The sequence below is a fragment of the Streptomyces sp. So13.3 genome, assembly GCF_005860785.2.
Lineage (GTDB): Bacteria > Actinomycetota > Actinomycetes > Streptomycetales > Streptomycetaceae > Actinacidiphila > Actinacidiphila fildesensis.
The window spans coordinates 5,904,119-5,961,313 of sequence record NZ_CP048835.1; the positions used below are offsets into that span (position 1 = coordinate 5,904,119).

Annotated in this window: 53 protein-coding genes (1 of these 53 running past the window's edge); 31 read left to right on the plus strand and 22 right to left on the minus strand. The window is 71.1% G+C overall.

What is annotated here, in order from left to right; genetic code table 11:
• On the plus strand, positions 1-765 hold the 3' portion of the coding sequence (gene mca / locus C8250_RS26760; RefSeq protein WP_138352156.1) for a mycothiol conjugate amidase Mca. It extends 108 nt beyond the left edge of the window; the window shows 765 of its 873 coding nt (coding positions 109-873); its start codon lies beyond the left edge, outside the window; its stop codon occupies positions 763-765.
• Between the two features lie 15 nt (positions 766-780).
• On the plus strand, positions 781-1,059 hold the full coding sequence (locus C8250_RS26765) for a hypothetical protein (RefSeq protein WP_138352155.1): 279 nt from the start codon (positions 781-783) through the stop codon (positions 1,057-1,059).
• A 99-nt stretch (positions 1,060-1,158) separates the two neighbouring features.
• On the opposite strand, the gene C8250_RS26770 is transcribed toward C8250_RS26765, so the two are convergent.
• On the minus strand, positions 1,159-4,413 hold the full coding sequence (locus C8250_RS26770; RefSeq protein WP_138352154.1) for a tetratricopeptide repeat protein: 3,255 nt from the start codon (positions 4,411-4,413) through the stop codon (positions 1,159-1,161).
• 435 nt (positions 4,414-4,848) lie between these two features.
• Here C8250_RS26770 and C8250_RS26775 point away from each other — a divergent pair, with 435 nt between their 5' ends.
• Both C8250_RS26775 and C8250_RS26780 read left to right on the plus strand, forming a co-directional pair.
• Entirely contained in the window at positions 4,849-5,277 is a 429-nt protein-coding gene (locus C8250_RS26775; protein ID WP_138352153.1) for a hypothetical protein, read from the plus strand.
• 246 nt (positions 5,278-5,523) lie between these two features.
• Positions 5,524-7,560, plus strand: coding sequence for a thioredoxin domain-containing protein (locus tag C8250_RS26780; RefSeq protein ID WP_138352152.1), 2,037 nt, complete (start codon positions 5,524-5,526; stop codon positions 7,558-7,560).
• Between the two features lie 6 nt (positions 7,561-7,566).
• On the opposite strand, the gene C8250_RS26785 is transcribed toward C8250_RS26780, so the two are convergent.
• From C8250_RS26785 to C8250_RS26795, 3 genes are all read right to left on the minus strand, one after another.
• On the minus strand, positions 7,567-8,217 hold the full coding sequence (locus C8250_RS26785; protein ID WP_232484662.1) for a TetR family transcriptional regulator: 651 nt from the start codon (positions 8,215-8,217) through the stop codon (positions 7,567-7,569).
• A gap of 5 nt (positions 8,218-8,222) precedes the next feature.
• On the minus strand, positions 8,223-9,851 hold the full coding sequence (locus tag C8250_RS26790) for a DHA2 family efflux MFS transporter permease subunit (protein ID WP_138352150.1): 1,629 nt from the start codon (positions 9,849-9,851) through the stop codon (positions 8,223-8,225).
• A gap of 282 nt (positions 9,852-10,133) precedes the next feature.
• Positions 10,134-10,832 (minus strand): hemolysin III family protein, encoded by a 699-nt coding sequence (locus tag C8250_RS26795; protein WP_138352149.1) that lies wholly within the window; start codon positions 10,830-10,832, stop codon positions 10,134-10,136.
• A 273-nt stretch (positions 10,833-11,105) separates the two neighbouring features.
• Here C8250_RS26795 and C8250_RS26800 point away from each other — a divergent pair, with 273 nt between their 5' ends.
• A complete protein-coding gene (locus tag C8250_RS26800) occupies positions 11,106-12,917 on the plus strand; it encodes a phosphoenolpyruvate carboxykinase (GTP) (protein WP_138352148.1) in 1,812 nt (603 codons plus the stop codon).
• A gap of 296 nt (positions 12,918-13,213) precedes the next feature.
• Here C8250_RS26800 and C8250_RS26805 read toward each other — a convergent pair whose 3' ends face one another.
• On the minus strand, positions 13,214-14,428 hold the full coding sequence (locus tag C8250_RS26805; RefSeq protein ID WP_138352147.1) for a pyridoxal phosphate-dependent aminotransferase: 1,215 nt from the start codon (positions 14,426-14,428) through the stop codon (positions 13,214-13,216).
• An 89-nt stretch (positions 14,429-14,517) separates the two neighbouring features.
• Here C8250_RS26805 and C8250_RS44495 point away from each other — a divergent pair, with 89 nt between their 5' ends.
• Both C8250_RS44495 and C8250_RS26810 read left to right on the plus strand, forming a co-directional pair.
• Entirely contained in the window at positions 14,518-14,652 is a 135-nt protein-coding gene (locus C8250_RS44495) for a hypothetical protein (protein ID WP_269287763.1), read from the plus strand.
• A 24-nt stretch (positions 14,653-14,676) separates the two neighbouring features.
• On the plus strand, positions 14,677-14,820 hold the full coding sequence (locus tag C8250_RS26810) for a hypothetical protein (protein WP_187144993.1): 144 nt from the start codon (positions 14,677-14,679) through the stop codon (positions 14,818-14,820).
• Positions 14,821-14,829: 9 nt separating this feature from the next.
• Here the strand turns inward: C8250_RS26810 and C8250_RS26815 are convergent, their stop codons facing one another.
• Positions 14,830-16,449: a D-aminoacylase gene (locus C8250_RS26815; protein WP_138352146.1), complete on the minus strand. Its 1,620-nt coding sequence runs from the start codon at positions 16,447-16,449 to the stop codon at positions 14,830-14,832.
• Between the two features lie 54 nt (positions 16,450-16,503).
• The gene (locus tag C8250_RS26820) at positions 16,504-17,781 is read right to left on the minus strand and encodes an amino acid deaminase (RefSeq protein WP_138352145.1); all 1,278 of its coding nucleotides are present in this window, start codon (positions 17,779-17,781) and stop codon (positions 16,504-16,506) included.
• A 255-nt stretch (positions 17,782-18,036) separates the two neighbouring features.
• On the opposite strand from C8250_RS26820, the gene C8250_RS26825 reads away from it, so the two are divergent.
• The 4 genes from C8250_RS26825 to C8250_RS26840 all read left to right on the plus strand — a co-directional run bounded on the left by C8250_RS26825 (position 18,037) and on the right by C8250_RS26840 (position 22,034).
• Positions 18,037-19,179 carry a sugar kinase gene (locus C8250_RS26825; protein WP_274599404.1) on the plus strand — a complete coding sequence of 381 codons (1,143 nt, stop codon included), beginning with the start codon at positions 18,037-18,039 and terminating at the stop codon, positions 19,177-19,179.
• Complete coding sequence (locus C8250_RS26830; RefSeq protein ID WP_138352144.1) at positions 19,176-19,937, plus strand: IclR family transcriptional regulator; 762 nt, start codon at positions 19,176-19,178, stop codon at positions 19,935-19,937. The genes C8250_RS26825 and C8250_RS26830 overlap by 4 nt, the downstream gene beginning before the upstream one ends.
• On the plus strand, positions 19,934-20,368 hold the full coding sequence (locus C8250_RS26835) for a RidA family protein (RefSeq protein WP_138352143.1): 435 nt from the start codon (positions 19,934-19,936) through the stop codon (positions 20,366-20,368). Before C8250_RS26830 ends, C8250_RS26835 begins: the two co-directional genes overlap by 4 nt.
• Positions 20,369-20,549: 181 nt before the next feature.
• Positions 20,550-22,034 (plus strand): gluconate:H+ symporter, encoded by a 1,485-nt coding sequence (locus C8250_RS26840; RefSeq protein WP_138352142.1) that lies wholly within the window; start codon positions 20,550-20,552, stop codon positions 22,032-22,034.
• Positions 22,035-22,087: 53 nt separating this feature from the next.
• Here C8250_RS26840 and C8250_RS26845 read toward each other — a convergent pair whose 3' ends face one another.
• The 3 genes from C8250_RS26845 to C8250_RS26855 all read right to left on the minus strand — a co-directional run bounded on the left by C8250_RS26845 (position 22,088) and on the right by C8250_RS26855 (position 24,453).
• Positions 22,088-22,741 (minus strand): hypothetical protein, encoded by a 654-nt coding sequence (locus tag C8250_RS26845; RefSeq protein WP_138352141.1) that lies wholly within the window; start codon positions 22,739-22,741, stop codon positions 22,088-22,090.
• Positions 22,738-24,039, minus strand: coding sequence for a hypothetical protein (locus C8250_RS26850; protein WP_138352140.1), 1,302 nt, complete (start codon positions 24,037-24,039; stop codon positions 22,738-22,740). Before C8250_RS26850 ends, C8250_RS26845 begins: the two co-directional genes overlap by 4 nt.
• Before the next feature lie 111 nt (positions 24,040-24,150).
• Positions 24,151-24,453 (minus strand): hypothetical protein, encoded by a 303-nt coding sequence (locus C8250_RS26855; RefSeq protein ID WP_138352139.1) that lies wholly within the window; start codon positions 24,451-24,453, stop codon positions 24,151-24,153.
• A gap of 94 nt (positions 24,454-24,547) precedes the next feature.
• Here C8250_RS26855 and C8250_RS26860 point away from each other — a divergent pair, with 94 nt between their 5' ends.
• Positions 24,548-25,048, plus strand: a complete 501-nt coding sequence (locus tag C8250_RS26860) for a hypothetical protein (RefSeq protein ID WP_138352138.1) — start codon at positions 24,548-24,550, stop codon at positions 25,046-25,048.
• Between the two features lie 149 nt (positions 25,049-25,197).
• Entirely contained in the window at positions 25,198-27,864 is a 2,667-nt protein-coding gene (locus tag C8250_RS26865; protein ID WP_138352137.1) for a YfhO family protein, read from the plus strand.
• A 71-nt stretch (positions 27,865-27,935) separates the two neighbouring features.
• Here C8250_RS26865 and C8250_RS26870 read toward each other — a convergent pair whose 3' ends face one another.
• Entirely contained in the window at positions 27,936-29,471 is a 1,536-nt protein-coding gene (locus C8250_RS26870) for a glycosyl hydrolase family 18 protein (protein WP_244809370.1), read from the minus strand.
• Between the two features lie 261 nt (positions 29,472-29,732).
• On the opposite strand from C8250_RS26870, the gene C8250_RS26875 reads away from it, so the two are divergent.
• The 11 genes from C8250_RS26875 (at position 29,733) to C8250_RS26925 (ending at position 38,911) form a co-directional block, all read left to right on the plus strand.
• On the plus strand, positions 29,733-30,674 hold the full coding sequence (locus tag C8250_RS26875; RefSeq protein WP_244809372.1) for a hypothetical protein: 942 nt from the start codon (positions 29,733-29,735) through the stop codon (positions 30,672-30,674).
• Positions 30,675-30,686: 12 nt separating this feature from the next.
• Positions 30,687-31,403 (plus strand): Flp pilus assembly protein CpaB, encoded by a 717-nt coding sequence (cpaB, locus tag C8250_RS26880; RefSeq protein ID WP_138352135.1) that lies wholly within the window; start codon positions 30,687-30,689, stop codon positions 31,401-31,403.
• Entirely contained in the window at positions 31,400-32,968 is a 1,569-nt protein-coding gene (locus C8250_RS26885; RefSeq protein WP_138352134.1) for an AAA family ATPase, read from the plus strand. The genes cpaB and C8250_RS26885 overlap by 4 nt, the downstream gene beginning before the upstream one ends.
• Positions 32,965-33,351, plus strand: coding sequence for a TadE/TadG family type IV pilus assembly protein (locus C8250_RS26890; RefSeq protein WP_138352133.1), 387 nt, complete (start codon positions 32,965-32,967; stop codon positions 33,349-33,351). The genes C8250_RS26885 and C8250_RS26890 overlap by 4 nt, the downstream gene beginning before the upstream one ends.
• Positions 33,348-34,685: a CpaF family protein gene (locus C8250_RS26895; protein WP_138352132.1), complete on the plus strand. Its 1,338-nt coding sequence runs from the start codon at positions 33,348-33,350 to the stop codon at positions 34,683-34,685. Before C8250_RS26890 ends, C8250_RS26895 begins: the two co-directional genes overlap by 4 nt.
• On the plus strand, positions 34,682-35,620 hold the full coding sequence (locus C8250_RS26900; protein WP_138352131.1) for a type II secretion system F family protein: 939 nt from the start codon (positions 34,682-34,684) through the stop codon (positions 35,618-35,620). The genes C8250_RS26895 and C8250_RS26900 overlap by 4 nt, the downstream gene beginning before the upstream one ends.
• A 22-nt stretch (positions 35,621-35,642) precedes the next feature.
• Entirely contained in the window at positions 35,643-36,536 is an 894-nt protein-coding gene (locus C8250_RS26905) for a DUF5936 domain-containing protein (protein WP_138352269.1), read from the plus strand.
• A gap of 278 nt (positions 36,537-36,814) precedes the next feature.
• Complete coding sequence (locus C8250_RS26910) at positions 36,815-37,024, plus strand: hypothetical protein (RefSeq protein WP_187144994.1); 210 nt, start codon at positions 36,815-36,817, stop codon at positions 37,022-37,024.
• 5 nt (positions 37,025-37,029) lie between these two features.
• On the plus strand, positions 37,030-37,614 hold the full coding sequence (locus tag C8250_RS26915) for a pilus assembly protein TadG-related protein (RefSeq protein ID WP_274599427.1): 585 nt from the start codon (positions 37,030-37,032) through the stop codon (positions 37,612-37,614).
• Between the two features lie 34 nt (positions 37,615-37,648).
• On the plus strand, positions 37,649-38,245 hold the full coding sequence (locus C8250_RS26920; RefSeq protein WP_138352129.1) for a hypothetical protein: 597 nt from the start codon (positions 37,649-37,651) through the stop codon (positions 38,243-38,245).
• Positions 38,246-38,251: 6 nt separating this feature from the next.
• The gene (locus C8250_RS26925) at positions 38,252-38,911 is read left to right on the plus strand and encodes an OmpA family protein (protein ID WP_138352128.1); all 660 of its coding nucleotides are present in this window, start codon (positions 38,252-38,254) and stop codon (positions 38,909-38,911) included.
• Positions 38,912-39,048: 137 nt separating this feature from the next.
• Here the strand turns inward: C8250_RS26925 and C8250_RS26930 are convergent, their stop codons facing one another.
• Positions 39,049-39,822: an SDR family oxidoreductase gene (locus tag C8250_RS26930; RefSeq protein ID WP_138352127.1), complete on the minus strand. Its 774-nt coding sequence runs from the start codon at positions 39,820-39,822 to the stop codon at positions 39,049-39,051.
• Positions 39,823-39,919: 97 nt separating this feature from the next.
• Between C8250_RS26930 and C8250_RS26935 the strand changes: the two genes are divergently transcribed.
• A complete protein-coding gene (locus C8250_RS26935; RefSeq protein ID WP_138352126.1) occupies positions 39,920-40,399 on the plus strand; it encodes a hypothetical protein in 480 nt (159 codons plus the stop codon).
• Between the two features lie 32 nt (positions 40,400-40,431).
• On the opposite strand, the gene C8250_RS26940 is transcribed toward C8250_RS26935, so the two are convergent.
• On the minus strand, positions 40,432-40,872 hold the full coding sequence (locus C8250_RS26940) for a DUF192 domain-containing protein (RefSeq protein WP_138352125.1): 441 nt from the start codon (positions 40,870-40,872) through the stop codon (positions 40,432-40,434).
• Positions 40,873-40,967: 95 nt separating this feature from the next.
• Here C8250_RS26940 and C8250_RS26945 point away from each other — a divergent pair, with 95 nt between their 5' ends.
• The gene (locus tag C8250_RS26945) at positions 40,968-41,720 is read left to right on the plus strand and encodes an A24 family peptidase (protein WP_138352124.1); all 753 of its coding nucleotides are present in this window, start codon (positions 40,968-40,970) and stop codon (positions 41,718-41,720) included.
• Between the two features lie 136 nt (positions 41,721-41,856).
• Here C8250_RS26945 and mgrA read toward each other — a convergent pair whose 3' ends face one another.
• On the minus strand, positions 41,857-42,900 hold the full coding sequence (mgrA, locus tag C8250_RS26955) for an L-glyceraldehyde 3-phosphate reductase (RefSeq protein ID WP_138352122.1): 1,044 nt from the start codon (positions 42,898-42,900) through the stop codon (positions 41,857-41,859).
• 127 nt (positions 42,901-43,027) lie between these two features.
• Between mgrA and C8250_RS26960 the strand changes: the two genes are divergently transcribed.
• The 4 genes from C8250_RS26960 (at position 43,028) to C8250_RS26975 (ending at position 48,178) form a co-directional block, all read left to right on the plus strand.
• Positions 43,028-43,789, plus strand: a complete 762-nt coding sequence (locus tag C8250_RS26960; RefSeq protein WP_138352121.1) for an isoprenyl transferase — start codon at positions 43,028-43,030, stop codon at positions 43,787-43,789.
• Between the two features lie 391 nt (positions 43,790-44,180).
• Complete coding sequence (locus tag C8250_RS26965; protein WP_138352120.1) at positions 44,181-45,500, plus strand: PhoH family protein; 1,320 nt, start codon at positions 44,181-44,183, stop codon at positions 45,498-45,500.
• Positions 45,501-45,903: 403 nt separating this feature from the next.
• Positions 45,904-46,593, plus strand: a complete 690-nt coding sequence (locus tag C8250_RS26970) for a transglycosylase SLT domain-containing protein (protein WP_138352119.1) — start codon at positions 45,904-45,906, stop codon at positions 46,591-46,593.
• 193 nt (positions 46,594-46,786) lie between these two features.
• Entirely contained in the window at positions 46,787-48,178 is a 1,392-nt protein-coding gene (locus C8250_RS26975; protein WP_138352118.1) for an AI-2E family transporter, read from the plus strand.
• A gap of 82 nt (positions 48,179-48,260) precedes the next feature.
• On the opposite strand, the gene C8250_RS26980 is transcribed toward C8250_RS26975, so the two are convergent.
• Both C8250_RS26980 and C8250_RS26985 read right to left on the minus strand, forming a co-directional pair.
• Positions 48,261-48,794, minus strand: a complete 534-nt coding sequence (locus C8250_RS26980) for an alkyl hydroperoxide reductase (RefSeq protein WP_138352117.1) — start codon at positions 48,792-48,794, stop codon at positions 48,261-48,263.
• A gap of 6 nt (positions 48,795-48,800) precedes the next feature.
• A complete protein-coding gene (locus C8250_RS26985; RefSeq protein ID WP_138352116.1) occupies positions 48,801-49,355 on the minus strand; it encodes a peroxiredoxin in 555 nt (184 codons plus the stop codon).
• A 146-nt stretch (positions 49,356-49,501) separates the two neighbouring features.
• Between C8250_RS26985 and C8250_RS26990 the strand changes: the two genes are divergently transcribed.
• Positions 49,502-50,506 (plus strand): hydrogen peroxide-inducible genes activator, encoded by a 1,005-nt coding sequence (locus C8250_RS26990; protein ID WP_244809374.1) that lies wholly within the window; start codon positions 49,502-49,504, stop codon positions 50,504-50,506.
• A 43-nt stretch (positions 50,507-50,549) separates the two neighbouring features.
• Here the strand turns inward: C8250_RS26990 and C8250_RS26995 are convergent, their stop codons facing one another.
• The 6 genes from C8250_RS26995 to C8250_RS27020 form a co-directional block, all read right to left on the minus strand.
• On the minus strand, positions 50,550-52,970 hold the full coding sequence (locus tag C8250_RS26995; RefSeq protein WP_244809376.1) for an FtsX-like permease family protein: 2,421 nt from the start codon (positions 52,968-52,970) through the stop codon (positions 50,550-50,552).
• Positions 52,967-53,668, minus strand: a complete 702-nt coding sequence (locus C8250_RS27000) for an ABC transporter ATP-binding protein (RefSeq protein ID WP_138352114.1) — start codon at positions 53,666-53,668, stop codon at positions 52,967-52,969. The genes C8250_RS26995 and C8250_RS27000 overlap by 4 nt, the downstream gene beginning before the upstream one ends.
• The gene (locus C8250_RS27005) at positions 53,665-54,189 is read right to left on the minus strand and encodes a PadR family transcriptional regulator (RefSeq protein WP_138352113.1); all 525 of its coding nucleotides are present in this window, start codon (positions 54,187-54,189) and stop codon (positions 53,665-53,667) included. Before C8250_RS27005 ends, C8250_RS27000 begins: the two co-directional genes overlap by 4 nt.
• Positions 54,190-54,266: 77 nt before the next feature.
• Complete coding sequence (locus tag C8250_RS27010; RefSeq protein WP_138352112.1) at positions 54,267-54,545, minus strand: hypothetical protein; 279 nt, start codon at positions 54,543-54,545, stop codon at positions 54,267-54,269.
• A complete protein-coding gene (locus C8250_RS27015; protein ID WP_138352111.1) occupies positions 54,542-55,489 on the minus strand; it encodes an SPFH domain-containing protein in 948 nt (315 codons plus the stop codon). The genes C8250_RS27010 and C8250_RS27015 overlap by 4 nt, the downstream gene beginning before the upstream one ends.
• Positions 55,490-55,655: 166 nt before the next feature.
• A complete protein-coding gene (locus C8250_RS27020; RefSeq protein WP_138352110.1) occupies positions 55,656-57,104 on the minus strand; it encodes a catalase in 1,449 nt (482 codons plus the stop codon).
• Positions 57,105-57,195: the final 91 nt, after the last annotated feature.

Here is a 57,195-nt window from a genome sequence, read left to right on the forward strand (position 1 = left end):
GTCGCCACCTGCACCGGCGGAGAACGCGGCTCGGTGCTCAACCCCAAGCTCCAGGGTGACCCTTATATCGAGGAGCACATCCACGAGGTCCGCGCCAAGGAGATGGACGAGGCCCGCGAGATCCTGGGCGTCAAGCAGTCCTGGCTCGGCTTCGTCGACTCCGGCCTTCCCGAGGGCGACCCGCTGCCCCCGCTGCCCGACGGCTGTTTCGCCGTGCAGGACGTCGAGGAGGCAGCCGGCGCCCTGGTGAAGCTGATCCGTGAGTTCAAGCCGCAGGTGATCACCACCTACGACGAGAACGGCGGCTACCCGCACCCCGACCACATCATGACCCACAAGATCTCCATGATCGCCTTCGAGGCGGCGGGCGACCCGGAGCGCTACCCCGAGGCCGGCGAGCCGTGGACGCCGCAGAAGCTCTACTACAACCAGGGCTTCAACAAGGCACGCACCGTCGCCATGCACGAGGCGCTGCTCTCCCGCGGCCTGGAGTCGCCGTACGCGGAGTGGCTGGAGCGCTGGAAGCAGTTCGACCGCCCCGAGCGGCAGATCAGCACCCATGTGCCCTGCGCCGACTTCTTCGAGATCCGTGACAAGGCGCTGCTCGCGCACGCCACCCAGATCGACCCGGACGGCGCCTGGTTCCACGTTCCCATGGAGATCCAGCAGGAGGTCTGGCCGACCGAGGACTACGAGCTCGCCAAGTCGCTCGTGGACACCTCACTGCCCGAGGACGACCTCTTCGCGGGCATCCGCACCGCCTAGCGCACAATGGGTACCGTGATTGCCTCCCACGCACTGACCCAGTACGTCCCGCTCGCCGCTCAGGAGCTGGACAACAACAAGGTGACGCCCGGTCTCATCGGCTTTGTGATCTTCGCGGCGATCGCGCTGTCGCTGTGGGCGCTGATGAAGAACATGGGCAAGCAGTTCAAGAAGATCGACTTCGAGGAGGCCCCGGACCCCGCTGCGGCGGCCCCGAAGCCGTCACGGGGTCTGCGGGCACACCGGGAGGCGCAGGCCGCCGCCCGGGCCTCCCAGGACAACCCGGCTTCGTAACGCGCCCAGGCGTCCCAGGACCACCAGGCTTCGTCACGCGCCCGGGCGCCGGCCGGGCCGGCCGCACACCGGCCCGGCGGGCGCTCCTGCCTGCGGCCCTCAGGGCGCCGCCGGCAGCAGGTCCATGACCATGCGCGCGGAGCGCCGCGGCATCATGCCCAGCCGCCACGCCTCCCAGCTGCCGCCGTGGGTGGCCGTACCGCGCTCCAGCAGGACGGTGTAGGCCTCGGCGTACTCCTCCAGATCCGGGTCCCGGCCCGGGTAGTGCGCGGCCAGCAGGGCGCGCAGCGTGTCGGCGGCCTGCCCGGCGCCGTCGTCGGACAGCAGGGGCTGGACGGTGCAGCGGAGGAACACCGCCCAGTCCTGGCCGCGCCGGTCGCCGAGGCCGTGGAAGAGCTCGCGGGCCTCGTCCAGCAGCGTGAGGGCCTCGACGAAACGGTTGTTCCCGGCGTCGATCACGGCGAGCTCCAGGCAGGACCAGGCCTCGCCGTGCTCGACGCCGATCCGCCGGAAGTCCTGCCGGGCGTCCTGGAGCAGCTGGCGGGCGAAGCCGCTGTTGCGGAGGTTGCCGGTGCGGACGGCCCGCTGGTCGCGGGTGACCCGGGCCGAGTGGTGGCGGGCGCAGGCCAGCCCGTACACGTCCCGTATCCGGCTGAACATGGAACGGGCCCGCTCCAGGGTGCGCAGCGCCTGGTCGCCGTTGCCGGACTCCTCCAGCGCGTGCCCCAGGTAGTACAGCGTCCAGGCCTCGCCGCGGGCGTCCTCGCAGGCCCGGTGGCGGACGAGTGCCTCGTCCAGTTCGCGGGCGGCCTCCTGGGCGTTGCCGCGCTGGAGGGTGGCGCGGGCGAGCTGGGTGCGGGTCCACGCGGCGCCGCGCGGGTCGCGGGTCAGCGCGTAGCACTGGCCGGCGCTGCGCAGCTCGGCCTCGCCCTCGTCGACCGCGCCGAGCCGCAGATGGACCTGCCCGAGCTGGAGGTGGGCCCAGGCCTGCCCGCTGACGCTCTCGTTCTGCCGGTGCAGTTCGAGGGATTCCAGGAGCAGCGGCAGGGCCTTGCCGAGCTGGCCCATGTCGCGCAGCACGGCCGCCAGCGCGTGCTGCGTCCACGCCCGGTCCTCGCCGAGCTCCGGTGCGGCCTGCAGCTCCAGGGCCTCGCGGAGCTTGCTCTCCGCCTCCCGCAGGCTGCCCTGGTGGTGCAGGGTGATGCCGAGGCTGCCGAGCGCGCGGGCGGCGCCCGCCGGGTGCTGCGCCTCGAAGTACAGGTCGACGACGGAGCTGAGGGTGGAACGCGCCTTGTCGAGTTCGCCGAGCTGCCGGGCCGCGATGCCGGTGCGCCACTGCACCGACCGCACCAGGATGTTCTGCTCCTCGTCCGGGGCGGCCTTGGACGCCTGCGCCAGCTCGCTGATCTCCCCGAGCCGGTACAGGTCGCCGCGCAGCAGGCAGTAGTCGCACAGCGCGCCGAGCAGGGCCTGGACGACGGTGCGGTCCACGCCCTCGGCGTGCCGCAGCGCGGCGGTGATGAAGCTCGACTCGTCGTCGAGCCAGCGCAGCGCCATTTCGAGCGAGGCGAAGCCGTGTGCGCCGAAGCGCCCGGCCCGGGTGGACGTCTTGCCCTCGACGAGGCGGATCACGGCGTTGGCCAGCTCGGCGTAGCTGCGGATCAGCCGCTCATGGGCGGCGGCGCGCTCGGCCGGGTCCTCCTCGTCGAGCAGCCGCGCGTGCGCGAAGCGGCGTACGAGGTCGTGCGGCCGGTAGCGGCTGCCGCGGATGTGCTCGATCAGTCCGGCCCGCGCCAGCTCCTCCAGCCGGCGGCCGGCCTCCTGCTCGTCGGTGGCCAGCAGTGCGGCGGCGGCCGCCGCGCCGAAGCTGGCCCGCCCGGCGAGCGCGAGCCGGCGCAGCAGCCGCCGGGACGGCTCGGGCTGGTCGTGGTAGCGCAGCGCGAGGATCCGCTCGACGGCCTCCTGCGGGCCGTAGGCCTCCAGGTCGGCGGCGAGTCCGGCGGCCGTGCCGTGCTCCTGCAGCGCCGCGCCGGCTATCCGCAGCGCGATCGGCAGACCGTCGCACAGACCGCGCAGCCGCTCGGACTCCACCGAGGTGGGCTCGGGCGCCTTCGCGGTCCTGGCCAGCTCGCCCAGCAGCTCATGGGTGTCGGCGGCGCCGAGCGGGCCGACGGGCAGGCTGTGCACCCACGCGTTGGGCAGGTCCAGGGAGAGCGGCTCGCGGGCGGTGACCAGCACCAGCGCCTCGGACCGCTCAGGGACCAGCATCCGCACCTGTTCGGCGTCGGAGGCGTCGTCGAGCACGATCGTCACCGGCGTGCCCGTCAGATGCTTCTGGTACTGGTCGGCGAGCCGCCGCAGATGCTGCTCGTGGTTGGGGCGCTCCCGGAACAGCAGCTGCTCGCGGGGCGCGCCGAGCCGGTTGAGCAGGTGCAGCAGCGCGTCCCGGGTCGGCAGCGGGCGTTCGTCCAGGGCCCCGCCGCGCAGGTCCACCACGCACGAGCCGCGGAACTGGTCGCGCAGCTGGCGGGCGGCGCGCACCGCGAGGGTGGTCGCCCCGGCGCCGGCCGGTCCGTGCAGGACGACGACGGTCGGCTTGCTCTCCGTGGACACCCGGGCCTGGTGCACCCACTGCGCGATCTGCGCGACCTGCTTGCGGCGCCCGGCGAACGGGCCGTCCGCGGAGGGCAGTTGGCCGAACGACTGCTCCAGCACGGCCCGGGTCCTGGCTGCGGCGCTGCGGTCGGTGCGGCGCGGCGCCGGAACCTGGTGCCGGCCGTTGGCCGTGGCGGGGGAGGCGGCCCGGGAGGAGGCGGACTCCGCCGTCGCCCGGCTCCGGTGCTGTTCGAGGAAGGGCCGGATGCCGCGCTGCTCCACCGCGTCCAGCCAGCGCAGCCGGTACGGGGCCGGGTCGTCGGCCGCCGCGGGGGAGTCGGGAAGGGGCGTGGCCGTGCCTCTGAGTCCGACGGCCACCGCTCCGACCGCCCCGGCGGCCAGCCCGGTGGTGAGGGACGCCCCGGCCGACAGGTTCTGGCCGATGACGTCCACCGCGAACGCCGTCACCCCGACCGCGCCCGCGGTGATCGCGGCGGTGGTCACCGTCCCGCGCGGGAACCGCCCGGCGAACCCCGGCTGCCCGGCGGGCCCGTCACCGGTGGCGCGCAGATACAGCGCGTACTCCCCGGCGGCCTGCGCCATGATCTCGTCCAGCGAGGCCAGCGCCCGCTGCAGCAGCCGCTCCGCGTCCGCCGGCGTACTGCCGCGTGCCTCCTCGACCACGGCCAGCTTCAGCCGGCTCTCGACCTCCGCCCGGTCCCTCCCGGACGGTTTCGCCGGCTCTGGCGCTTCTTTCAAGGTGCTCCCCTTCGCGGTCACTCACCCGTCACCGGCGTCCTCCGGTGGGTCTCGCGGGGCGGAGCCGGGCAGGAGGTGGATACCCGGCCGATCCACTCAGCCGCTCCACCTCTCCTTACCTCGGGTGGCGGGCCGACAACCCTGTTCCCGTGTGCGGGCGCGGGAGTTGGCGAGCCGTCAGCGGTGACCCGGGCCGGGCGGCAGCCGTGCTGCGCCGGGTGTCTCTCCCCAGCTCAGAACCTGCTCAACCGCTGCTCACTTGGGTTCGCGACCGTCCGGCCGGGGCCGCGGCGGTGTTTGACTGCGCAGGTGTCGAGCGAGAGGGACGGACCCCGCCATGGCTGACCAGCCTTCTGTGAGCGTCGGCGGTGGTCGCTGGCCGAGTCCGGGGGCTCCCCGCCGGCCCCCGGCGACTCGCCGGCCGGCGCGGGCATCGTGGACGGCGCCACGCTCTACCTGCGCGACCACCGGGACGGCGAGTGGGGCGAGCTGACCGTCACCGACCTGGACGAACAGGTCACCGCGGCACGTGAGCACGGCGGTGTGTGGAGCGCCCGGCTGCGCGCGCAGGCGGTGCTGGGGGCAGGCCTGCTGGCGACCGTCGTCGCCGCCGGGTGGCTCGGGGCGCGCCGGTCGGCCGGTCCCGCCGTGCCGCTCTTCGTCTTCGCCGCGCTCGCGTCGGCGCTGCTCGCCTGGTACGCGACCCGCAAGAACTGGCCGCTGCCGGGCGCGGTCCGCCAGCTCCTGGCGCTGTCGGCCTGCCCGCTGCCGGCCTGCGCCGGACTGGGCGCACCGCTGCACGGGCCGGTGGCCACAGAGCCTGATGCCGTGCGCACCGGCCCTCCCGTGGCCCTATGGCCCTGACATCGCCTCAACCCGGCCTGAACTGAGGTTTCTTCACTCACACAGTTGGGTGCGCCGCCGGCGGAAGCAGGGATTCCGCGAGTGGTCAGGAGCACGGAACCGGGCAGGAATCCGTCATGGTTGCGTAAGTATTGTTCACGGGCTCCGGATCAACAGGGCCTGGCGTGAGGGCCGGCGCGCCAGGCGTCGGACGGTCCGGGATTTCGTGCCGCGCCACCGGTGGCCCCGCGTGGCAGAGTGGGTGCCGTGAACCGACTCGGCACCGCGACATCGCCCTACCTCCTGCAGCACGCCGACAACCCCGTGGACTGGTGGCCGTGGGGCGCGGAGGCGTTCGCCGAGGCCCGTGAGCGCGGGGTACCGCTGCTGCTCAGCGTCGGTTACAGCAGTTGTCACTGGTGCCATGTGATGGCGCACGAGTCGTTCGAGGACGAGACGGTCGCGGCGTACCTCAACGAGCACTTCGTGCCGGTGAAGGTGGACCGCGAGGAGCGGCCGGACGTCGACGCCGTCTACATGGAGGCGGTGCAGGCGGCGACCGGGCAGGGCGGCTGGCCCATGACGGTGTTTTTGACCCCCGACGCCGAGCCGTTCTACTTCGGCACTTACTTCCCGCCCGAGCCGCGCCACGGCATGGCCTCGTTCCAGCAGGTGCTGGAAGGCGTGCACGCGGCCTGGCGGGACCGCCGGGACGAGGTGGACGAGGTCGCCGCGCGGATCGTCAAGGACCTCGGCGAGCGGCAGAGCGCCTACGGGGCGTCGGTGACACCCGGCGCGAAGGAGCTGGACGCCGCGCTGGCCGGTCTGGTCCGGGAGTACGACGCCGACAACGGCGGCTTCGGCGGGGCGCCGAAGTTCCCGCCGTCCATGGCCGTGGAGTTCCTGCTCCGCCACCACGCCCGCACCGGCTCCGAGGACGCCCTGCGGATGGCGGCCGACAGCTGCGAGGCGATGGCCCGCGGCGGCATCTACGACCAACTGGGCGGCGGCTTCGCCCGGTACGCGGTCGACCGCACCTGGACCGTGCCGCACTTCGAGAAGATGCTCTACGACAACGCGCTGCTGTGCCGCGTCTACGCGCACCTGTGGCGCTCCACCGGCTCGGAGCTCGCGCGCCGCGTCGCGCTGGAGACCGCCGACTTCATGGTGCGCGAACTGCGCACGCACGAAGGCGGGTTCGCGTCCGCCCTCGATGCCGACAGTGATCGCGCGGACGGGACGCACGCCGAGGGGGCGTTCTACGCCTGGACGCCCGCGGAGCTGCGCGAGGCGCTCGGCGAGCAGGACGCGGCGTTCGCCGCCGCGCACTTCGGCGTGACGCCGGAGGGCACCTTCGAGGAGGGCGCCTCCGTACTGCAACTGGCGGCGGACGGTGCGCCCGGCGACGCGGACCGTGTCGCGTCGGTCCGCGAGCGGCTGCTGGCGGCGCGCGAGGAGCGGCCGCGGCCCGGCCGTGACGACAAGGTCGTCGCCGCTTGGAACGGCCTGGCCATCGCGGCGCTCGCCGAGACCGGCGCCTACTTCGACCGCCCGGACCTGGTCAGGGCCGCCCTGGACGCGGCCGACGTGCTGGTGCGGGTCCACATGGACAACTCCGGCCGCCTCGCCCGCACGTCACGCGACGGCGTCGCCGGTGACAACTCCGGGGTGCTGGAGGACTACGCGGATGTCGCCGAGGGCTTCCTCGCGCTCGCCGCGGTCACCGCCGAGGGCGTCTGGCTGGACTTCGCCGGGCTGTTCCTCGACTCGGTGCTGCACCACTTCACCGCCCCCGACGGAACGCTCTACGACACCGCCGACGACGCCGAGGCGCTCATCCGCCGTCCCCAGGACCCCACCGACAACGCCACCCCGTCCGGCTGGACGGCCGCCGCCGGGGCGCTGCTGTCGTATGCCGCCCACACCGGGTCGAGCGCCCACCGCGAGGCCGCGGAGCGCGCCCTGGGCGTCGTGGGGGCGCTGGCGCCGCGGGCGCCGCGCTTCATCGGCTGGGGGCTCGCCGTCGCCGAGGCGGCCCTGGACGGCCCCCGCGAGATCGCCGTGGTCGGAGCGCCCGACGATCCGGCCACCGCCGCCCTGCACCGGACGGCACTGCTGGCCACCGCCCCCGGCGCCGTGGTGGCGCCCGGCGCGCCCGGCAGCGACGAGTTCCCCCTGCTGCACGAGCGCCCGCTCGTCGGGGACCGCCCGGCCGCCTACGTCTGCCGGCACTTCGTGTGCGCCGCCCCGACCACCGATCCGGCCGCACTGGCCGCGTCGGTGGGAAACACGCCCGGAGCGTGAGACCGCCTAGAGGGTGAGGCCGCGCTCCAGCACGTCCAGGGTGCGTTCGACGACGTCCAGGAGTTCGCCCTGCTGGTCGTGCTCGCCCCAGTGCATGGTGGCCTCCTGGAAGGCGCCGAGCACCGCCCCGGTGAAGATCCGCAGTTCCAGGTCGTCCACCGGGCGGCCGGTGCGCTCGGCGAGGACGCCGGCGAGGATCCGGCCGGTCGCCGACATGCTCTCCATGGAGCGGGCGCGGACGGCCGGCACGTCCCGCAGCAGCCGGGCCCGCGCGCTGAGGTCCGCCCGTTCCTGCGGGTCCTCGCAGATGGCGCGCAGCGATTCCAGGAAGGCGTGCCGGATCGCCCGGAGCGGGGACTCGTCGGCCGGCCGGGCCCGGATCGCGGCCTCGATCAGCGGGTCGTACTCGTCCGTGAGGACGATGTCCTCCTTGGTGGGGAAGTACCGGAAGACGGTGCTGGGGGAGACGTCGGCGGCTTCGGCGATCCGGTCGACGGGCGTGGCGTCGTAGCCCTGCTCGTCGAAGAGCCGGTACGCGGCCCTGCGGATCGCCTGGCGGGTCTGGATCTTCTTCCGCTCCCGCAGGCCGATCTTCGGCGTGCCGGCGGGAGCGCCGGAGGGGGCGGTGGTCGGGGCGGCCGTCGTACGTGCGGACATGCCCGTCATTGTCCGGCATCGGCGGGCAGCGCGGCCACCGGCGGTACGGCCCCGGATGTGTTTCCGGCCTTGGCGCCCGCCCCGGCACTCGACTCGGCACCCGTCTCGGCGCCCGTCTCGGAAAGCGCCTCGCCGTCCGTTCCGGTTCCGGACCCGGTGGTGGCGTCGGCACCGGTCCTGGGGAGCAGTGTCGCGGTGAGCAGCGCCGCCACGAGGGCGGTGAGGCCGCAGACCAGCAGGACCGTCGTCATGCCGTGCACGTACGCGGCGTCCGCCGCGGCCGCGAGGCGGGTGTCGCCGAGCCTGCCGGCCACCACGTGGGCCGCGACCACGGAGTCGGCGGCGGCGTGCGGCGCCCCCGCGGGCAGCCGGTCGGCGTAGGCGCCGACCAGCAGCGAGCCGAGCAGCGCGATCCCGATCGCGGCGCCCACCTGCCGTACGGTGCTCAGCAGTCCCGAGCCGCTGCCCGCCCGGTCCGCGGGCAGTGCGCTGAGCGCCGCCGTCATGGCGGGGACCACCGCGAAGCCGAAGCCGAATCCCACGATGGACAGCCACAGGGCGGTGAAGCCGTAGCCGGTTTCGACGGTGGTGCGGCTGCCGAGGAACGCCGCGAAGGCGAGCACCACCAGGCCGCCGCTGATCACCGCGCGGGCGCCGAACCGCTGGATGAGGGGCGCGCTGCCCTTGGCGGCGAACATCACGCCGCCCATCATCGGCAGCAGCCGCAGGCCGGTGCCGAAGGCGTCGTTGCCGAGCACCGCCGTCAGATACGGCGGGAGGACGAACATCAGCCCGGAGAAGATGAACATGCCCAGGGTCGCGGCGAGCATGTTGAGCAGGAACGGGCGGTGGCCGAGCAGCGTCATGTCCAGCATGGGCCGGACCATCCGGCGTTCGCGCAGGACGAGGGTCGCGATCAGCACGGCGGCCCCGGCGAGCATCCCCACCACGACCGGGTCGGACCAGCCGCGGGCGGGCGCCTCGATGATCCCGTAGATCAGTGCGCCGAGACCGGCCGCGGTGAGCGCGGTGGAGACCGCGTCGACCCTGGGCGACGCCGGGTCGCGGGTCTCGGGCAGCAGGAAGACACAGGCGATGATCCCGAGGGCGGCCATCGGGACGTTGATCAGGAAGACCGAGCCCCACCAGAAGTGGTTGAGCAGGAAGCCGCCGATGATCGGGCCGAGCGGCATCCCGAGCGCGGAGGCGGCGGTCACGATGCCGACCGCCTTGGTGCGCTCCTGGGGCGCGAAGAGCGACGGCAGGACGGCGAGGGCGAGCGGCATCACCAGCGCGCCGCCGATGCCCATGACCGCGCGGGCGGCGATGACCGGTTCGACGCTGGTGGCCAGCGAGCCGACGAGCGAGCCGACGAGGAAGATCCCGAGGCCCGTCACCAGCATCCGGCGGCGGCCGAAGCGGTCGCCGAGCAGCCCGGCGGGGAGCATCAGGGCGGCGAAGACGACGACATAGGCGTCCGCCATCCACTGCTGCTCGCCGGTGGTGGCGCCGAGCTGGCCGGCCATCGTCGGCAGCGCCACGTTCAGGATCGTCATGTCGAAGCCGAGCACGAGCATGCTCGCGACCATGGCGCCGAGCGCCCACCAGCGCCTGGGGTCGAGCTGTGCGGTCATGACACTCCTCCGTCAAATCTTTAAGAGTTGCTGTCAAGTGACAGTAACTCGCAAAAGATGGGGCCTGTCAATATTCAGATGTGCGCGCCACCGTGCACCGGGTACGCAGAGCCGTACGCAGGCCCGGGTATGCAGAGCCGTACACAGGACCGGGTACGCAGAACCGGGTACGCAAAGGCGCCCGCGACCGGATCGGTCGCGGGCGCCTGACGTGAGTCTGGGGCGGGCCGTTGGGCGGTGCCTTGAGCGGGGCATGAGCCGGAGTCCAGGGCCCCGCAGCGGTTAAGCGTGCTGGTACGCGACCAGCGAGATCCCGACGTAGTGGATGACGAAGGCCGCCAGCGTCAAGGAGTGGAACACCTCGTGGAAGCCGAACCAGCGAGGTGACGGATTGGGCCGCTTGAGTCCGTAGATGACGCCGCCCGCGCTGTACAGCAGACCGCCGACGACCACCAGGACCAGCACCGCGATACCGCCGGTGCGCAGGAAGTCCGGGAGGAAGAAGACCGCCGCCCAGCCGAGCGCGATGTAGCAGGGGGTGTAGAGCCAGCGCGGCGCGCCGACCCAGAAGACGCGGAAGGCGATGCCGGCCAGCGCGCCCGCCCAGACGAACCACAGCAGCGGGGTCGCCTTGCTCGAAGGGAGCAGCAGGATCGCGAGGGGCGTGTAGCTGCCCGCGATGATCAGGAAGATGTTGGAGTGGTCCAGGCGACGCAGGATCGCCTCGCCTCGCGGGCCCCAGTTGCCTCGGTGGTAGAGGCCGCTCACGCCGAACAACGCGCAGGCGGTGACGGTGAACACGGCGCACGCGATGCGACCCCGAGTGCTCTCCGCGAAAGCGGTCAGCACCACTCCCGCGATCAGTACCGCGGGGAACATTGCGGCATGAATCCACCCTCTGAGGAGGGGCTTCAGCGGTACGGGCGGGTCGAGCTCTTCTACGGCTTGAGACACAGCGGAAGTCTCCTCGACGAGGTCCATAGCGTCAATGCTACCTACGGGGCCGTAGGTTACGGCACCGTAGGTATGGCAGGCGGAAGTGGCGATGCTCACCCTTCGCGCCCTGGACAGATCGGGTTTTCTCCCCCGACACTCATATGAGTGAGGTCGGCACCGGATGAGCGGCCACGTGGCGTCCGGGTCGCAGCCCCCAAGGGGTCGAGGTAGTTCCACCATGCGGACAGCAGGACTAGAGTCCGCAAAACCCTCAAATCTGACGCCGAATCTGTGCAAATTCGGCGGGACGGAGCGATCGTGGCGCGCGAAATTGCGGCTCCCACCAATCACAAGGACCTGATCGCCTGGGTCGGCGAGATCGCCGAAATCACCCAGCCGGACGAGATCGTGTGGTGCGACGGCTCGGAGGCCGAGTACCAGCGCCTGTGTGACGACCTCGTGGCGAACGGCACCTTCAAGCAGCTCGACCCCAACAAGCGCCCGAACTCCTACTACGCCGCCTCCGACCCCACCGACGTGGCCCGGGTCGAGGACCGTACGTTCATCTGCTCCGAGCGTGAGCAGGACGCCGGCCCCACCAACCGCTGGAAAGCCCCCGCGGAGATGCACGAGATCTTCTCGGGCGAGCAGGGCCTGTTCCGCGGCTCCATGCGCGGCCGCACCATGTACGTCGTCCCGTTCTGCATGGGCCCGGTCGGCTCCCCGCTCTCCGCCAACGGCGTCGAGATCACCGACTCCGCGTACGTCGCCGTCGCCATGCGCACCATGACCCGCATGGGCAAGGCCGTCCTGGACGACCTCGGCGAGGACGGCTTCTTCGTCAAGGCCGTGCACTCCGTCGGCGCGCCGCTCGCCGAGGGCCAGGCCGACGTGCCGTGGCCGTGCAGCACCACCAAGTACATCTCGCACTTCCCCGAGACCCGCGAGATCTGGTCCTATGGCTCCGGCTACGGCGGCAACGCCCTGCTCGGCAAGAAGTGCTACGCGCTGCGCATCGCCTCCGTCATGGCCCGCGACGAGGGCTGGCTCGCCGAGCACATGCTGATCCTCAAGCTGACCCCGCCGACCGGCGAGGCCAAGTACATCGCGGCCGCGTTCCCCTCCGCCTGCGGCAAGACCAACCTCGCGATGCTGCAGCCGACCATCCCGGGCTGGACCGTCGAGACCGTCGGTGACGACATCGCCTGGATGCGCTTCGGCGAGGACGGCCAGCTCTACGCGATCAACCCCGAGGCCGGCTTCTTCGGCGTCGCGCCCGGCACCGGCGACGACACCAACGCCAACGCCATGAAGACCATGTACGCCAACACGGTCTTCACCAACGTCGCCCTGACCGACGACGGCGACGTCTGGTGGGAGGGCATGACGGACGAGCCGCCGGCCCACCTCATCGACTGGAAGGGCAACGACTGGACGCCGGAGTCCGGCACCCCGGCCGCGCACCCCAACGCCCGGTTCGCCGTCCCGGCCTCGCAGTGCCCGACCATCGCGCCCGAGTGGGAGGACCCCAAGGGCGTGCCGATCTCCGCGATCCTCTTCGGCGGCCGCCGCGCCAGCGCGGTGCCGCTCGTCACGGAGTCCTTCGACTGGCAGCACGGCGTCTTCATCGGCTCCAACATCGCCTCGGAGAAGACCGCCGCCGCCGAGGGCAAGGTCGGCGAGCTGCGCCGCGACCCGTTCGCGATGCTGCCGTTCTGCGGCTACAACATGGGCGACTACTTCGGCCACTGGATCAAGATCGGCCAGCAGGCCGACGCCGCCAAGCTGCCGAAGATCTACTACGTCAACTGGTTCCGCAAGGACGCCGGCGGCCGCTTCGTGTGGCCGGGCTTCGGCGAGAACAGCCGGGTCCTGAAGTGGATCGTCGAGCGCCTCAACGGTGAGGGCGAGGGCGTCGAGACGCCCATCGGCATCCTCCCGGCCGCGGGCGCGCTCGACACCGAGGGGCTCGACATCTCGCAGGAGGACCTGGACCTGCTGCTCTCCGTCGACCTCGACGTGTGGCGCGACGAGGCCGGCCTGATCCCCGCCCACCTCGAGACCTTCGGCGACCACACGCCGAAGGAACTGTGGGACGAGTACCGCGCACTGGTCGCCCGCCTCGGCTGACCCCCCCGCCTCCGGCGCGGATCCCCTCTCACGGGGGTCCCGCCGGGCTCGGAAAACCTGAACTCGGGCGGCCCTCCCGCATGTGCGATGCGGGAGGCTGCCCGGTGGCGCGGCGCGCCCGACCGGTAGGCACCCCGACCAAGACCGTCTGCCGGACGGACCGATGCCAACCCTCACGCCGAGGGCCCGGTCACGACTCACGTCGTGACCGGGCCCTCGGGTGTTTTCCGGCGGGGCAGGCGAGCAGCCGGAGGTTGTGCCGGCCGCGGCCGGCACAACCTCCGCCGGCGCGAGCGTTACGGCTGGCTGTAGCCGTCCAGGAAGCGGGCGATGCGCGCGCACGCCTCCGTCAGGTCGTCGGCGTACGGCAGGGTCACGATGCGGAAGTGGTCCGGCTCGTGCCAGTTGAAGCCGGTGCCGTGCACGACCATGATCTTCTCGGCGCGCAGCAGATCGAGGACCATCTGCCGGTCGTCCTTGATCTTGTAGACGTTCGGGTCCAGCCGGGGGAAGAGGTAGAGCGCCCCCTTCGGCTTGACGCAGGTGACGCCCGGGATCTGGGTGAGCGCGGCATGCGCGGCGTCGCGCTGCGCGAGCAGCCGGCCGCCGGGCAGGACGAGGCTGTTGATCGACTGGTGGCCGCCGAGCGCGGTGGCGATCGCGTGCTGGGCCGGCATGTTGGCGCACAGCCGCATGTTGGCCAGGATCGTCAGACCCTCGATGTAGCTGGAGGCGTGCGACTTGGGACCGCACACCGCCATCCAGCCGCTGCGGTACCCCGCCACCCGGTACGCCTTCGACAGCCCGTTGAACGTCAGCGTCAGCAGGTCGGGGGCGATGGCCGAGGTCGGGGTGTGGGTGGCGCCGTCGTACAGGATCTTGTCGTAGATCTCGTCGGAGCAGACGATCAGCTTGTGGCGGCGGGCGATGTCCGTGAGGCCGCGCAGCATCTCGTCGTCGTACACCGCACCCGTCGGGTTGTTCGGGTTGATGATGACGAGGGCCTTGGTGCGGTCGGTGACCTTGCGCTCGATGTCGGCGAGGTCCGGCATCCAGTCGGCCTGCTCGTCGCAGCGGTAGTGCACCGCGGTGCCGCCGGCCAGCGAGACCGAAGCCGTCCACAGCGGATAGTCGGGCGCCGGGACCAGCACTTCGTCGCCGTCGTCGAGCAGCGCCTGCATCGACATCTGGATGAGCTCGGAGACGCCGTTGCCGAGGTAGACGTCGTCGACATCCAGCGGGATGCCCTTCGTCTGGTAGTGCTGCATCACCGCCCGGCGCGCCGAGAGCAGGCCCTTCGCGTCGCCGTAGCCGTGCGCGTCGCCCAGGGTGCGCAGCATGTCCTCAAGGATTTCGGGCGGGCACTCGAAACCGAAGGGCGCCGGATTGCCGGTGTTGAGCTTGAGGATGCGGTGGCCCGCCGCCTCGAGCCGCATCGCCTCTTCGAGGACCGGGCCCCGGATCTCGTAACAGACATTCGCGAGCTTCGTGGACTGGATCACCTGCTGCATGCCCGTCACCTTACGGGCGCGTACGGCTGCCCGCCCGGTGTTTTTCGCCACGTCGGGACGGCCGGAGCCCGCGCTGCCACACTGACACGGTGGCGTCGCCCTACTCTCCGCACTCCTCATCGCTGCCGTACTCCCTCCTCAACGACGAGCCGGTGTCCGCCACCGGACGCGATCTGCTCGGTGAGAGACGGGTCGCGGAACAACTGGCCGGACTGCTCGTTTGAGCCGACGGGAGGTACACCGGGCCGGTGGTCTTCTTCACCGGACGGGTCACTCCCGCGGGGCGCTCGCGGGCGTCGGCGCTGGGCGCCCTGGCGATCACGGCCGACTTCGAGGACGTCCGCGTCCTCCTGCACCGGCTCAGCCGGGAACGGACCGGCCGATCCCGCTGAAAGCGCCCGTCACCGCGCCCGCGCCGGCTCCCGCCGCACCGAGCGGCCCGCCAGCACATCCGTGCGCCGCCCGTCCTCGATGACGAAGCGGCCGTCGATGAGGACGTGCGGGATGCCCGTCGGGAGGACGCGGGGGGCGTCGAAGGTGGAGCCGGCGGCCACCGTCGCCGGGTCGAAGAGCGTCAGGTCCGCGCGGTAGCCCTCGCGGACCAGGCCCCGGTCGGGCAGTCGCAGCCGGGCGGCGGGGCGGGAGGTGAGGTGGGCGACGCACTCCTCCAGGGTCAGGATGCCGAGCTCGCGCACGTACTTCCCCAGGTATTCGGGGAAGGTCCCGTACGCACGAGGGTGCGGTTTGCAGCCCATCAGGATGCCGTCGCTGCCGCCGGTGTGGACCCGGTGCCGCATGATCGCCCGGACGTTCTCCTCGTGGCCGACGTGCTGCAGGATCGTCGATCCCAGCCGGTCGTTGATCAGCAGGCGCCGGGCCGTCACGAACGGCTCCTCGCCGCGTTCGGCCGCGCTGCGCGCGATGGTCCTGCCGACGCAGCCCGCGAGTCCGGGATCGCTCACCCCGGAGATCTCGATCGTCGCCCAGTCCATCGGCACGCCATGGCAGCCGTCCGCCCCGTCGACCTCCATGACGTGGCGGATCTTCTCCGCCGTCACGTCGTCCCGCAGCCGCGCGAGGGTCGCCTCCGGGCCGCCCTCCGTCGCCCAGCTCGGCAGCATCGCCGCGAGCGTCGTGCAGCCGGGGAGGTAGGGGTAGGTGTCGAGCGAGATGTCGGAGCCGGCGTCCAGGGCCCGGTCCAGCAGCGCCAGCAGGTCCGGCGCCTTTCCCTTGTTCACTCCGAAGTTCATCGTGGCGTGCGCCAGGTGCAGGGCGCAGCCGGCGTCCCGGGTCAGTGCCACCATCTCCTCGTACGCCTGGAGCGCGCCCGCCCCGTACGAGCGGTGGTGCGGGCAGTAGTAGCCGTCGTACGCCGCCACCACCCGGCACAGTTCGGTGAGTTCGGCGTCCGACGCGTACATCCCGGGCGTGTACGTCAGCCCGGACGACAGCCCGACGGCGCCCTGTTCCAGCCCCTCCGCCACCAGCCGCTTCATCGTGGTGACCTCGGCCGCCGTCGCCGGGCGGTCCTCCCAGCCCAGCGCCAGCATCCGGACGGTGCCCTGCGGGACGAGATAGGCGGCGTTCACCGCGATGCCCCGGTCCAGCCGGTCCAGGTACTCACCGACGCTGCGCCAGTCGAAGTCGATGTCCGAGCCGTCGCCGTTCCAGCCAGTGATCTGCGCGCGGACCTCGGCGAGGGTGCGGTCGTCGACCGGCGCGTACGACAGCCCGTCCTGCCCCAGCACCTCCAGCGTCACACCCTGCGCCGCCTTCGCGGAGTGGTCGGGGTCCCGCAGCAGGGCCAGGTCGCTGTGCGCGTGCATGTCGATGAATCCCGGGGCCAGGGCCAGGCCGCCGGCATCGACGACGCGGGTTCCGGTCAGCCGGATGTCCCCGAACCGCGCTGCGTCCTCGGGCCGGATCACGGAGATCCGGCCCGCGTCGATGCCGACGTCGGCCCGGTAGGCGGCCTCCCCGCTTCCGTCGATGACGCTCACGTCGCGGAACACGAGATCCATGCCGGTGCCTTTCCTGTGCTCGGTCTGCTGGACTGGGCGAAAGGGTTCAAGGGTCTAGAAGAAGGTGCGGATGTAGTCCGTGACCGTGCCGTCCGCCTCGACCAGCGGCAGCAGCTTCCACTTGTCGAACGCCGTGCAGGGGTGGGAGAGGCCGAGTCCGACCCATTCGCCGATCTCCAGGCCGGCGCCGGGGGCGATGGCGACGAACGCGTGCTGGTCGGAGAGGGCCGTCACCGTCAGCCCGGCGGCCGACCGCAGCGCGCCGTCGGTGCCACGGACGACCTGGGGTTCCGGCAGCCCGAGGTCGAAGGAGGCGTCGCGCTTGCCGGCGTTGAGGAAGGCGAGCGCGCCTTCCGGCTTGGAGACGACCTGCGCCCAGAGCCGGAACGCCGGCTGGAGGGCGCCCTCCTGGGGGATGCGGTCGTGGAACGGGGTGATCTCGCGGTAGTGGCCGTCGTCATGGGTGATGTAGGCGCCGGAGCGCAGCAGCTTGAGCAGCGGCTTCGAGAAGTCCGTCGCCTCGACCGGCTGGAACACCTCGGCGACCGTGTCGAACCAGCCGCTGCCGCCCGCGCTGAGGATGATCTCGTCGGCGTCCGCGAAGCGTCCGGCGGCGTCGAAGTCCCGGGTGAGGGCGACGAGCCGGTTCAGCCAGTCCCGTACGGTCTCCTGGGTCTTGACGGGGATCTCGCCCTCGTACCCGGCGACCCCGACGAGCCGCAGATGGCGGGCCGCGCCGACCGCTTCGGCGACCTCGGTGGCGGCCGCGGCACCGCGTACACCGGTCCGGCCGCCCTCCTCGCCCAGCTCCACGACGACGTCGAGGGGGCGGGTGGCGTCCGCCAGTGCCGCGTCCATCAGTTCCACGCCGCGTACGGAGTCGACATAGCAGGCGAAGCGGAAGTCCGGGTCGGCGGCGAGCTCGGCGGCGAGCCAGCGCAGCGCCACGGCGTCGACCAACTCGTTGGCGAGGAAGATGCGTTGGACGCCGAAGGCGCGGTACACCCGGACCTGCGTGGGGACGGCGGCCGTGATGCCCCAGGCACCGTAGGCGAGTTGCCGGGCGAAGAGCTGCGGCGCCATGGACGTCTTGCCGTGCGGGGCGAAGGCGAGGCCGTACTTCTCGGAGTAGCTCTCCATCAGCGCGAGGTTGTGTTCCAGGGACTCGGCGGACAGCGTGAGCACCGGGGTGGTGAAGCCGCCGTCGAAGAGCGAGCGCCGCTCGGCCGCCAGCTCGCCGAGGGTCCGCTCCGCGGCGTCCGGCGGCAGACCCTTGAAGCGGTGGCCGACCCGCTCCTCGTGCAGCCGCTCGGTCGTCTTCGCGACGTCCATGGAACCTCCTGGAGAATCTCTGCGCGGACCTTCGCGTTGCAACATGTGCAACGTCCATTGCATGTCTTGCTTCCTGCTGTCTAACATCCCGGCAAGCACCGGGTCAACGGTGTGTGAAGCGCCGGCCGAACCGGAACAGCGGTCCTCGCCGAACCGAACAGCAACCGCCGGCCGACCCGGAGCAACTGTCCGACAGCCCGGACAGCAACCGTCCGACCGCCCCACCCGACAGCCCCATGAGGAGCGAGAGCGACCGTGACCGCAGTCCCGAGCGGCCCGCAGTTCGACGTAGCGTGCCTTGGCGAATCCATGGTCACCTTCGTGCCCTCGCAGCCCGGCAGCCTCGCCGAAGTCCCCGCCTTCCACCGCGGGATCGGCGGTGCCGAGTCCAACGTCGCCTGCGCCCTCGCCCGCTCCGGTCACAGCGCCCGCTGGATCAGCCGGGTCGGCGGCGACGGCTTCGGCGAGCATCTGATCCGCGCCGTCGCCGCGACCGGCGTCGACGTCACCGCCGTCCAGCGCGACGCCGACCGCCCCACCGGCATCTACTTCAAGGAGCAGCTGGCGGACCGTACCGCCGTGCTCTACTACCGCGCCGGTTCCGCGGCCGCCGCCATGTCACCGGAGACCGTGCACCGCCGCGACGCCTGGTCCGGCCGCATCCTGCACCTGTCCGGCATCACCGCCGCGCTGTCGCCCGAGTGCCGTGCCCTGATGCGCTCCCTCGTCACCCGCGAGCCCGGCCGGCCCCTCGTCTCGTACGACGTGAACTTCCGCCCGGCCCTGTGGGGCACCGGCGACGACCCCTGGCTGCTCGCCGAACTCGCCCGCGGCTGCGACATCGTCTTCGTCGGCGAGGACGAGGCGCAGGACGCCTGGGGGCTGGCCGACGCGGCCGCCATCCGCACCGCGCTCCCGGAGCCCGCCGTCCTCGTCGTCAAGCAGGGCAGCACGGGCGCCACCGCCTTCACGGGTGACACCGCGACCTTCGTCCCCGCCCTCGCCGTCGACGTCGTCGAACCGGTCGGCGCGGGCGACGCCTTCGCCGCCGGGTTCCTCTCCGCGACCCTCCGCGGCCTGCCCCTCGCCGACCGGCTGCGCCACGGGCACGTCATGGCCGCCGCCGCCCTCACCGTCCCCGGCGACCTCGGCACCCCGCCCGCGCGCGCCCACGCCGACGCCCTTGTCGCCCTCGGCGACGACGCGTGGGGGACACTGCGGCTGGGCCCCGGATGGACGGATCGGGCCGACGGCACGGATCGGGCCGGCGGGACGGAACCGGCGGGGCAGTCGGAACCTGTCCGGCGGCCGGAGCCGGCCGGGCAGTCCGATCGGGCCGGGCAGTCGGAACCGGCCGGACAGACGGATCGGGCCGGACGGACGGAGAAGGACAGATGAGCCAAACAGTCGACCGCGCCCTGCGCATCCTGCCGCTGCTCGCGGAGGGACCCGCCAACCTCGAACAGGTCGCCACCCGCCTCGACGTCCACAAGTCCACGGCGCTCCGGCTGCTGCGCACCCTGCACGAACACGGCATGGTCTACCGCCAGGAGGACCAGCGGTACCGGCTCGGCGCCCGGCTCTTCGCCCTCGCCCAGCAGGCCATGGAGACGCTGGACGTGCGGGAGATCGCCCACCCGCACCTCCTCACGCTCAACGAGAAGATCGGCCACACCATCCACCTCGCGGTCTACGAGGAGGGCGAGGTCGTCTACATCGACAAGGTCGAGAGCCGCTACCCCGTCCGGATGTACTCGCGGATCGGCAAGCCCGTCGCGATCACCGTCGCAGCCGTCGCCAAGCTGCTCCTGGCCGACCTCCCCGAGGCCGAGCGCCGCTCCATCGCCGAGCGCCTCGAATACCCCAAGTACACGGCCAGGTCGACACCCGACGCGGCCGCCTTCCTCACCGAGCTCCTGCGGGTACGTGACCAGGGCTGGGCCACCGACCTCGGCGGCCACGAGGAATCCATCAACTGCGTCGGCGCCCCCATCCGGGGCGCGGACGGCAGGATCGCCGCGGCGATGTCCGTCTCCGCGCCGAACGTCGTCGTCACCGCCGACGAACTGCTCAAACTGCGCCCGCTGATCCTCCGTACCGCGGAGGCCATCAGCCGGGAGTACTCAGGAAACACCGTTTCGAAGGACACCCCATGAGCGACAACTCCCGGACCCACGGGTCCCCCCTCCAGAAGACCGCCATCACCCCGGCGACCCACACCACCCCGCCCGCCCGGTTCTCGCACGGCGTGCGCAAGGGGAACCTGCTCCAGGTCGCCGGCCAGGTCGGCTTCCTGCCCGCCGTTGACGGCCAGGCCCCCACCCCCGCCGGCCCGACGCTCCGCGAACAGACCCTCCAGACGTTCGCCAACGTCAAGGCGATCCTCGAAGAGGGCGGCTCCTCCTGGGAGGACGTCATCATGACGCGCGTCTACCTCACCGACACCGCGCACTTCGCCGAGTTCAACGAGATCTACAACGAGTACTTCGCCGGCCTCAAGGAAGCGCCGTCGGCCCGCACCACCGTCTACGTCGGCCTCCCCGCCGGCCTGCTGATCGAGATCGACGCGCTGGCCGTCCTCGGCTGACGGTCCCCCCGAACCCCCGCACCCCCGAACCCCCGAACCCCCGAACCCCCGAACCCCCTGACACCACAGGTCTCCTTGCAGCACCGCACCACCAACCCTCAGCCGCCGCACGGCGCGGCGCCCGCACCACGGGCGCCGTGCCGCGGTCCTCCCTGCCCTCCCCCGAATACGGAGTCCCCACGTGTTCTCATCGCTCGCCACCCTCGCGGCAGACCCACCCCCACCGACGCCGCACACCGGCGGCCTCCTCCTGCTGATCCACGGCACGGCCGGACTGCTGACCGTCGCCGCCCTCGGCATCGGCCTGCTGCTCGTCCTCATCATCAAGGCGCGCGTCCAGCCGTTCGTCGCACTGCTCGGCGTCTCCATAGCCGTCGGCCTCGCCGCGGGTCTGTCCGTCACCGAACTCTTCGGCACGGTCCAGAAGTCCAGCGCCACCTCGCTCATCGAGACCGGCATGGGCGGCACCCTCGGCCACATCGCGATCATCATCGCGCTCGGCACGATGCTCGGCGCGATCCTGGAGATATCCGGCGGCGCCGAAGCCCTCTCCGCCCGCCTGCTCAACGCCTTCGGCGAGAAGCGCGCCCCGCTCGCGATGGGTCTGACAGGCCTCATCTTCGGTATCCCGGTCTTCTTCGACGTCGGCATCTTCGTCCTCGCGCCGATCGTCTACGCCGCCGCCAAGCGCGGCGGCAAGTCGATGGTCCTCTACGCGATGCCGCTCCTCGCGGGCCTCTCCATGACCCACGCCTTCCTGCCCCCGCACCCGGGCCCGGTCGCCGCGGCCGGCCTGCTGCACGTCCAGCTCGGCTGGGTCATCCTGATGGGCGCCGCCGTCGGCATCCCGTCCGTCATCGCCGCCTGGGTCTACGCCGCCTGGATCGGCAACCGCATCTTCGTCCCCGTCCCGCAGGACATGGTCGACGCCGCCGACGAGGCCAAGGCCGCCGTCGCCGCCGAACAGCAGGCCGCGGGCGTCACCCCCGTCGAGACCCCCGTCTCGCTCGGCACCGTCCTCGCCATCATCGGCACCCCGCTGCTGCTCATCCTGTGCGCGACGTTCTCCTCCATCGCCCTGGACCCGAGCACCGGCCGCTCGGTCATCGAGTTCTTCGGCCACCCCTTCGTGGCCCTGATGATCGCGCTCTTCCTCGCCTACTACCTGCTCGGCATCCGCCGCGGCTGGTCCCGCAAGTCCCTCGAAACCGTCTCGACGGCCTCGCTCAAGCCGGTTGGCAACATCCTGCTGGTCGTCGGCGCGGGCGGCGTCTTCGGCGCCGTCCTCAAGGGCAGCGGGGTCGCTCAGGCGCTCGCCGACGCCTTCGACAGCGCCGGCCTGCCGGTCATCGTCCTCGCCTGGCTGATCTCGGTGGTCCTCCGCGTCGCCCAGGGCTCCGCGACCGTCGCGATCGTCACCACCGCCGGAATCGTCGCCCCCATGCTCTCCGCCGGCGACTTCTCCCAGGCCCACCTGGCCCTGGTCATCATGGCGATCTCCGCCGGCTCCATCTTCGCCTCGCACGTCAACGACGGCGGCTTCTGGATGGTCTCCAAGTACTTCGGCATCTCCGAACGCGACACCCTCAAGTCCTGGACGGTCCTCGAATCCGTCCTCTCGGTGGCGGGCTTCGCGGTGGCCGCGTCGCTCAGCCTTGTTATCTAGGCGCGCGGTTTGGTGGATGGGGGTGGCCGGCCCGGCGGGGCCGGCCACCCCCATCAGTCGTCGGCGCCGGCCTCGGCGGGAATGTCGTCGGAAACCCCCGCCCACCACCCGTCCTCGTCATCCGCCCGCACCTTGATCCCGTGCACGAGCGCATCGATGTCGGGCATCACTTGTCCGAGCCGTACGAGATCCCCGGTCGACGCGAACACGACGACGTCCACGGCGTGGTGCTCGTCGCGGAAGGCGTACCAGAGGTTGGCGACGATCTCGTTGCCGTCGAGCTCGACGTGCCCCAGGGCTTTTAGGCCCTCGCCGAGGTGGCCGGCGTGGAAGGTGTCCACTTGGGGTGGACGGAGGAGCTCGGGGTCCTCGGCGCGGACCAGGCGCTGGAGCGCGCCGCGCTTATCGCCTTCGGCGGGACCATAGGAGACGGTGACAGGCAGCGGCTGCTGCCGCAGGTTCCCCAGGTGGATATAGGTGTGCTTTCCGAGCGGCTGCTTGGCGTAGACGTCGTAGGCCCGGAGAAGCCTCTTCGCCAAGCGCCGATTCGCGAGCCAGCTATGAGGTTGTCCACGCAGCAGCAGGACCGTCTCGGCAGTCGATCGGGCCCACATGTCCCGAGTTCCCCAGGAACTGTCGGACCAGGTGGCGGGCGGCGTGATGTCGGCCCACCGGTCCAATGGGTAGTAGGTATCGACCCAGCTCATGTCTGCGCCCTCGCGTTGATCGGCGACCCGATGTCTGGATCGAGCCAACTAGTGTGAAAGCGAAGGGAGTTCTTCGCGTCGTCGTAAGGTTTCACGCTCGGCTTCCTCTCAAAGATGCCGCTGCTCCCGAGGCTCTTATCGGCCAGGTCGGCCGTTGAACCGACCACGAATGCTTGCTGGTTTCTCACTGCGTGGCTTTCGGCACGCCGTGTCACTTCCTGCACCGCAGGGTTGTCGGCATGCTTCGCGAGTTCATGCGCATTGATCTTTCGAGAAACTGCGGACTCTCGTGATCCGCCTGCGTTGAATACGTCGGCTGCCGACACCTCCGGTTCGTGTTGCGACGGGTACTTCGCCGCCGCGCGGGCCCTCGCGTTCATTCGTTTCAACTGGCCTTCCAGAAACTGCCGTCTTGGCTTCGCAATGCTCCGGTTTCGCAGCTCGCGCGCGATCTCCTGCCGGGCTCCGCTCTGTTCGGCCCGGGCCGCCGATACGGCGTCCTTCGCCGCCTGCCGCGAGGCAACCCGCGTGGCGTCCACTCCCGCCGTTACCCCCTGTTCCGCCGCCTTGCCCATGCGCAGCGTGAGGATCGCGACGACATCGAGGCCGACGTCGGCCCACGTGCCGTTGCCGGTGGCGGCGAGGGCTGTGTGGACGAGGGCGGTGCCGTAGGTGGCGGCTTCGGCTCCGGCGATGGCCCAGGACGCGGCGAGGGCGAGCCAGGCGGGGGCGGTGGGGGCGCAGGCGATGAGGACGGCGGCGATGGCTACGACGGTGGCGATCCAGCCGATGATTTCGAGTGCTTCGTTGATCCAGGCGGCGTTGCGTTCGAGGAGGTTGGAGGTCCAGCTCCAGCACGAGTCCTCCAGCGAGTCGTCGAGGAGGTCCTCGATGGCGCCGGAGAGGCGGCGGGCGTCGGATTCGTAGTCGCCGACGGCGCCGTCGAAGGCGGCCTGTGCACGGATGAGTGAGGCGCGGGCGTGGTCGAGGTCGCTCTTTTGGGTGGGGGTGAGATCGGCTTCGGGGAGGGCGTCGAGCGGGGTGATGATGTCGTGCGCCGCGGTGGCGGCGCGGTGGGCGGCGGCGGTCTGGTGCTGGGCGTCCTCGACGGCTTCGGCCCAGGCGGAGACCTTGACGGCGACCGCCTCGTAGCGGTCGGCGACCTTGCCGAGCTTGTCGCGCAGGCGGTCCGCGCCGTCCTGGAGGGCGTCGGCGTAGTCGCCCTTCAGCCCCGTGCCGTCGGAGAGGGCGCGGAGCCGGGTGATCTGGGTGCGGATCTCGATGGCGGTGTCGGTCATGGTCCGGCGGCCGGTGCGGATGTCGGCGGGGGAGCCGGGGGTGGGGTCGGCGTAGGGGTCCTCGGTGCGCAGGGGGTGCCAGTCGCGGGGGCGGTGGGGCATCGGGAGGGCTCAGCCCTTCGCTCGGGCGGCGAGGTCGCGGTCGACGGCGGCGAAGGCCGCCTTCGTCCCGCGGACGAGGTTGAGGACTTGGCCGAGGTTCCAGAGGGTCTCTTTCCTGTTGTCCTTCCAGTTGTCGGCGAAGGTGTGCATGACCTCGGCCATGCGCGGGGCGCCGACGGCGTGGGCGAGGGCGTCCTGGGTGGCGGGGCAGCGCTCGAGGGCGGTGCGGATGGAGCTGAGGGAGTGCTCCGACGCGTCGAGGAGGCGGCCGTCGACCTTCAAGTCGGCAGCGCTGGTGCATGTGTTGGACATATGTCCGGACTCCTGTGGGGTTGTGTTCCTGTGGAACGATCTGGCCGGGCATAGGTCACAGGCATGAACCGGCGACGGAAAAGGGTGAGTTGTGATGGTTGGCGGATACCGGCTGGTGCTGCCGCCCGGCTGGGGGCGGATTCCGTTACGGGAGGGGACCGAGGACGCGATCCGGGGGATCGTGACCTCGGCCTTCGATGGTTCGCGCGGGGACGCGGTGGCTCAGGTGCGGGTCCGGCTGGAGGGCCGGCTGCGGGAGCTGGCGGTCAGGGCGCGCCGGGACGGCGCCGGGCTCGACCTCTACCTCCCCGTACGGCCGCGCGGCGGAGCCGCACCGGTGCCGGCGTCGTTCGTGGTGTCGGAGCTGGCGGTGGGCGGCAGGAAGGAGCGGCGGGAGTACGTCGTGGGCGAGGCGCGTCGGGTGGACTACGTGCTGCCCGTCCCGGACGTCCCCGGGCGCTGTCTGGCCGCCGCGTTCTCGACGCCGACGGCCGTGGCCGAGCCCCGGCTGGCCGATCTGATGGTGGAGCTGTTCGACGCCGTGATGGGGACTTTTCGCTGGTCGGAAGCGTCGGATGCGCCGCGGACCGGCTGACGGGAGACATCCGGAAGTTCTTCGGTTCCCCGCGCCGACGGAACGCGCGATGAACACCCACTGAAGCGGAGGCGTCGGGTGAACGGGCACTTCGGGTCAAGGGGCGCATCCGGTCTTCCGGCGGGTTAGCGTCCCCTTCGGAGGAAGCCATGCCGACGAAGGAAGCCGCCCTGAAAGGGGCCGGTGACAGCGCCACCAGTGATGCCGACGACACCAGCGACACCAGCACCGCCACCGGGACCGGGGACCGGGGGTCCGCCCCCGCACCGCACATCCGCCGCCGCGCCACCGCCCTGGCCGCGTTGATCACGGCTCTGGCGTTCTGCGTCGGCGACGCCGTCGCGACGACCTTTCCGTTCGGACGCCACAGCCGGAGCGTCAGCGACCTGGGCAACCAGTTCGTGCCGTTCCACGCGCACCTGTGGGACCTGCTGCACGGCAGGGCCGACGGTGGGCTGCTCGTCAACTGGCAGTCCGGGTACGGCTCCAGCTTCCTCCCCGACCTCGGCACGTATGTGAGCAGCCCCTTCGCGCTGCTGGTCGGGCTCTTCCCGCGGGACGAGATCGACCTCGCGGTGTACGTGATCACCGTGCTGAAGATGGCGTCGGCGGGCGCCGCGATGGCGTTCCTGCTGCTGACGCTCCGCAAGGGCCGCTGGTGGACGGCCGGGACGCTCGGCGCCTCGTACGCGCTGTGCGGCTGGTCGATGGCCGAGGCGTCGTACAACCTCATGTGGCTGGACGGGCTCATCGCGTTCCCGCTGCTGTGCCTGGTCGGCGAGTGGGCGCTGACGAACCGGCGCCCGGTGCTCGGCCCGCTGGTCGTCGCCCTGGCCTGGACGGCCAACTTCTACACGGCGTACATGGCGACGATCGGTGCCGCGCTCGTCCTGCTGCTGCGGCTGCTGCTCGGCCGGGAGGACGTGCGGCGCAAGCTCGCCGTGCTGGGGCGGGCCGTGCTGGCGACGCTGCTCGGCATCGGGCTGGCGGCGCCGCTGATCCTCGTCGTGTTCAAGGCGACGAAGCTCGCGCACCCCGGCCGCGTCAACGAGTTCGCGCCGTCCGCCATGCCCGACGTGCTGGCGCGGCTGCTGCCCGGCACGTACACCTTCGGGACCCCGGCCGTCTGGGTCGGCACGGCCGCGCTGCTGCTCGCGCTGACCCTGCCGTTCAACACGGCGGTCGCCCGGCGCGAGCGGGCCGGCTGGAGTGCGCTCGTTCTCATCGTCCTGCTGTCCATGCAGTGGAAGCCCACGCACCTGGCCTGGCACGCGTTCGCCACGCCCAACGGCAGTTCCTACCGGCAGACGTTCGTGCTCTGCGGGGTGCTGGTCATCGCCGGCTGGCTGTCCCTCGCGCAGGGTGTGCCGCGGCTCAAGCCGCTGCTGGGCGGCGTCGGGCTGCTCGTGCTGGTGACCGCGATCGGAAGCACCAGCGTCGTCACGGAGTCCTGGACGGTGCCGCTGCTGGCGTTCTCCCTGACGGCCGTCCTCGGCAGCCTCGTGCTGCTGCGGTCGGTGGAGGCCCGGCGGCGTACCGCCCGCTGGGCGCCGGTGCTGGCAGCCGCGCTGCTGGTGGGCGCGCAGGTGGGGGAGTCGGCGGTCTCGGAGGCGTCGTACGACAAGGCGCGGCTCGGGCGGCTCGACGACTACGGGCCGTGGAGCCAGCGCCAGGACGTGCAGAGCGCCGCGGTCTCCCGGTCCGACGGCTGGCCCGCGTACCGGACGGATCCCGGCATCTGGCAGACGGTCGGCAACGATCCGCTGGTCGTCGGCGGGCAGGGCGCCCAGTACTACAGCAGCCTCACCTCGGAGGTCTGGGCGAGCACGCTGACCGCGCTCGGCGGCGGCTACTCCTCGCGCGGCCGGTCGCCGCGCAGCATCGACGGGCCGGTCACCGACGCGATCTTCTCGATCGGCGCCCGGCTGCACTCCAACCAGGACCCGTTCCGGCACCCGCTGCGCGGCCCGTACACGACGACGGTGTCGGTCTCGCGGATGGACGTTCCCCCGCTGGTGACCGTCCGCCCGGCCGGCGGACCGCGGTCCTACGGCGACAACACGTTCCGCAACCAGGAGGCGCTGCTCGGCGTCACTGTGTACACCGTTCCGCGGGTCGAGATACGCGACGCCGACGGCAGCGTGCCGAAGCTGACGCTGGGCGGCCAGTACGGGGTCAGGGCGCGCGAGGCGGGGAAGAGCGGGCCCACGCAGCTGCTGCGGGCGCACTGCCCGGCGGGCAGCGAGGTGTTCCTCTCGGTGCCGGACTTCGCCGGCCAGGGCGGGCTGCGCGGGGTGTCGGACGGGGTGCGCTTCGACGCCCGCCCGCCGCAGAACCGCGCGACCGTCCAGCCCCTGGGAACGGTGCCGGCCTCGGGCGATGTGCGGGTGGACCTGATAGCGCTGGGCGCCGGAGCGCTCCCCAAGGAGCCGATCGGCTGCCTCGACCCGGCGAAGCTCGCCGCCCGGGTGGCCGCGTTGAAGGCCACCGGTGCGACGCGGGTGTCGGTGTCCGGCAGCCGTCTGACCGCCGAACTGCCGCCCGGCAGCACGGGTGTCGCCGTGATCGCCGCCCCGGCGATCGAGGGGTGGAGCTGCTCGACGGGCGGCGCCGCCGCCCGGCCGGCCGGTAACCACCTGGGCCTGCTGTCGGTCCCGCTGGACGGCACGTCGCGCACCATCAGCTGCGACTTCACCCCGCCGGGGCTGAAGGCGGGGTCCGCGGTGGGCGGCGCCGCGGCGCTGGGGCTCCTCGCGCTGGCCGGGTACCGGTGGTGGTCGCGCAGACGCCGTCCCACCGAAGCGGCCGCAGCATGACACCGCGCCCGCCGGGAGGCTGTGAGCCGTCCCGGGGGGCGCGGTGAGTCATGCGGTGGGTGATTCAGGCGTTACGGCAGGGCGTGGACGTGGGCGCCAACCGAGTTGGACCACTGGTTGCCGTTCTTGGCGTCCCAGTTGGTGGACCAGGTCATCGCACCGCGCAGCGTCGGCCACTTGGTGGCCGGCTTGAAGGTGCCGCAGCCGGTGCCCTTGGTCAGGCAGTCGATCGCGTTGTTGACCACCGACGGGTCGACGTAGCCGGAGCCCGCGCCGCTCGTCGAGGCCGGGAGCCCGAGGCCGACCTGGGACGGGTCGAGCCCGCCCTGGATGACCGTGCAGGCCTGCGTGGTGATGAAGTCCACGGAGCCCTGCGAGTAGACGCCGCCGTCACAGCCGTTCATCGAACCGCTGTTGTAGTACTGGGTGTTGACGACGGTCAGGATGTCCTTGATCTTCAGCGCGGTGGCGAAGTAGCCGCTCGACGGGGAGAGCATGTCGATCGTCTGCGGCGCCATCGTGATGATGAGGCCGGACCCCGCCTTGCTGCTCAGGCTGCGCAGCGCCTGCGACATGTACGTGGAGTTGAGCCCGTTCTCCAGGTCGATGTCGACGCCGCTGAACCCGTACGTCTGCATCAGCGAGTAGACGCTGTTGGCGAAGTTGGTGGCGGAGGCCGAGTCGTTGATCGACACGGTGCCGTTCTGGCCGCCGATGGAGATGATGACCCGCTTGCCGGCCGCCTGCTTCGCCGCGATGTCCGCCTTGAACTGGGCGACGGAGTAGTTCAGCGCCGGGTCCAGGTTGAAGGTGACCCCGCCGGGCGTGCCGGAGGCGTCGGCGAACGAGACGGCGATGATGTCGTACTGGTTCTGCACCTGGGCGATGGTCTGGACGGTCGCGCCGTTGTTGAAGTTCTGCCAGTACCCGGTGAGGACGTGCTTGGGCAGGCTGCCGGCCGGGGGAGTGGTCGGCGGGGTGGTGGGAGGCGTGGTCGGCGGTGTCGTGGGGGGAGTCGTCGGCGGGGTGGTCGGCGGCGTCGTGGGCGGTGTCGTCGGGGGCGTGGTGGGAGTGCCGCCGGGACCGGTCAGGACGACGTCGTCCGCGAAGTACGCGGGCTGTGCGTACCAGCCGTTGAGGTAGACGGTGACCGAGGTGGTGCTCGCGCCCGTCGTGAAGTTGGTGCTCAGCTGCTGGTACGAGCCGGCGGACGGGGTCCAGGTCGACACGTCCGAGGTGCCGGTGCCGCTCGCGCCGAGGTAGACGTACGAGCCCTGCACCCAGGCGCTCAACGAGTACGCGGAGTTGGGCTTGACGCTCACGGTCTGCGAACACTTGGCGTTGTCGGAGCTGCTCGGACTGCCCTTGAGGGCCGAGGACCCACCGTGCACCGGGCTGGAGACGGCCGCACCGCTGCCCGCCGTGCACGTCCAGCCGGACAGTCCGCTCTCGAAGCCGGCGTTGCTGACGAGATTGGTGTCGGCGGCCTGCGCGGTCCCGACGTTGGCTATCGCGAAGCCTGCGGCCACGAGCGAGGCGGCTCCCACGGTGGCGAGGGCCGTACGCGCGACCTTCGGTCTCCGATAAGCATGCGATGCACGTTCCACGACTGCCTCCTGGGGGCAAGGAGTTGGGGGGTGGTGGGGAATGCGCATGAGGGTTGGGCGGCGTGCCCTGCGTGCGACCAAACTGGTCCAGACCAATGGGGTTGTCAAGACCTCTGGCCTTCACCAGTCGTTCATGGGGCGCATCCAGGCGTTTACCGATCCTGATCCGCGACTTTCCGCACTCATTCCGCTACACATCGATAGGCTGGCGCACGCGATCCGGCGGGTGAACGGTCCTTGCGCGGGACAGGAGGGCTGCGGATGTCGAGCGTCATAACGGTCACAGCGGACGATCTCGCGCTTCCGCTCGAGCAGCATGTCGCGCGCACCTCCGCGGCGCTCGACGCCTACGGGCACCTCATCGCCCTCGCCTCGCCCGATCCCGCCGACCCCGGCCGGCGCCGGCTGCACACCGTGCGTGCCGCGCTGGAAGCGGACCGGATGGCGATCGTCCCCGTCGATCTGCCGCCGCTCGCCGCCGCGCTGCTCGGGGAGCAGCTGCGCCAGCTGGCCGGCACCGACCTGGGGCCAGGCGTGCTCGCGGGCGCCGCCCGGCTGCTCTCGTACTACCTGTACTCCGGCGCCCTGCTCGGCTCGGTCAGCAAGCTCGACCGGGTGCCGGTCACCGTCGGCAAGCACTTCAAGTCCCTGGTCCCCGGGCGGCATTTCGCCGTCATGGCCCACCCGGAGCCGGGGCTGACCGAGGCCGGTCCCGACGCCGTCCCGCCGGGTCCCGGCTTCCTCACCCAGCTCGCGGTCGCCGGGCACGGCCTCGACGCCGGCTGGGTCACCGGCCCGCTCGCCGCCGCCTGGCGCACCCAGCACATCCGCGAGGTGCCGCTGCCGGAAGGGTCGGCGCGGTGGTGGGGCACCGGCCGGCTCGTCGAGTTCACCGCGTACATCGCGGACATCGGCATCCTGTACCAACTGGTCACGTCGGTCCGCCGGGACACCTGCCCGTGGTGCGGCCTCGAGGTGATCGGCGACCAGTGCCTCTTCTGCTCGACGCGGCTCGGCGACCGTGCCGACCGCGCCGCCGACCGCTCCGACCGTACGCAGCAGGTCGCGGCCCAGGAGCAGCCGTTACGCCGGCCGCAGCAGCAGCGCCCGCCGCAGTACCAGCCGCAGCACCAGCGGCAGGAACCGTCGTCGCGGGAGCTGCCCGCCCCCAACCGCCCCCAGCTCGAACCCCATAAGCGATAGGTCTGCCTGCCGATGAATTCACGTCAGCGACGCGGTGTCGTCCTCCTGGTGGTCTCCGTGCTGTGCGCGGTGGCGGCCTTCGCGGGAGTCGTCACGGTCATCGGCAACGCACGGTCGGAGGTCGGCCCGAAGGTCACCGCCTACCAGCTGACCAAGGACGTGCCGGCCTACACGGCGGTGACGTCCGGGCAGTTGGAGAAGGTCCGGATACCGGAGAAGTGGCTTCCCGACACCGCCGTGCGCGACCTCGCCTCCGTCCAGGGGATGGTCGCGGCGATCCCGCTGAAACGCGGCTCGCTGCTGGAGTCCGGCATGGTCGCGGCCAGGCCGGTGCTCCAGTCCGGCCAGATGGAGATCGCCATCATGATCGACGCGGAGACCGGCGTCGCCGGGAAGATCACCCCGGGGTCGAAGGTCAACATCTTCGCCACCTTCGCGGGCAAGAAGGACACCGACCCCGATGTCTCGAAGATCATCGTCACCGGGGCGCGGGTCATCGACGTCGGCGAGATCAAGGCGTTCGACAAGAGCCAGGACTCCCAGCGGCAGGCCGCCCAGGGCGTGCCGATCACGTTCGCGCTCGACGCGGCCGACGCCCAGCGCGTCGCGTTCTCCGAGTCCTTCGCGCGTCACGTCCGGCTGGCGCTGATCGCCCCGGGCGACGACAGCGCCCCGGCCGCTGTCGACCGCACGTACACCCTGGCGGGGGACACGGGAGGCAAGAGGTGATCGTGAGGATCCTGTCCGGCACCAGTGACCCGGATGCCGCCCGCGCACTGGCCGGTCTGCTGCACCAGCTGCCCGGCGCGGAACCGGGCCCCGCACTGCCCGACTCCACGCTGCTGCTCGACACCCTCGCCCGGGCCGCCGAGGCGGGGATAGACGAGCTGCCCGAGGTCGTCATCGTGCACGACGGCATCACCCCGATGCCCGCGCTGGAACTGATACGGGAGGTCGCGCTCCGCTTCCCGGCCGTCGGCGTCGTCCTGCTCACCGCCGACCCGAGCCCGGCCGTGCTCTCCGCCGCGATGGACTCCGGAGCGCGCGGCGTCATCGGGCTGCCGCTGTCGTACGACGAGTTGGGCGCCCGCGTCGAGGCGGCCGCCGCCTGGGCCGGCGGGGTCCGCCGCCACCTCAGCCCGCAGCGCGCGCTGCCCGCCGTGGCCGGCGGCACCCTCGTCGCCGTCGCCGGTGCGAAGGGCGGCGTCGGCACCACCGTCACCGCCATCCAGCTCGCACTGGCCGCGCACGCCGCCGGCCGGTCCACCGCCCTCGTCGACCTGGACCTGCAGGGCGGCGACATCGCCTCGTACCTGGACGTCCAGTTCCGCCGCTCGATGGCCGACCTGGCCGACATCGCCGACATCTCGTCGCGCGTCCTGCACGACGCGATGTACGTCCACGAGTCCGGGCCCGCCCTGCTGCTCGCCCCGGGCGAGGGCGAACGCGGCGAGGACGTCACGGACCGGTCGGTGCGGCTGGTCCTGCACGCACTCCGGCAGCGGTACGAAGTGGTCGTCGTCGACTGCGGCACCCAGCTGACCACGGCCAACGCCGTGGCCGTCGAGACCGCCGACACGGCGCTGCTGGTCACCACCCCGGACGTCGTCGCGGTCCGCGCGGCCAAGCGCATGGTCCGGATGTGGGACCGGCTGCAGATCCGCAAACCGCAGGACACCACGACCGTCGTCAACCGCTACACGCGCGGCACCGAGATCCAGCCGTCCCTCGTCGCCCGCATCACCGGCACCAAGGTCGCGGCCTCCGTCGTGCCCGCCGCGTTCAAGGAACTCCAGTCCGTCATCGACGCGGGACGCCTCCACGACCTCGACAACCGCTCCACCGTGAAGCAGGGCCTGTGGGCGCTGGCGGCCGAACTCGGCCTCGCCGTCGGCGGCCACGCGCTGCCCAAGGCGGCCCGGCGCGGCAGGCGCAGCCTGCGCGACGACCGGGGCCAGGTGATCCTGGAGACCCTCGGCATGACGCCGATCATCCTCATCACCCTGATCCTGGTCTGGCAGGCGGTGCTCGCGGGCTACACGTTCACGCTCGCCGGCCACGCGGCGGACGAGGCGGCGCGGGCGGCGGCGGTGGGCACGGACGCGGACGCGGTGACGGCGGCACAGCGGGACCTGCCGGGCGCGTGGAACGGCACCACGACCGTCGACCGGAGCGACGGCAAGGTCACCGTCACCGTCAACCTCCAGGTCCCCGTCCTGTTCCCGGGCGCGATCGACTTCCCGCTGACGGTGCACGGCCACGCGTCCACGGTGGACGAGGAGACGAAGCGATGACCGGGCGCAGAGCGCGTACGTGGCGTGAACGCGGTTCGGCGTCCCTGGAGTTCCTCGGCGTCCTGCCGATCCTGCTGCTCATCGCCCTCGCCGGGATCCAGCTCGGCTTCGTCGCGTACGCCGCCAACCAGGCCGGCACGGCCGCCCGTACCGCCGCCCGCACCGCTGCGCTGCGCGCCCCGCACCCGGACGCGGGGGAAGCGGGCCGCAACGCGGTGAGCGACTGGCTGCGGGACGGCACCGTCATCTCGCCCGCCTCCGACGACGGCGACTCCGTCACCATGACCGCCACCATCAACATCCCGTCCGTCATCCCCGGCGTGAGCATCTTCGGTCCGGTGCGGCGCAGCGCGACCATGCCGAAAGAAGACACCACGCCATGAGCCTGCGCGCCCGCCTCGCCGTCACGGAAGAGGCCACCCCCCAGACCCAAGAGGGCCACATGGTGGCCGTCTACCGCACCAAGCTGCTCCAGGAGATCGACCTCGCCGAGATGTCGGCGCTCGCCACCGCCGAGCGGCGGGCCCGGCTGGAACGGGTACTCGGGCACATCATCAGCCGCGAGGGCCCGGTGCTGTCGACGAAGGAGCGCGCGGGCATCATCCGCCGCGTCGTGGACGAGGCGCTCGGCCTCGGCGTCCTCGAACCGCTCCTCGAAGACCCGACCATCACCGAGATCATGGTCAACGGACCGGACAAGATCTACGTCGAGCGGGGCGGCCGGGTCGAGCAGGTGGCCGTCCGCTTCTCGTCCGCCGAGCAGCTGCTGCAGACCATCGAACGCATCGTCTCGACCGTCAACCGCCGGGTCGACGAGTCCAATCCGATGGTCGACGCGCGCCTGCCGAGCGGTGAGCGCGTCAACGTCATCATCCCGCCGCTGTCGCTGAGCGGCCCGACGCTCACCATCCGCCGCTTCCCGCGCGCCTACACCCTGCAGGAACTGATAGCCCTCGGCACCCTCGACGAGCACATGCTGATGCTGCTCTCCTCGCTGGTCCGCGCGAAGTGCAACATCATCGTCAGCGGGGGCACCGGCTCCGGCAAGACGACGCTGCTCAACGCGCTGTCCGGGCTGATCCCGGAGGGCGAGCGCATCATCACCGTCGAGGATGCCGCCGAACTGCAGCTGCAGCAGGACCACGTCATCCGGCTGGAGACCCGGCCGCCGAACGTCGAGGGCGAGGGCCGCATCACCATCCGCGACCTCGTACGCAACTCCCTGCGCATGCGGCCCGACCGCATCATCGTCGGTGAGGTCCGCGGCGGCGAGACCCTCGACATGCTCCAGGCGATGTCCACCGGCCACGACGGCTCGCTCGCCACCGTCCACGCCAACTCGGCCGAGGACGCGGTGCTGCGCCTGCAGACGCTGGCCTCGATGAGCGAGGTCAAGATCCCCTTCGAGGCGCTGCGCGACCAGATCAACAGCGCGGTGGACGTGCTCGTGCAGCTCACCCGGCATGTCGACGGCACCCGCCGCATCGTCGAGATCGCCATGCTCTCCTCCCGCGGCCGTGACGTCTTCCGGCTCACCAGCGCCACCCGCTTCCGCGCCGAGCCGCTCGGTGCGGACCGCATCGTGCGCGGCTGGTACGAGCACCACCCGCTGCCCCGCGAGCTGGCGGAGCGCCTGTACCTGGCTGGTGAACACGTCCCGGCCGCCTTCGGCGTCGGCTCCAGCGAACTGGAACTCGACATCCGGGAGGCCAAGTGAGCGACCAGCTCCCGCTGATCGTCATCGGAGCCACCCTGCTCGCCCTGACGCTGGGTGTCTGGGGCCTGCACGCCTGGTCCGGCGGCCGCGCCGAACGCGCCGCCCTCGTCGAACGCCTCGCGGGCGAGCTGGGGTCGGGCGCCGGGCGGCATGTCCCCTTCGCCGCCCTGGACCGCCGGGTGCGCGCCACCGGCTGGGGCCGCCGGCTCGCCGGCCGCCTCGCGGCCACCGGCACCGACCTCACCCCCGGCCAGTTCACCGCGGCGGCCGTCGGCCTGGTCGGCGGCGCCTGGCTCGTCGCCGACGTCGTCCTCGCCCCGTTCTTCGGGCCGATCGCCGGGATCCTCGCGTTCTGGTCCGCGTACTCCTTCCTGGAGTGGCGCCGCCGTGTCCGCACCGAACGCTTCATCGCCCAACTGCCCGAACTGGCCCGCGTCCTGGCCAACGCCACCCAGGCCGGCCTCGCGCTGCGCACCGCGGTCGGCATGGCGGCGGACGAGCTGGAGGCGCCGGCGGGCGAGGAGCTCAAGAAGGTCGCCGACGCGATGGCGATGGGCCACTCCGTCGAGGACGCGCTGGCCGAACTCCAGGAACGCCTGCCCAGCCGCGAGCTCATCGTCCTGGTCTCCACCCTTGTCCTGTCGAGCCGCGCGGGCGGTTCCGTCGTCGAGTCGCTCCGCAACCTGACGGTCACGCTGGAGGAGCGCAAGGAGACCCGGCGGGAGATCCGCACCCAGATGTCGCAGGTCACGGTCACCGCGTACGCCGTCCCCGTCATCGGCATCGGCTCGCTGTTCCTGCTGAACCAGATCATGCCGGGCTCGCTGAGCGCGATGACCGGCTCCAACCTCGGGCGCATCTGCGTGCTGATCTCGCTGGGCCTGTACGTGGTGGGCTTCTGGATGATCCGCCGGATGTCCCGGATCGACGTATGAAGGGGGCGCGCTGCTCATGGTGATGATCGGTATCGGGCTGGCCCTCGCCCTGGCACTGTGCGCGGTCGGCGTCGTCCACGCGATCGCCCTCCTGCGCTCCGACGCCAAGCTCCCCGACGACCTGATGCTCGCCCTGGAAGTAGGCCGCACCCGAACCACCCGCACCGGCAACGCCGTCGACCAACTCGGTATGCGCTGGTCCCCGATGGTGATGCGCTGGATGGGCCCCGCCCGCGTCGCCAAAATGCGCATGAAGATCGACCACGCGGGTCACCCGCACGGGTTGACGGTGGAACGGTATGCGGCGCGGCGGGCGGTGTACGGGGCGCTGGGCGGGCTGGCGGCCTTCGCTCTCCTCACGAGCGGCCACTGGTTCCTGGCGCTGATTCTGGTCGGCTACGCATGGGGCTGGGCCGACCTCGGCCTCTGGCTCGCGGTCCGCAAACGCCGCGACGACATCGAGCGCACCCTCCCCGACTTCCTGGACGTGCTGGCGGTGGTGGTGAGCGCGGGTCTCGGCTTCCGTCAGGCACTGGAGCGCGTCAACACGGTCTACAAGGGACCGTGGTCGGACGAGATCCGCATTGCGCTGCGGCAGATGGATGTCGGGGTGAGCCGTCGCGACGCTTTCGACCAGCTCCGGAAGCGCAACAGGAGCGATCAGGTGAGCCAGTTCGTGAGCACGCTGCAACAGGGCGAGGAATTGGGCGCGCCCATTGCACGGACGCTGCTGCAGATCGCCCAGGACATGCGGCGGACCGAGGCGCAGAACGCACGGAGGCGAGCGGCGCGGACGGTGCCGAAGGCGACGGGCGTGATCACGATGCTGCTCGTCCCGGCCACCATGATCCTGCTGCTCACCGGCACGATCATGGGTTCTCAGATCAACTTCGGCCAAATCCTGGGGAATGGGTGAATCCGGTCATGTTCCCTGTCGCGAACCGCCATATTGGATGCGCCAGTTGGCGCGTAAAGGGCTGCGGTTGCACGGGTTTCGGGTGTACCTTTGCAGACGCAACCATATTTGCACCTGCAATCAAGAACGGATCGCTACGGACCGGACCGGTGAGAGGCGGTGCGCCGTGGAAGGTGTCGTCGAGCTCGGCGGTCGTGGCGAGCGTGAGAACGAGAAGCCGGCCGTCGCATCAGGCGCGACCGACGTTCGTCAGGTGACAAAGGATGGGGCAGACAATCATGAGTACATGGGCTGTGAAGCGGCTCGTCGCCGCGCACGTCTGGGCGCGCCAAGCAGGCGAGCGCGGGCAGACGTCCTTCGAGTATCTGGGGATCGCGGTGGTGATCGCGGTGATCATCGGAGTGCTGGCCGGTACGACGTCTATCGGCGATGCGGTTCTGACCGGGATCACGGGCAGGATCGCGGCCATCGTGGGCGCGGGCGGCTGAACGGGATTGCGCGGGGCGAGGAAGGCCAGACCCTCGGCCTCTACATCGTGGCCGTGGCCGCGCTGTTCTTCCTCGCCTTCGCGTTCTTCGCGGTCGGTCAGGCCAGCAGTGTCCGCAACAGTGCCCAGACGGCCGCCGACGCGGCGGCCCTGGGTGCCGCGGTCGAGGCCCGGGACGAGGCGCACGACGCCTTTCTCGAGGCACTCGTCAAGGGCGACCTCCCGAAGCTCACTCAGTTGCTCAACGGTCAGGGAATGCCGGGGGTCGGGGCATGCGGTGCGGCCGACGGACTCGCGAACGCGAACCGGGCCGACCGACAGTCCTGTGCCCGGGTCGAAGGCCCGCTCGGATACACAGTTTCGGTTCTTACCAGAGGGACCGTCGGGGGCAGCGTCGTGAAGGGCACGGCGAATCTGCACGCCACGGCGAGCGCGACGGCAGTGGTCGAAGGCCGCTGCGTCGTGGCAGGCGTGGAGGGCAAGGCCGTGAAGTTCTCCTGCAACAAGGGCGAAGAACTGACGATCGATCCGACCGCGACGGACTTCCGCTTGAATCTCGCGCAGTTCTACACGGTTCACCTCAGCACATGAAAGCCGATCACGTAGCGATGGAACGGGGACACCGATGACCAATCGGCGCAGAGAGACGGGCCGCCGCGTCATGACGGTGGTCGCGCTCGTGACCAGTGGGGCCATCGCGGTGGCGGGCTGTGGGGGAGGGGACGGTGACAAGAAGCCCGACAACGCCTCGTCGAGCAAGTCCGGTGCGCCGAAGGGTGGCGGACCGAGCAGCGGTAGCGCGACGCCGTCGGCGGAACCCACTCAGGTGCTGGCCCAGATCAAGGGCGAGGAGAACATGGTCGTCACCCTGAACTCGGCGACGCGTGACGCCGGTGGGTTCGTGACGGTGCAGGGCACGATCACGAACAACGGTGACAAGCCGTTCACTGCCGTCTCCTGGCGAGGTCAGGAGGTCGCGTTGGTCAAGTCGGGGCCGTCTGTCGCCGGCGCGGTCCTGGTCGATCAGGCGGGCAAGAAGCGGTACTACATTCTCCGCGACACCGAGGGCAAGTGCCTCTGCACCATGGGGCTGACGCTGGTCCCGGCCAAGGAGACCCGGCCGTTCTTCGCCCAGTTCCCCGCTCCACCCACCGGTACCACCTCCGTGGAGTTCCAGCTCCCCACCATGCCGCCCGCCAAGATCCAGATTTCGGAGGGGTGAGCGATCATGCCCCGTACCAAGCGACGTGCCGCCGGTGCGGCCGTGCTCACGCTTTCGGTTGTCACGATCACGTTCGCCGGGCCCGTCGGGATCGCGCGGGCGGATGGGGGGCCGTCGGCTTCGCCTTCTACGGTGGCGCCTTCGGCGCCGGTGAAGGTCGATCCGACCTCGCCGCGGCTGAAGTTGCCGGAAGGGGCGACGCTGGCGCCGGCGAAGGTGCTGGACATCGTGGCGGTCACGGACCAGTCGTCGACGAGTGCGAGTCAGCCGGAGCAGCGGCATGAGGAGTCCAACTCCTCGATCACGTACGCGCTGCAGTCGGAGGTGCTGTTCGAGATCGACAGTGCGGTGCTGTCGCCGGCCGCGGCGGCGCGGATCAAGGCCATTGCGGGCGACATCAACGCAAAGAAGGTTTCGTCACCCATCCGGGTCTTCGGGTTCACCGACAACCTGGGCAGCAGCGAGCACGGGGACGTGTTGTCGAAGCAACGCGCCGACGCCGTCTACAAAATTTTGGCCCAGGCGCTCGGATCCGCCGGTGGCGCAAGCCACAGTTTCCAGGTGCGCGGCTACGGCGAGGACTATCCCATTGCTGACAATTCATCCGAAGCGGGACGCCGTCAGAACCGCCGGGTGGAGATTACGTTCACACCGTCCGCCGCGTGAGGTGCTGAGCACGCGCTCATAAGCGGTACGGTGTAACTCCCCCCCTCGGGCCGGTTCGCTCTCCCCCCCCTGCGAACCGGCCCGTTTTTTGTTGCCCTCATCCGGGCGCCCGCCGCACCCGCGCCCCCGCCGGAGCCTCAGAGCCGGCAGCCGCCCGTCGCGTCGACGATCTGGCCGGTGATCCAGCGGGCGTCGTCGGAGGCGAGGAAGGCGACGGGGGCGGCGATGTCGTCGGGGAGGCCGACGCGGCCGAGTGCGGTGTCCGCGGCGACCAGCTCCTGCGCTTCCGGGTTGCCGCGCAGCCAGAAGGCGTTGGCGTCGGTGTCGACCGTGGCGGGGGCCACCGTGTTGACGGTGATGTTGCGCGGGCCGAGGTGCTTGGCGAGGGTGTGGCCGAGGACGTCGAGCGCGCCCTTCGTCATGCCGTACGCGATCGTCTCGGGAAGCGCGATGCGGGTGACGGCGGAGCTGATGTTGATGATGCGGCCGCCGTCGCGGAGCAGCGGCAGCACGCGCTGGACAAGGAAGAACGGCGCGCGGACATTGACGGCGAAGAGCCGTTCGAAGCGCTCCGGTGACTCCGCCTCGATCGGCCCGCCGGCGGCGTTGATCGCGGCGTTGTTGACGAGGATGTCCAAGCGGGGTGCCTGGCCGGTGTGTTCGCGCAGCCCGCGTTCGAGGGCGTGCACCAACGTGTCCACATCGCCCTCGACACCCAGCTCGGCCTGCAGGGCGAAGGCCCGGCCCCCGGCCGCCAGGATGCCGTCGACCGTCTCCTTGGCCGCGGTCTCGTTGCTGCCGTAGTGGACCGCGACGAGGGCGCCGTCCGCCGCGAGGCGCTGGGCGATCGCGCGCCCGATGCCACGCGAGGCTCCGGTCACCAGTGCCGTCTTGCCGGTCAGATCTCCCATGGCGGGCTCCTTGTCAGGGTGGGCGCTGTGCGGTGGGGCGACTTTCGCGCGGCGTGCTGACCGGCTGCGCACCGCGCGCTGACCCTAGATTGGCGCCATGCGGGAAAAGGGGATTATTCGGTATGTAGCGGGCGTGGTCGGCGCGGCCGCCGTGCTGAGCGCGTGCTCCGCCGGTGAAGGAGCGCCCGAGGGGTGGAAGGTGATGCACGGCGGCTCGGTGGCCGTAGCGCATCCGAAGGCGTGGGAGGAAACGCGGCCCGCAGGGAAGAGCACCGCCGGCGCGCAGGCTTCCGCCGTGCTCCGCGGCGCGGGCGGCCGCCCGGTCGGCGAGATCACCGTGTGGCCCGGCGGCGCCACCCGGCGGGGCGTCCGCGCACACGCCATGACGATCGACGGCCGGCCCGCCCAGCAGCTGCGGTACGTGGAACGGGCGGCGGACGGCAGCAGCAACCGGGCCGTCGAGATCACCACGACCGACAGCCACGGCCGCCCGGTCCTCGTCCGTGTCACCGGACCCGACGTCGACGGCTGGCCCGATGAACTGCGGCAGATCGTCAACAGCATCGACGTCAGCTGAGGTCAGCTGAGGTCAGCTGAGGTCAGCGGACGTCAGCCGGCATCGATCTCCACCCGCACCCCGCGCCGCAGCCCCCAGCGCTCCATCGCGCCCGCCTCCGCCTCCAGCACATGCCGCGCGCGCAGCCGGGGCCGCCCCAGGCGGCCGGGCGGCATGGTGCGCACCGCCAGGACGCGCAGCCGGCGGTCCAGATAGGCGACGTCGATCGCGAAGCGCATCCGTACGGTGTGCACGCTCGTCGCGGGTGTGAGCAGGAGCGCCCCCGTCAGTCCGTCCCGCCCGAGCAGTCCCCGGGTCCTGGCCCGGTAGGACGCGGCGATCTCCAGCGGTACGGGCGGGAGCGGCTCCCGGCCCGTGCCGTCAGCTGATTCCCCGGCCTCTCCCGCCTCTCCCGCCGCCACCGCTTCCGGCGCGGTGAGCCGCAACGTTCCGCCGCCGTCCTGCCACCGGACCGTCCGACCCGTCAGACCCATCCGTCCCGCACCTCCGTGTAGCCTCGGCCCCCGAAACCCCGCAGGGCCGCGCCTCCCGCGCCGTGCCGAATCCGTCCCGCACGGGAGGACCCCGGATGTCTGTCTACCTCACCGCAGTCGCCGCCGTCTGGGGAATCGTGGCGGGCCTCGCGTTGCCGCGCGCCATCCACCGGCTCGCGGTCGCGTCCGGGGAACCGGTGCGCGCGGACGACGAGGACGGCCTGCCGTATCCCCCGGGCCCGCGCGGCTGGATCGGCGGGAGCAGTGGGAGCAGCGGGAGCAGTGGGAGCAGCGATAACGGTGGGACGGGCACACGGCAGCGCCCGTACGGCACCGTGCTCCTCTGCGTCACGGCCTGCGCCGCGCTCGCCGCGCTCGTCGGGGCGCGTCCCGAACTGGTGGTGTGGCTGCTGCTCGTGCCGCTCGGCGTGCTGCTGGCCCGTATCGACCTGGCCGTCTTTCGGCTCCCCGACGTCCTGACCCTCCCCGCGCTGGCCGGCACGGCCGCCCTGCTGGGCGCCGCCGCCCTGCTGCCGGGGCACGAGGGCTCCTGGCCGCGGGCGTTGCTCGGCGGGGTCGTCCTCGGGGCCGTCTACTTCCTGCTGTTCCTCATCAACCCGGCCGGCATGGGCTTCGGTGACGTGAAGCTCGCCCCGACGCTCGGCCTCGCCCTCGGCTGGTACGGCTGGCCGGTGCTCTTCGCGGGCACGTTCGCGGGGTTCGTCCTCGGCGCCGTCGCCGGGCTCGTGCTGCTGGCCACCCGCCGGGCGAACCGTAAGACGCCCCTGCCCTTCGGGCCGTTCATGCTGATCGGCGCGCTGGGCGGAGTGCTGCTGGCGACCGCCTGACCACCACCGGCACCACCCCGCCCGACGCAAAGCGAAGGAACGCGCCGCGAAGCAACGCGCCGCGAAGCAACGCGCCGCGAAGCAACGCGCCGCGAAGCAACGCGCCGCGAAGCAACGCGCCGCGACGACGTCAGTCCTACGCCTCGCTGCTCACCGACCAGAGGTTCACGCCCTCCGGCTCCACCGCGTACTGGTCGATCTCCGCCAGCTCCTCCGTCGTGAGCTTCGGCGCGCCGACCGCCGCCACGTTGGCCTCCAGCTGCTTGACCGACGACGCGCCGATGAGCGCCGAGGTGACGCGCTCGTCGCGCAGCACCCAGCTCAGCGCGAGCTGGGCGAGGGACTGGCCGCGGCGCTGCGCGATCTCGTTGAGGGCCTGGAGCCGGGTGACCGTCTCCTTGTTGACCAGGCCCGGGTCGAGGGACTTGCCCTGGGCGGCGCGGGAGTCGTCGGGGATGCCGCCGAGGTACTTGTCCGTCAGCAGACCCTGGGCGAGCGGTACGAAGCCGATGCAGCCCATGCCCTCGTCGGCGAGGACGTCGAGCAGTCCGTCGTCCTCGATCCAGCGGTTGATCATCGAGTACGAGGGCTGGTGGATGAGCGCCGGGACGCCCAGCTCGCGCAGGATGCGGGCCGCCTCGCGGGTGCGCTCGGGGCTGTACGAGGAGATGCCGACGTAGAGCGCCTTGCCCTGCTGGACGGCGGAGGCCAGGGCGCCCATCGTCTCCTCGAGCGGGGTCTCCGGGTCGAAGCGGTGCGAGTAGAAGATGTCGACGTAGTCGAGGCCCATGCGGGACAGCGACTGGTCGAGCGAGGCGAGCAGGTACTTGCGGGAACCGGCGTCGCCGTACGGGCCCGGCCACATGTCCCAGCCGGCCTTGCTGGAGATGACCAGCTCGTCGCGGTACGGGCGGAAGTCCTGCGCCAGGATCGTCCCGAAGTTGGACTCGGCGGCGCCGTAGGGCGGGCCGTAGTTGTTGGCCAGGTCGAAGTGGGTGACGCCCAGGTCGAAGGCGCGGCGCAGGATCGCGCGCTGCGAGTCGAGGGTGCGGTCGTCACCGAAGTTGTGCCACAGGCCCAGCGAGATCGCGGGGAGCTTCAGCCCGCTGCGGCCGGTGCGGCGGTACTCCATGGAGTCGTAGCGCTCGTCGGCGGCGCGGTAGAGGGAACGGTTATTCATGCACTCTGCCTATCACGCCTCCGGGCCCCCGGATCCGAACCGGAAGCCGGGCACCCGGTTCGTGTGCTCACCGCCGCGCGCAGTACTGTGGCGATCGGGTGACGAGCGCTGGAGGGGCTGGTACGCGATGAATCTGCGCGACCTGGTGTATGGGCTGTATGCCCGCCGAGTGGAGCACCGCCTCGATCTGGCCCAGGGACCCAAGCACATCGGTGTGATCCTGGACGGCAACCGGCGCTGGGCCAAGGCCGCGGGCGGTACGACGGAGCAGGGCCACCGGGCCGGCGCCGACAAGATCGCCGAGATGCTGGGCTGGTGCGAGGAGACCGGGGTCAAGGTCGTCACGCTCTGGCTGCTGTCGACCGACAACCTGGACCGTCCCGCCGAGGAGCTCGTCCCGCTGCTGGGCATCATCGAGGGCGCGGTGAGCGGGCTGGCCGAGACCGGCCGCTGGCGCGTCCACCACGTCGGCACGATGGACATGCTGCCGGCGCGCACCCAGTCGGTGCTGAAGGAGGCCGAGCAGGCCACCCATGGCGTCGAGGGCATCCTCGTGAACGTCGCGGTCGGCTACGGCGGGCGACAGGAGATCGCGGACGCGGTCCGCTCGCTGCTGCACGAGCACGCGGGGCGCGGCACGTCCATCGAGGACCTCGCCGAGCTGCTGGACGTCGAGCACATCGCGGAGCACCTCTACACCCGCGGTCAGCCCGACCCGGACCTCGTCATCCGCACCAGCGGAGAGCAGCGGCTGTCGGGCTTCATGCTCTGGCAGAGCGCCCACTCCGAGTACTACTTCTGCGAAGTCTTCTGGCCGGCCTTCCGCAAGGTCGACTTCCTGCGCGCGCTGCGTGACTACGCGGCGCGGCACCGCCGCTACGGTTCGTAGCCGTCCGAGGCCGGCTCGACGACCACGTCCGGCCGACCGCGAGTACCCCCTCCTGCCGATCCCGGGTACCTCCTGCGGCCGACCCCGAGTGGCCGCTCCGTAGCCTCCTTCGGCCATCTGCCGCAGCATCTTCCGTTCATCTGCCGCACTTTTTTCGGGCCCGCGCCAGGATTGATGGCACAGCTGTCATATGCAGTCGCATAGGCACCCGCTTTCGAGGGCATACACCGGTCAACAGCGGACGGCACCCAGGTTCGTCCGCCCGGGAGGCCCATTGCCCACGGACGTGCCGTTTACGGAGGGCCGCGGACCGGCCCACGCGCCCGGTCCCGGCCCAGTACAGCGCGACGTTGTCGCACCCCGACCTCTGCCCGAGGGGGTTCGTCCACACGTGGTGAAAAGCAAGAATCGCCGGGAGCACGACCGGCGCACTTACGTCCTCGACACCAGCGTCCTGCTTGCCGACCCCAATGCCCTCACCCGCTTCGACGAGCACGAAGTCGTGCTCCCGGTGGTGGTGGTCACGGAGTTGGAGGCCAAGCGGGCCCATCCAGAGCTCGGCTACTTCGCCCGACAGGCGTTGCGGCTGCTCGACGACTTCCGGATCAAGTACGGGCGTCTCGACGCCCCGATCCCGATCGGCGAGCTGGGTGGCACGCTCCGCGTCGAACTGAACCACTCGGACCCCGGGGTGCTCCCCGTCGGGTTCCGGCTAGGTGACAACGATTCGCGCATTCTGGCGGTCGCCCGCAACCTCCAGGCCGAGGGGTACGACGTCACGGTCGTCTCCAAGGACCTGCCGCTGCGGGTGAAAGCCTCCTCCGTCGGCCTCGCGGCCGAGGAGTACCGGGCCGAGCTGGCGATCACGTCGGGCTGGACCGGTATGGAGGAGCTGCTGGTCGACGCGGAGGAGGTGGACAGGCTCTACGCGGAAGAGGTCATCGTCCTGCCCGAGGCGGGCGACCTGCCCGTGCACACCGGACTGGTCCTCCAGTCCGAGCGCGGCAAGGCGCTCGGCCGGGTGACCGAGGACGGCCGGGTGCGGCTGGTGCGCGGCGACCGGGAGGCCTTCGGGCTGCACGGCCGCAGCGCGGAACAGCGGGTCGCGCTGGATCTGCTGCTCGATCCCGATGTGGGGATCGTGTCGCTGGGCGGCCGGGCCGGCACCGGCAAGTCGGCACTGGCCCTGTGCGCGGGCCTGGAGGCGGTGCTGGAGCGTCAGCAGCACCGCAAGGTGATGGTCTTCCGGCCGCTGTACGCGGTCGGCGGACAGGAGCTGGGATACCTGCCGGGCAGTGAGTCGGAGAAGATGAGCCCCTGGGCTCAGGCTGTCTTCGACACCCTGTCCGCGGTGACATCGAAGGAGGTCATCGAGGAGGTCGTGGCGCGGGGCATGCTCGAAGTGCTGCCACTGACCCACATCCGCGGCCGGTCGCTCCACGACGCGTTCGTGATCGTGGACGAGGCCCAGTCGCTCGAACGGAACGTCCTGTTGACCGTTCTGTCGCGTATCGGTGCCGGATCGCGGGTCATTCTGACCCATGACGTGGCACAGCGGGACAACTTGAGGGTCGGGCGGTACGACGGTGTGGTGGCCGTCGTCGAAAAGCTCAAGGGACATCCGCTCTTCGCGCACATCACCCTGAACCGGTCCGAACGCTCCCCGATCGCCGCATTGGTGACGGAGTTGCTGGAGGACAACGGGGTATGACCCGGTAACCGTGCGTGAGTTGAGGCTGCTGCGTCCCCAAGGGGCGCAGCAGCCTAGCGTTGTGGGGCGCGCCGCGCCGGGGTTTTCCGCTCATGAAGCCGTGTGACGTTTGCCACGCATCCGTAAATTGCTTGACGGCCTTCCCTTCCCGCTAGGGTGTGACGCTGTCAGGCCCCGCTTACGGCGCACCCACACCCCCAGCGGTGTGGAACCCCAGAACTGAACAGCGTTGCCGCCGTAAGCCGCCCGAGCACCACGCGGAATCCCGTCAGGGACCCGCACCGGGCCAGTGCCCCCGTGACCAGTCGGACCGTTCGCGGTCCGGAACAAGGGGAGGCCAGCGTTCAGGGGCACGATTCGGTCCGCGAGGTCACCACGCGGACGGTGCTGGAAGGACAATCGTGTGAGCCGGATCTCGGTCCGGGGATTCGCAGTGGCCTCGGCCACCGCAGTCACCACCGTGGGCGCCGTAGTCGGCGTCGCAGCAGGCGCTGACCAGGGCTCCAACCAGCCTGTCGAGGCCGCCGGCGCGACGACCGTACTCGCGGACATACCCGCTGGCCAGCAGGTTCAGCAGGCTTCACTGACGCAGCAGGCGCAGGCACAGTCCGACGCCGCCGACGCGACAGCGAAGAAGGCAGCCGAGGACAGCGCGCGCCAGCAGGCAGCCAAGGACGCCTCCGCCAAGAAGAAGGCCGCCGACGAAGCGGCCGCCAAGGCGAAGGAAGCCCGGGAACTGGAGGCGAAGGCGGCGGCGAGCCGTTCCGCGGAGCGTGCGACGTTCGCGGTCAAGAGCTCGTACACGACGGCCGAAGTCAAGGCCATGGCCCTGCAGATCGTCGGCTCCAGCCAGTTCCAGTGCTTCTCCAACATCGTGGAGCACGAGAGCGGCTGGGACTACACGGCGACCAACCAGTCCTCTGGCGCGTACGGACTCGTGCAGTCCTACCCGGGCTCGAAGATGGCTTCCGTCGGCGCCGACTGGCGGACCAATCCGGCCACGCAGATCAAGTGGGGCCTCAACTACATGAACGAGCGGTACGACAGCCCGTGCGGTGCCTGGTCCTACTGGCAGCAGCACCACTCGTACTGAGTCACGGCGGCCGGTTCGTCCCGGTATCAGGTGAGCTTTCCCGTGTGCCCCCCGACCCCAGCCGGTCGGGGGGCACACGCATGAGCGGAGCGGTACAGGGCGGGCGGCAGGAGAGGCAACCCCGGGCACGGGTAACGTCGTCCTCCTCACCGATGCCGGTGCGGGTGCCGGAACGAAGGGGCAGGGGAACGCGATGTCGGAAAAGCGCCATTGGAGCGCGGTGGTTGCCTCCAAGCTGGCCAAGCTCGCCGACCGCCTCGACGAACGGCGCGCGGAGGTGACGGCCGAACAGGACGAGCAGCCCGACGCCCCGCCGCCGAAGACCAGGCCGCGACCGCATGTCCCGCGGAAGGCCGGATCCGGGACCGCAGCCGGGTCCGAGCCGAGGCCCGCGCCCAAGGCCGTGGCGGCCGCCGGCCATCCGCCGCAGGCGCCGGGCGGCGCACAGCTGCCCGACCCGCTGGGCGTCGTGCCGTGGAGCATGCGCGTCGCGGCCGAGGTCGCCTGGCGGCTGCTGGTACTGGCCGGCACCGTCTGGGTGCTGATGCGGATCATCGGCGCCATCCAACTGGTCGTCCTGGCCTTCGTCGCCGCGCTCCTCATCACCGCGCTGCTCCAGCCCGTCGTGGGCCGGCTCAGACGCGCCGGGGTACCGCGCGGCCTCGCCACCGGCATCACCTTCATCGGCGGCTTCGTGCTGATGGGCCTGGTCGGCTGGTTCGTCGTGTGGCAGGTGATGGACAACGTCGACGACCTGTCCACCAAGCTCACCGACGGCGTCGCCGAGATGAAGCGCTGGCTGCTCAACAGCCCGTTCCACGTCACCGAGGACCAGATCAACCAGCTCGCCAAGAACCTCACCGACACCATCAGCACGAACACCAAGGCCGTCACCGACGCCGGCCTCCAGGGCGTCACCGTCATCGTCGAACTGCTCACCGGCATGCTGCTCGCGATGTTCAGCACGCTCTTCCTGCTCTACGACGGCCGCAACATCTGGAACTGGACCCTCAAGCTCTTCCCGGCCGCCGCCCGCGACGGGCTGGCGGGCGCCGGGCCGCGCGCCTGGCGGACGCTGACGCTCTACGTGCGCGGCACGGTGATAGTGGCCCTCATCGACGCCGTCTTCATCGGCGTGGGCATCTGGTTCCTGAACGTGCCGATGGCGGTGCCGCTGGCCGTCGTCATCTTCGTCGCCGCCTTCGTCCCGCTGGTCGGCGCGGTCGCCTCGGGCGCGCTGGCGATGGTCGTCGCGCTCGTGACCGAGGGGCCGTTCACCGCCCTGATGGTGCTCATCGTGGTGCTCGCGGTCCAGCAGATCGAGGGCCACATCCTGCAGCCCTTCATCCTCGGCCGCGCCGTCCGCGTCCACCCGCTGGCCGTGGTGCTCTCCGTCGCCGCCGGCTCGCTCATCGCCGGCATCGGCGGCGCCGTCGTCGCGGTCCCGCTCGTCGCCGTGACGAACACGGTCGTCGGCTACCTCCGCAGCCACGCCCGGGAGGCCGCCATGGTCACCGAGCCCGGCCCGCACGGCGCCACGGTCGAGGAGCTCGCCCCGATCGGCGGCCTGGCGGAGGAGAGCTAGCACCTGGGCACGCACAACCGCACACGTACAGCGGGCCCCCGACCATCGGTCGGGGGCCCGCTGCGTGATGCGGTGCGGCTGCTCAGCCGGCGATGACGGCCTCGGCGTCCAGCGTCGTTCCGACCGCCTGGACGACGGCGGCGATCTTGACCGCTTCCTGGATCGTCTCGCGCGAGACGTCCGCCTTGCGCAGTACGGCCTCGTGCGAGTCCAGGCACTGGCCGCAGCCGTTGACGGCCGAGACCGCCAGCGACCACAGCTCGAAGTCGACCTTCTCCACACCCGGGTTGCCGATGACGTTCATCCGCAGCCCCGCGCGCAGCGTGCCGTACTCCGGGTCCGACAGCAGGTGCCGGGTCCGGTAGAAGACGTTGTTCATCGCCATGATCGCGGCAGCGGACTTGGCGGCGGTGTACGCCTCGGGGGAGAGGTTGGCCTTGGCCTCCGGCTCCAGCTCGCTCAGCACCCGCGGCGAACGCGACGCGATGGCGACGGCGAGCACCGTGCCCCACAGCTGCTGCTGCGGAAGCTCGGAGTTACCGATGACCGAACCGAGGTTCAGCTTCAGGTCCTTGGCGTAGTCGGGCAGCGCCGACTTGAGGTTGTCCAGCGACATACCGGATCACTCGCCCGCGAGGAGCGCGACCGGGTCGAGGGTCGTCTCGCCCTTGCTCCAGTTGCACGGGCACAGCTCGTCGGTCTGCAGGGCGTCGAGCACCCGCAGCACCTCCTTGGGGTTACGCCCCACGGAACCGGCGGTCACCATCGTGAACTGGATCTCGTTGTTGGGGTCGACGATGAACACGGCACGCTGCGCGAAGCCGTCCTCGCCCTCGACGCCGCAGTCGCGCATGAGCTCGTGCTTGGAGTCCGCGAGCATCGGGAAGGGCAGGTCACGCAGATCGGCGTGGTCCTTGCGCCAGGCGTGGTGCACGAACTCGGAGTCGCCGGAAACGCCGAGGATCTGGGCGTCGCGGTCGGCGAACTCGTCGTTCAGCTTGCCGAACGCGGCGATCTCGGTCGGGCAGACGAAGGTGAAGTCCTTCGGCCAGAAGAACACCACGCGCCACTTGCCCTCGTACGACTTGTGGTCGATCTGGGCGAAGGCCTTGTCCGCGTCGAGATCGACGCAGGCAGTCAGGTCGTAGGTGGGGAACTTGTCACCGACAGTGAGCACGCGCTCTCCTTGAAACATTGGAAATCCCTTTTGAGGCTTTCCAGAGGGTTGGACGTATTCCACCCTCCCATGGCGTCTATTGATCACAGAAATAGCTAGACTCGACGGCGTTGATCGGAGTCGCCTATCAGTAGCCCGGAGTGTCAGTGAGCAAGCAGCCCAGCCTGTCCCAGTTGCGGGCCTTCGCCGCCGTGGCCGAGTACCTGCACTTCCGTGATGCGGCGGCGTCCATCGGGACCAGTCAGCCGGCGCTCTCCGGTGCGGTCGCCGCGCTGGAGGAGACGTTGGGAGTGCAGCTGGTCGAGCGGACGACGCGCAGGGTGCTGCTCACCGCGGCGGGGGAGCGGATCGCGGCGCGGACACGGAGCGTGCTCGACGCCGTGGGGGAGCTGATGGAGGAGGCGGAGGCGGCGCGGGCGCCGTTCACGGGAGTGTTGCGGCTCGGGGTGATTCCGACCGTCGCGCCGTATCTGCTGCCGACGGTGCTGCGGCTGGTCCATGTCCGCTACCCGGCGCTGGATCTGCAGGTGCACGAGGAGCAGACGTCGTCACTGCTGGAGGGGCTGACCGGTGGGCGGCTCGATCTGCTGCTGCTCGCGGTGCCGCTCGGGATGCCCGGGGTGACCGAACTGCCGCTCTTCGACGAGGACTTCGCCGTGGTCGCACCGCAGGGGCACTGGCTGGCCGGACGGCAGGCCATTCCCCGTGAGGCGCTGCGGGAGATGGACCTGCTGCTGCTCGACGAGGGGCACTGCCTGCGCGACCAGGCGCTCGACATCTGCCGGGAGGCCGGGCGGCCGGGCGGCGTTCCGGTGACGACCACCGCGGCCGGGCTGTCCACGCTCGTGCAGCTGGTCGCGGGCGGGCTCGGGGTGACGCTGCTGCCGCGGACCGCGCTGCTGGTGGAGACCGGGCGCAACGACCAGCTGTCGACCGGGTACTTCGCGGATCCCGCGCCGTCACGGCGGATCGCGCTCGCGATGCGCGGCGGGACCGCCCGCGCGGAGGAGTTCACGGCCTTCGCGGCCGCGCTGCGCGAGGCGCTGCGGCCGCTGCCGGTGCGCGTCCTCGACGCGGAGGACGCGGAGGCAGCGGAGAACGTGACGGACGGGGCGGACGTGTTGGAGTACGCCGACGCCGGCCGGGCCTGAGGGAAGCAGGTCCGGCCGGCGTCGGTGCCGGAATCCGGTGGGGTTACTCGGTCCGCAGACCGTCCGGGCGCATCATGCGCCACAGCGGCGGCAGGCTGAGCAGCGTGACGAGCAGGACCACGCCCGCCCCGACGCCCGTCATCGTCGCGGCACTCGCCCAGTCGACGCGGATCGGTGAGCCGACCATCTTCAGCAGCACGGAGCCGAGTCCGAGGCCGCCGATCACCGCCAGCGCCAGGCCGAGGGCGACCGGTAGCGCGGTCTGCCACAGCACCGACAGCCCGAGGGTGGAGCGCCGGGTGCCGAAGGCGATCAGCACCGCGAGCAGCTTCTTGCGCTCGCGCAGCTGCTCCAGCATCGAGACCAGCAGGCTGATGCCGATCAGCAGCAGGGTGGTGACCGCGCCGATCAGCAACCCGCGCTTGATGCTGGTGTACTTGCGCACCGTGCGGGTGCCTTCGAGCGTGTAGGTGTTCGCGCTCTCGCCCAGCCGGGCCGTGGTGTTGCGGACGTACTCCTCCGCGTCCGGCCGTTGCGCGTCGAGCTTGATCAGCACCGTGGCGCGCGCTTGCTGCGTCCGGGCCACGTCCAGGGTGCCGGGGGTGGCGAGGATGCCCCACTGCACGTCGCCGTTGGGGCTGGTGCGGGACTTGACCGTGCGGGCGGTGGCCGGGACGGTCCACGGCCGGGGCGGGCCGGTCAGCACGCCGCTCTGCGGGGCGTTGAGGTCCAGCCGGGCGCCGGCCTTGGAGATGTCGGGCGGGGTGGTGTACGACGCGTCCGGCAGGACGCGGTAGACGCTTCCGTCGGCGCAGTCGCCGACGGCGGCGATCTCGGCGAGTGCGGCGCAGTCGCCGACGATCACCGGGAACTCCAGGATCTCGCCCGCGGCGTCGGGGTTGCCGGAGGCCTTCGCCTTCGCCGCCGCGCCGTCGGGGATGGCGGACGTCTGGACGAGACCGAGCGCTGAGCGCACTCCGGGGGTGGTCCGGTAGGCCTGGAACGCGGCGGTCGCCTGCGGGCCGTCGGTGACATCGACGCTCGCCTGCATCTGGGCCCGGTTCGGGTCCTTGCCGGTGTCGGAGGTGAAGCCGCTCTCGATGCCGCTGAACAGCATCTGCAGGGCGATGGCGCCGGCCACCGCGACGGTGATGCCGTTGACCATCCGGGCGGAGGCGCCGCTGTTGAGCTGCAGACGGCGGGTGGCGAGCTGCCAGGGGATCCGGCCGCCGCCGAAGCGGTTGACGATCATCTCGACGAGCCAGGGCAGGACGGCGGTGACACCGACGAGCAGCAGGATCGCGCCCGCCGAGATCTGGTACGCGTTGAGGTCCGCGTTGCCCTGGACGCCGCCGAACAGCGGGGCCAGCAGCGCCAGTCCGGCGACCGGAATGAGCAGCCGCCACCACAGGCGGCGCTTGCGCAGTGCCGCGTTGCGGACGACCCCCAGCGGTTCGATGGCGATACCGCGCAGCGCGAGGACGGTGACCGCGACGGCCGCCGCCGGGACGCCGAGCACGATCAGCAGGGCGAGGCCGGTGCCGGGCCGGACGTCGGAGGGGAAGACGCTCAGCCTGTACAGCTCGATCTGCCCGGTGAAGTGTCGTCCCAGCAGGAAGAACCCGAGGCCGAACACGAGCCCGACGACCGCGCCGACGAGTGCCTCGCCGGCCGCGATCCGTCGGGTCATCCGGGTGTCGGCGCCGACCAGCCGCAGTGCGGCGAGCCGCCGGTCGCGGCGTTCGCCGCCGAATCGGACGGCGGTGGCGATGAGGATGGCCACCGGCATCAGCAGCACCACGAGGCCGATGATGACGAGCAGGGTCAGGACCGCGCCCAGCCCCTCGGAGCTGCGCCGGGCGCCGCCGATCGTGTCGACGCGGGTGGCGTGTGCGTCGGTGAGGGTGTCGCTGCCCGCGTAGTAGACGAGTTCGGCGGGGCCGAGCAGTCCGGCCTTGGCGATGGTGCCGGTGACGCGGTAGTTGAGCCGCTCCTTGAGCAGCTTGCCCTCGGAGGAGTCCAGCAGCTTGGCGAGCGCGGGGGAGACGGTCATCTCGCCCGGGGCCGGGACCCTGCTCAGGCCGGGCGGTACCGGCGGCTTGTCGCCGTCGGGGTCCAGGACCCGGCCGTAGACGTCCACGCCGTGGTAGACGGTGTCGGTGTTGTTGATCAGCATGGTCGACGCGGTCGGCTTCAGCTTCTCGCCGAAGTACATGTCGTCACGGTCGTGGCTGCGATCCGAGCGGGCCTGCATCATCGCCGGGACGGCGGACGCGAGCAGCAGCACCGCCACGCCGAGGCCGACGCCGACGGCGGTCAGCAGGTTGCGGATCCAGCCTTCCTTGCCGCCGGCGAGCGTGAAGCGCGCGCCGAGCGCGAGGTCGCGGACCCAGGTACGGGCGTCGGTGCGCGGCAGGGTGCGTGGAGGAGTGGTGCGCGGGGCGTTCTCCGAGGGCGTGCTCACGCGACCCGCTCCATGTCACGGGACTTGCCGTCGCGTACGACGATCTCGCGGTCGGAGTACGCGGCGACCCGCGCTTCGTGGGTCACCAGGACGACGGCCGCGCCGGTGTCCCGGGCGGCGTCGGTCAGCAGCCGCATGACGCGCTCGCCGTTGAGGGAGTCCAGGGCGCCGGTCGGCTCGTCCGCGAAGATCACCCGGGGTCCGCCGACCAGCGCACGGGCCACCGCGACCCGCTGGCCCTGGCCGCCGGAGACCTCGCCGGGGCGCTTGTGCCCGAGGTCGTCGACCTCCAGCCGGTGCAGCCACTCGGTGGCCAGCCGCTCGGCCTCCTTGCGCTTGGCGCCGTTCAGCCGCAGCGGCAGCGCCACGTTCTCGACGCAGGTCAGCTCGGGGACGAGCTGGCCGAACTGGAAGACGAACCCGAAGTCACCGCGGCGCAGCGCGCTGCGGGCGGCGTCCGACATGGCGGACAGCTCTTCGCCCCGGTACAGGACCTTGCCGGCGTCGGGCCGCACGATGCCGGCCAGGCAGTGCAGCAGCGTCGACTTGCCGGAGCCGGAGGGGCCCATCACGGCCACGACCTCGCCGGAGCGGATCGTGAAGTCGGCGCCGTCCAGGGCGGGGGTGGGGCCGTAGGTCTTGTGCAGCGCGTCGGCGGAGAGCAGCGGCGTGCTGGGCTGAGGGGTGGAGCTGGTCACTTGCGTACCTCCGTCGCGAGCTGGTCGAGCCGGGCGGCGGTGAGTTCCAGCCACCGCAGATCCGCCTCGAGGTGGAAGAGAGCGTGATCGCAGATCAGCTGGTCGGCGAGGTCGCCGCTGGACTTGCGACGGGTCAGTTCCCGCATGAGCCGCAGATGCTCGGCGCGCTGGGTGTCCAGCAGGTCGATGGCGCTGCGGCCGGTCAGCAGGGCGAGGACGACCTTCGTGTACAGGGTCGTCTGCAGATACGGCTCGGGCTTCTCGGGCTGGGCGAGCCACGTCTCGACGTCGGTCAGTCCGGCGTCGGTGATCGCGTACCGCTTGCGCTCGGGGCCGCTGCCGGGCTCTATGCCCTCGACCTCCACGAGCCCGTTCTTCAGGAGTCGGGCCATCGTCGAGTAGACCTGCCCGTAGTGCAGCGGGCGGTCGTGGCCGAAGCGTTCGTCGAAGGCGCGCTTGAGGTCGTAACCATGGCGTGGGCCGGACTCAAGAAGCCCGAGCAGGGTGTGGCCGATTGACATGCGAGCACTCTACATGACGTGTATACGTGGTGTGTATAGACGTGGTGTGTAGTTGATCATCGCAGGTCAAGCCACTCCTATCGGCTCTCGATCCCTTTTCCTCCCTCTGCCGACGGTTCTGTCTGCGACTCTGCGGACGGCTCCGCCGACCGGGCCGGACGGCCGCGGCGGGGGATCGGCCCGGCGGCGCCGGGGAGGCGCCCGGCCTCGGCGAGCGCCCGGCGCAGCAGGAACTCGATCTGCGCGTTGGTGCTGCGGAGCTCGGTCGCCGCCCACGTCGCGATGGCGTCGTGGACGGCGGGGTCGAGCCTCAGCAGCACCTGCTTGCGGGCGGCGCGGCCGGTGCGTTCCGTCACTGGTAGAGGGTCCCGGTGTTGAGTACGGGCTGGGCGGCGCGGTCACCGCACAGGACCACGAGCAGGTTGCTGACCATGGCGGCCTTGCGCTCCTCGTCGAGCTCGACGATGCCCTGCTCGGAGATCCGGGTCAGTGCGGACTCGACCATGCCGACCGCGCCCTCGACGATGGTCTGGCGGGCGGCTACGATCGCGCCGGCCTGTTGGCGCTGGAGCATCGCGGAGGCGATCTCGGGGGCGTAGGCGAGGTGCGTGAAGCGGGACTCGATGATCTTCACGCCGGCCGCGCCGACCCGTGCGGCGATCTCGACGGAGAGCTTCTCGGTGATCTCCTCGGCGTTGCCGCGCAGCGACAGGCCCTCCACATCGTGCGCGTCGTACGGGTAGTTCGTCGCGATGTGCCGGACGGCGGTGTCGGTCTGGATCGCGATGAACTCCACGAAGTCGTCGACCTCGAAGACCGCCTGCGCGGAGTCCCTGACCTGCCAGACGACGACCGCGGCCAGCTCGATCGGGTTGCCGTACGAGTCGTTGACCTTCAGGACCGCGGTCTCGTGGTTGCGGATCCGGGTGGAGATCTTGCGGCGGCTGGTGAACGGGTTCACCCAGCGCAGCCCGTCCTGGCGGATGGTGCCCTGGTAGCGGCCGAAGAGCTGGCAGACGCGGGCTTCGCCGGGGGCGACCTGGGTGAGGCCGAACATGGTGATGAAGGCGGCGATCGCGATCAGCACACCGGCGCCGATCAGGACGCCCGCCAGCGCGCCGCCGCTGTCCTTGGCCTGGGCGATGCCGACGATGAAGAGCGCGATGCCGCCGAACAGCACCGGCACGGCGATCAGCAGGAAGGGCAGCCCCGGCATGCCGACGGCCACCCGTTCGGTGACATGCGGGGCAGGCATCTCAGGGATCTCGGACTGGAGATCGGTGGTGCGGTTCTCGGACATGGGTCCCCCGTTCACAGTGCTCGGCGCGCTCATTCGCCCGCCTAGCAAAGTGATAGCACATTAATCATCCGCAAGCTATGGGTAGACGATGCAGCCCCGGGGCACGGAGGGGGGTAACACGTGCGCCGGGGCTGCGGTTTCGAGGGGCGGAGGTGCTGCGGCGGGGTCAGCCGCTCTTGACGGCGACCGAGATCCGGTCGCCGACCTCCTTGTCGATGGAGCGCCAGTACTGCAGCGCCCGCTCCAGGACGGGTGCGCTGACACCCTTCAGCAGATGGCCGGAAACGTTCGTCACCAGCCGGGCGCGGGCAGCGTCGTCGAGCACCTGCCGCACCTGTGTGCCGGCCTGTCCCCAGTCGTCGTCCTCGCGGTGCGGCGCGTACGCCTCCCGCACCATCTCGCCCGCGCTCGCCCAGCCCGCCGGCTCACCGAACCGCTCGGTGTCGGCGGCCGGACCCCCGTAGGAGTTCGGCGCGTACACGGCGGCCGTACGGGACGGCTCGTACCGCATCGGGCCGTCCTTGGCGTACGAGTAGACCGGCGAGTGCGGCCGGTTCGGGGGCAGTTGTGCGTAGTTCGGGCCGATCCGGTACCGGTGGGTGTCCGGGTACGAGAAGAGCCGGCCGATCAGCATCTTGTCCGGGGACGGGCCGATGCCCGGCACCATGTTCGACGGTTCGAAGGCTGCCTGCTCGATGTGGACGAAGAAATCCTCCGGGTTCCTGTCCAGCGTCATCCGGCCGACCTCGATCAGCGGGTAGTCGCCGTGCGGCCACACCTTGGTCAGATCGAACGGGTTGAACCGGTACCCGGACGCGTCCTCGAACGGCATGACCTGCACCTTCAACGTCCACGAAGGGTGCTCGCCGCGCTTGATCGTCTCGAACAGATCGCGCCGGAAGGCATCGGGGTCCTCGCCGGCCAGCGCGTCCGCGTCGGCCTGGGTGAGGAAGTCGATGCCCTGGTCGGTGATGAAGTGGTATTTGATCCAGAACCGCTGCCCGGCGCCGTTGACCCACATGAAGGTGTGCGAGCCGTAGCCGTTCATGTGGCGGAAGTTCTTCGGGATGCCGCGGTCGCCCATCAGCCAGGTGACCATGTGCGCGGTCTCCGGGGAGAGCGTCCAGAAGTCCCACTGCATGTCGTTGTCGCGCATGCCGTTGTCGGCGCGGCGCTTCTGCGAGCGGATGAAGTCCTGGAACTTCTGCGGATCGCGGACGAAGAACACGGGCGTGTTGTTGCCCACCAGGTCGTAATTGCCCTGCTCCGTGTAGAACTTGAGCGCGAAGCCCCGAGGGTCGCGCCAGGAGTCCGGGCTGCCCTGCTCGCCCGCGACGGTGGAGAAGCGGGCCAGCATCTCGGTGCGCCGGCCCGGCTGGAAGAGATCGGCCTTGGTGAACTGGCTGACGTCGTTCGTGACCTCGAAGCTGCCGTAGGCTCCGCTGCCCTTGGCGTGCACCACCCGCTCGGGGACCCGTTCACGGTTGAACTGGGCCATCTTCTCGATCAGATAGTGGTCCTGCAGCAGGATCGGGCCGTCCGGCCCCACCGTGAGCGAATGCTCGTCGCTCTCCGCCGGGACACCGGCGTTGTTGGTGGTGTACGGGGTGCTCATCGCGTGTGTCTCCCGTTCGAGTCGAGAGTCCGGTACCGGGGCGTCGCTTCGACCACCCTTGCACCGAACCTCCCGCTCGGCACGCCGGGCG

Coding starts and splice junctions, on each gene's coding strand:
- C8250_RS26830 (WP_138352144.1), top strand. CDS start 19,176: ATGAGCCAAACAGTCGACCGCGCCCTGCGCATCCTGCCGCTGCTCGCG.
- C8250_RS26920 (WP_138352129.1), top strand. CDS start 37,649: ATGACCAATCGGCGCAGAGAGACGGGCCGCCGCGTCATGACGGTGGTC.
- C8250_RS26805 (WP_138352147.1), bottom strand. CDS start 14,428: ATGCAGCAGGTGATCCAGTCCACGAAGCTCGCGAATGTCTGTTACGAG.
- C8250_RS26980 (WP_138352117.1), bottom strand. CDS start 48,794: ATGTCGCTGGACAACCTCAAGTCGGCGCTGCCCGACTACGCCAAGGAC.
- C8250_RS26850 (WP_138352140.1), bottom strand. CDS start 24,039: ATGACCGACACCGCCATCGAGATCCGCACCCAGATCACCCGGCTCCGC.
- C8250_RS26815 (WP_138352146.1), bottom strand. CDS start 16,449: ATGGATCTCGTGTTCCGCGACGTGAGCGTCATCGACGGAAGCGGGGAG.
- C8250_RS26790 (WP_138352150.1), bottom strand. CDS start 9,851: ATGACCGCACAGCTCGACCCCAGGCGCTGGTGGGCGCTCGGCGCCATG.
- cpaB (WP_138352135.1), top strand. CDS start 30,687: ATGAATTCACGTCAGCGACGCGGTGTCGTCCTCCTGGTGGTCTCCGTG.
- C8250_RS27005 (WP_138352113.1), bottom strand. CDS start 54,189: ATGTCAATCGGCCACACCCTGCTCGGGCTTCTTGAGTCCGGCCCACGC.
- C8250_RS27015 (WP_138352111.1), bottom strand. CDS start 55,489: ATGTCCGAGAACCGCACCACCGATCTCCAGTCCGAGATCCCTGAGATG.
- C8250_RS26945 (WP_138352124.1), top strand. CDS start 40,968: ATGTCTGTCTACCTCACCGCAGTCGCCGCCGTCTGGGGAATCGTGGCG.
- C8250_RS26930 (WP_138352127.1), bottom strand. CDS start 39,822: ATGGGAGATCTGACCGGCAAGACGGCACTGGTGACCGGAGCCTCGCGT.
- mgrA (WP_138352122.1), bottom strand. CDS start 42,900: ATGAATAACCGTTCCCTCTACCGCGCCGCCGACGAGCGCTACGACTCC.
- C8250_RS26865 (WP_138352137.1), top strand. CDS start 25,198: ATGCCGACGAAGGAAGCCGCCCTGAAAGGGGCCGGTGACAGCGCCACC.
- C8250_RS26860 (WP_138352138.1), top strand. CDS start 24,548: ATGGTTGGCGGATACCGGCTGGTGCTGCCGCCCGGCTGGGGGCGGATT.
- C8250_RS26940 (WP_138352125.1), bottom strand. CDS start 40,872: ATGGGTCTGACGGGTCGGACGGTCCGGTGGCAGGACGGCGGCGGAACG.
- C8250_RS26895 (WP_138352132.1), top strand. CDS start 33,348: ATGAGCCTGCGCGCCCGCCTCGCCGTCACGGAAGAGGCCACCCCCCAG.
- C8250_RS26925 (WP_138352128.1), top strand. CDS start 38,252: ATGCCCCGTACCAAGCGACGTGCCGCCGGTGCGGCCGTGCTCACGCTT.
- C8250_RS26785 (WP_232484662.1), bottom strand. CDS start 8,217: ATGTCCGCACGTACGACGGCCGCCCCGACCACCGCCCCCTCCGGCGCT.
- C8250_RS26905 (WP_138352269.1), top strand. CDS start 35,643: ATGATCGGTATCGGGCTGGCCCTCGCCCTGGCACTGTGCGCGGTCGGC.
- C8250_RS26975 (WP_138352118.1), top strand. CDS start 46,787: ATGTCGGAAAAGCGCCATTGGAGCGCGGTGGTTGCCTCCAAGCTGGCC.
- C8250_RS26960 (WP_138352121.1), top strand. CDS start 43,028: ATGAATCTGCGCGACCTGGTGTATGGGCTGTATGCCCGCCGAGTGGAG.
- C8250_RS26910 (WP_187144994.1), top strand. CDS start 36,815: ATGAGTACATGGGCTGTGAAGCGGCTCGTCGCCGCGCACGTCTGGGCG.
- C8250_RS26835 (WP_138352143.1), top strand. CDS start 19,934: ATGAGCGACAACTCCCGGACCCACGGGTCCCCCCTCCAGAAGACCGCC.
- C8250_RS26935 (WP_138352126.1), top strand. CDS start 39,920: ATGCGGGAAAAGGGGATTATTCGGTATGTAGCGGGCGTGGTCGGCGCG.
- C8250_RS26890 (WP_138352133.1), top strand. CDS start 32,965: ATGACCGGGCGCAGAGCGCGTACGTGGCGTGAACGCGGTTCGGCGTCC.
- C8250_RS27020 (WP_138352110.1), bottom strand. CDS start 57,104: ATGAGCACCCCGTACACCACCAACAACGCCGGTGTCCCGGCGGAGAGC.
- C8250_RS26855 (WP_138352139.1), bottom strand. CDS start 24,453: ATGTCCAACACATGCACCAGCGCTGCCGACTTGAAGGTCGACGGCCGC.
- C8250_RS26875 (WP_244809372.1), top strand. CDS start 29,733: ATGTCGAGCGTCATAACGGTCACAGCGGACGATCTCGCGCTTCCGCTC.
- C8250_RS26820 (WP_138352145.1), bottom strand. CDS start 17,781: ATGGACGTCGCGAAGACGACCGAGCGGCTGCACGAGGAGCGGGTCGGC.
- C8250_RS26795 (WP_138352149.1), bottom strand. CDS start 10,832: ATGGACCTCGTCGAGGAGACTTCCGCTGTGTCTCAAGCCGTAGAAGAG.
- C8250_RS26845 (WP_138352141.1), bottom strand. CDS start 22,741: ATGAGCTGGGTCGATACCTACTACCCATTGGACCGGTGGGCCGACATC.